Below are 55,432 nucleotides of genomic sequence, written 5' to 3' on the forward strand. Positions count from 1 at the left end.
TCTGGCGCAGCGTCAGCATGATAGGATTTCCTGATCGAAAATAACATTTAATAAGATTGGAAATTATCGAAAGTCAATGGGACAACGGGCGACCGAACCTGCAGGAGGGTTCGAAACGCATCTGAGCCAGGAGGATAATCATGGTCGATCGCCCAATTCTAACAACAACGGCTGGCGCGCCGGTTCCCAACAACCAGAACACGCTAACCGCCGGGCCTCGCGGTGGTGTGATGCTGCAGGACTACCAGCTGCTCGAAAAGCTCGCCCACCAGAACCGTGAACGCATCCCGGAACGCGCCGTGCATGCCAAGGGCTGGGGCGCGCATGGCACCCTGAAAATCACTGGCGACATTTCCAAGTACACCAGGGCCGCAGCACTGCAGCCGGGCACCGAAACGCCGATGCTGGCACGCTTCTCGACCGTTGCCGGCGAGCAAGGTGCTGCCGATGCCGAGCGCGACGTGCGCGGTTTTGCGCTGAAGTTCTACACATCCGAGGGCAACTGGGACATGGTCGGCAACAACACGCCGGTGTTCTTCGTGCGCGATCCCTACAAGTTCCCTGACTTCATCCACACCCAGAAGCGCCACCCGAAGACGAACATGCGCTCAGCCACTGCCATGTGGGATTTCTGGTCGTTGTCGCCCGAAAGCCTGCACCAGGTGACGATCCTGATGTCGGACCGTGGCTGTCCTGTATCGCCGCTGCACATGAACGGCTACGGTTCGCACACCTATTCCTTCTGGAACGATGCCGGCGAACGCTACTGGGTGAAATTCCACTTCAAGACCCAGCACGGCCACAAGTTCTACACTAACGAGGAAGCCGAGCAGGTCATCGGCAAGACGCGCGAAAGCTATCAGGAGGCACTTTACGGCTCCATCGAGGATGGCAATTACCCGCGCTGGACCGTCCAGGTGCAGATCATGCCGGAAATGGATGCTGAGAAGACGTCCTACAACCCGTTCGACCTGACGAAAGTCTGGCCGCACTCGGAATATCCGCCGATCGAAATCGGCGTGATCGAACTGAACCGCAATCCGGAAAACTACTTCGCCGAGATCGAGAACGCCGCGTTCTCGCCGTCGAACATCGTGCCCGGTATCGGCTTCTCGCCGGACAAGATGCTGCAGGCCCGTGTTTTTGCTTATGCCGATGCCCACCGCCATCGTCTCGGCACGCACTACGAGCATATCCCCGTCAACCAGCCCAAGGCGCCGGTTCATCACTATCACCGCGATGGCCAGATGAACACATTCGGTGGCATCCGGACCGGTCATCCGGACGCCTACTACGAGCCGAACTCGTTCAATGGTCCGGTCGAGCTGCCGTCCGCCCAGGAGCCGCCTTTGCGGATCGATGGCGAAATGGCACGCTTCAACCACCGCGAGGGCAACGACGACTATGGCCAGGTCCGCGACCTGTTCAACCTTTTCGACACGGCGCAGAAGGGCCGGCTGTTCTCGAACATTGCCGCAGCCATGGGCGGTGTCCCCGGCGAGATCGTCGAGCGTCAGCTGGCCCATTTCAAGCTAGTGCATCCGGAATACGAAGCCGGTGTCCGTATCGCCCTGAAGAACGCGCACGGCTACGAAGCCGATACGATCAGCGCTGCCGCAGAGTAAAATTTTTCGTTGCGAGAACAGATATTGGAAATCGGGGCTTCGGCCCCGATTTCTGTTTCAGGCAGACCCTGCCTGATGGGCGATTACCAGCTCGGAAGCACCAGGGCGGCCTTGGAGCGCGGCAGGTAGCGGTTGAGGCCCTTGCTGTCGGCTTCGCTCTCTTCGCCGGTTGCTGCCGGCGTGATGTTGTCCAGGCAGGCCGAGATATGGGCTGTGATGGCATTCATCAGCGATGCGGAGACGCCAGGCCGCTTCATGATACCGATCTGCACCGGCGGCAGGGCTGGAAAGCCATCCGCGTGGCTGAGAACCTTCATGCCGTTGCGCAGTGCCGATTCCGGCATCACCGAGACCGCAAGGCCCGCCAGCACTGCAGACGCGATGACGGTGCACGACCAGCTGGTGAACAGCACCTGATATTCGCGGCCGACAGCATCGAGCGACGAACAGCTGACCTGCCGCCACGGGCAATCCCGCCTGCCCAGCGCCAGCGGCACCGGTGCATCGTCGCGCAGCGGATGGTTGGCTGAACTCACCCAGCAGAGCGGCTCGGTCCTGACGACGTCGGACACGCGTTCGCGCGGATTGTGGGTGACGAGCGCGATGTCGAGTTCGCCACGCGCCATCTTCTCGGCAAGGTCGACCGACGGTTCGCAGACGATGTAAAGCTCGACATTCGGATGGGTCTTGGCAAAGCGGCCGATGATCTCCGGCATATAGCGATCGGCGTAATCGTCGGGCGTGCCGATGCGCAGCGTGCCTTCCAGCCTGTTGTCGTCGAAAGCCGCAATTGCCTCGTTGTTGAGGCGGATGATGCGCCGGGCGTAGTCGAGCAGCTTTTCGCCCTCGGCCGTCAGCCGGTTGCCGCGACCGTCCTTTATGAACAGTTGCTTGCCGACCCGCTCCTCGAGCCGGCGCATCTGCATGGAGACTGCAGACTGGGTCTTGAAGATGCGATCGGCCGCCTTGGTGAAACTGCCGGTGTCGACGATGGCGATAAAGGTCTGCAACTGGTCGATATCGAGCGGCGCTGCCATCGTCTCACCTATGAAAAGAGTTGATGACAAGCATTAGAAACATTCGTTGGACTGATCAATAGCCATTTGGCATCTTCCAACTGCAAATTGCATCGCAATCGAACGGCAGCGTCGTCGTTCGCGCCCGATCAACACCACCTGATCTCCCGGATCCCCCCATGAGGAAGGTGGTTTTTGCGTGCCTTGGGAAGGATAGTTAAATGAGCACGACGGAACTGAGATTGCCAATGAAGACCGCCACACGCACCATGCCGCTTGCAGCCCGCGTGACCTCTGTCTTTGCCATGCTGATCTCTGCAGGCCGCGTGTTCCGCCATCGCACGGAAATCAATCGCCTGCATGAGCTCGACGACAACCAGCTGCGCGACATCGGCTTGACCAGGGGCGAGCTGAACAGGGCCCTTTTGGGTTCCTCGTTCTTCGAAGACCCGTCGTCGCACCTGACGCACTCAGCCCGTCGCCGTGCGCGCAGTTTCGGTAGCCATGACTTTCGCGGCTGAGAATTCAAGTTTCCCCGCAGGGCGATAGCCAATTGCCCTGCCTCTTGCCCGGTGTCCGGCCTAGCCGACACCGGGTTTTTTTGTGCCGGCCCCGCGCGTGCCGAACACTCTAATACTGGTATTCGTCGAACACCGGCTCGACGGACTGGTTCCAACGACCGTTGTAGCGCGTCAGCATGTCGTCGGAGAGGGTTGCCTTATTGGCCAGCACTTCTTCTAGAGGCGCGAGGAACAGGCTTTCGTCCTGGCCTTCGCTGTTGAGCCGGGCACGGGACTTCAGGCCTGCGCGCGAGATCGAAACCACGTCATGGGCGATGTCGAGCAGCGAGCGACCGCCGAAGCTTGCAGTCAGGCCCTGCACAGGCACCGCGTTGCGCAGCGTCTCGACCTCGTCGAAGCCCCAGCCCTTGGTCAGTTCGTCAGCCGCCGACAGGGCAGCATCGTCATAGAGCAACCCGACCCAGAAGGCCGGCAGGGCACAGATCCGGCGCCAGGGGCCACCATCCGCACCGCGCATTTCCAGGAAGCGCTTCAGCCGCACATCGGGAAACAGGGTAGACAGGTGATTGGTCCAGTCGCCCATGGTCGGCTCCCACGATGCAATCTCGCCCTTCAGCGCACCGTTCATGAACTGGCGGAACGTCACGTGGGTACAGTCGTGGTAGCTGCCGTCGCGAACGATGAAATACATCGGCACGTCGAGCGCCCATTCTACATAGTGCTCGAAGCGGAAATCGTCGCCGAAGGTGAACGGCAGCAAGCCCGAACGGTTGTTGTCCGTATCGCGCCAGATATCGCCGCGCCAGGAAGACAGGCCGTTCGGCTTGCCTTCGGTAAACGGCGAGGCGGCAAACAGCGCTGTCGCCAGCGACTGCAGCTTCATAGATACGCGCATCTTCTGGCGCATGTCGGCTTCGGAGGAAAAGTCGAGGTTCACCTGGATGGTACAGGTGCGGTACATCATGTCGAGACCCTTGCTGCCAACCTTCGGCATGTAGCGGGTCATGATGTCGTAACGTGATTTCGGCATGCGCGGCGTTTCGGCCAGCGTCCATTTCGGGCTGCCACCGACGCCGAGAAAGCGGATACCCATCGGCTCGGCAACTTCACGCACGGTTGCGAGGTGCTGGTTCGATTCCTTGCAGGTCTGGTGAATAGTCTCGACCGGCGCCCCGGACAGCTCAAACTGGCCGCCGGGTTCGATCGATATGGCACCCATGCCCGATGGTTCGGCCAGCCCGATGACATGGCCGGCATCGATGATCTCGTCCCAGCCGAGCTTTTCGCGCATGCCTTTCAGCAGGGCCGAGATGCTGGCATCGCCGAAATAGGGAACCGGGCTATTGTCGGCGCGGAAAAAGGCGAACTTCTCGTGCTCGGTGCCGATGCGAAAGCTGTCCTTCGGCTTGCTGCCGGCGTCGAGATATTCGGTCAGTTCCGACACCGATGCGATCGGGGTCTGGTCGGTCGTGTCGCGGGCCATGAAGCTACCTTGATCTCGGAACGGTGCCTGTGCGGAAGACAGACTTAAAGAATGGCTGATAGGGCTGGACTCAGTTACGGTGCAAGTGAATTTGTTTCAAGGCTTGTTCAAAAAAATACGATCTCGCCCAAATTTGTACGGTGCCTTGAGTATTTATTGCCAATCGCCGATCGCCGCCTGTATCACCGCCATCGCAGCGACCGCTGCCGTGTCTGCTCTGAGGATACGGGGCCCGAGCGGAATGGCTGTCACGAAATCCAGGGATCGCAACCGGGCGCGCTCCTCCTCCGAAAACCCGCCCTCCGGCCCGACAAGAAGTGCCAGCTGCGTCTCCTGTATGGACCGCAGCAGCGGCAGCGGGTTCTGCCCTGCATCGCCCTCGTCACAATAGATGATCCGGCGCTCGCCAGGCCAGCGATCGAGCAGGTCGTTGAGCTTCACGGGCTCCGCAACGTCGGGGATCGCCAGGATGCCGCATTGCTCGGCTGCCTCGACGGCGTTGGCGCGTAGCCGGTCGATGCTGCCGATCTTGCCCTGCACATGCTGTGTCATCACCGGCTGCAGAATGCCTGCGCCCATCTCCACGGCCTTCTGGACCAGGTAGTCGAGACGGCCGACTTTCAGCGGCGCGAAGAGATAGTGCAGATCCGAAGGTGCCGGCTGCGGGCGTGTCTGCAAATGCGGGATCAGCAGCAGGCGCTTGCGGGTGGGAAAGTCAAGCTTGGTCTGCCATTCCCCGTCGCGGCCGTTGAAGATCAAAATTTCCGCATCTGCTTCGAGCCGCAGCACATTGGCCAGATAGTTAAATTGTTCTGCGCCGACCTCGACGGGTTGGCCCTCTGAGATATCGGCGGCGACGAACAATCGCTGCATACGAAAATTGGCGCGCATGGAAACCCTGGCTGTTAGACGAAGAGCGCGAACATAACCGAATAAACCCCGGCCGCAAGCAGGGCCGCCGCAGGCACCGTCACGATCCAGGCGCCGATGATCGTCAGGAAATGCGACCGGCGTACAAGCCGGCGGCGGCTGATCTCGTCCGGATTGAAGACCTCCTGCTCTTCGATATCCCAATGCTCGGCCTTCATCCGCATATAGGCCATCCGCCGTTTCGAGTTGCGGGTGTACCATTCACGGAAGAATCCGACCCCGAAGACCGCGCCGATTGCGACATGGGTCGAGCTGACCGGCATTCCGAACCAGGACGTGACGATAACGGTCAGCGCCGCCGAAAGCGCGACGCAATAGCCGCGCATCGGGTTGAGCTTGGTGATCTGCTCGCCGACAAGTCGGATCAGCCGTGGCCCGAACAGCAGGATGCCGACGGCAATGCCGCAGCCGCCGATCAGGACGACCCAGAACGGCGCTGGACCGGCAGGCAAGGTCCCCGCAGAGCGCACGATCGCGCTCAGTGGACCGACGGTGTTGGCGATATCGTTGGCGCCATGGGCAAAGGACAGCAGCGCCGCCGAGCAGATCAACGGCAGGCGAAAGAGACCGCGCAACGAGCTGTTCTTGTTCTCGAGGCCGACCGACTGGCGCGCTACCAGCGGCCGCGCCATCAGCCATACCAGCAGGCCGACGGTGATGCCGATCGTCAGAACCGTTGCCGGGGAATAGGGCGCGGCGCGCGCAAGCACCATGACGAGGTAAGAGGCAAAAGTGCCCGCCATCGTCCCTGTCAGGATCGGGATCCAGTAGCGGGCAGCACGGATCTTGTCGTCGCGGTAGATGATGAAGGTCTTGATCAGATACAGGAAGCCTGCGGCAATCGCCCCGGCGATCATTGGCGTCAGCATCCAGGTGGCCGAGATCGCGATGACCGTGCGCCAGTGGATGGTATCCACACCGACGCCGGCAATCCCCGCGCCGATGACCGCCCCGACGATGGCATGCGTGGTGGAGACAGGCGCCTTCAGCCACGTCGCCAGATTGATCCAGACGGCGGCGGCAGTGAGCGCCGAGATCATCACCCAGGCCAGCAGGCCGCTCTGGGCAATCAGCGACGTGTCGATGATCTGCGAGGAGATGGTCCGCACCACGGGTCCGCCGGCGATGGTGGCGCCCAGCACCTCGACCACAGCTGCCATCACCAGCGCCTGGCGCATGCCGATAGCGCGCGCACCGACGGCAGCGCCCACGGTATTCGCCACGTCTTTGGCGCCGATGTTGAGCGCCATGTAGCCAGCCAGCGCCACGCCAGCAATGACCAGCGTCGCGCCGGGTCGGTCGAACACGTAAATGCCGGCAAACAGCATCGCAACGCCGAGAAATATCAGCGCATAGCCGGGCGCGATCAGCGGCTTGACCACGTGCTCTGCGGCGTCCTCGACATAGGTGAGCTTGTCGAGGTCCTTGTCGAGAGTTGGCTTTATCAATCCGGCTGGCCGCTCAGACATGCTTTCTCCTCGACGTCGAGGCGCAATGCTGTGGGATCACGGCGTAGAACTGCGGTCGGTGTCTTCGGCTTGGTCGGTGTGTCCCATCCGTTGCTGAAAGCGCAGGATGAGATCGCGCAGTTCCGGTTCACGGACGCGCCTGACGGCTTCGTTACAGGAAACCCATTCGAGCGTGCGCTCGCCCTTTTCCTTGAAGTTCTTGGCCAGTTCAGTGACTGCGAGGGCATAGACCTGCACCTTGCACGGCACGGTCATGCCGTCCTTCATAACCTTCGGATAGGTGAAAACGCCGAGAGATGTCGCATCCACTTTTCCGCGAACGCCGGCCTCTTCGTAAGCCTCGCGTGCGGCCACTTCATGCGACAGCTTGCCGGACATCGGCCAGCCCTTGGGAATAACCCAGCGGCCGGTATCACGGCTGGTCATCAGCAACATTTCCAACTCGCCTGTCTTCTTTTTAAAGCGATAGCACAGGGCTGCGTACTGCTGCCGCGGCGGGCGGCGCAACATCAGATGCATATCGGTGGCAAGTCGGGCTAGGAGTGTCAACGGGCGGGTCACCTTTGTAATTTTCGCGAGGAATCATTAGACAAGTATATTCTACATCAACCTGGACTAGAACCTATGAAAAAGCGGTTTCAGTCCGGCCTCTAAGGTGAATTATCAGCAAATCCGCGTCTCCATCGTCAGAATGCGCCGCCGTCCGTCCCTGTGACGACGAGACGCAAGATAGCCGATGGAGGAGGGTCGGTGACACCAGACGTAGGACGGACTCGGTAGCTTTCAATCGTCCGACGGCCTCTATAGCTTCACTTTTACGATATTGCAAAAATTAAAGACTTTCCCTTAGTGTCTGGATGTCTCTGCTCCGGAGTTGGCATGCGGAGCGTATTCAGTGAAAAGGGATTGCCGACATGTGGCGTCGACTACTGCTTTCCATCGGCATCTGCGCAGTTGCGGTGCCTTCTCTGGCCGCTGACCGTTTCTACTGTGCAGCCGACGACGCCTCCATCAAGTTCAGCATAGATAGCGGTTTTTCGGATGGTCCGGGCCACAAGCTCAATCATTTCCGCGGTCTCATGGTCGGCAAGTCCGCCCTCATTCCAGAAGACTTCCGCAAGCTGCCGCTCGAATCAAGCCAGTTGACGCAGTATTGGGCCTATGCCGGCGAAGTGCGGCTTGCCGTCGCAGCCTTTAACGGCAATGGCGACAACGCTGCCAGTGCCGAGCTTGTCATTGTCGCATCCGGCAAGGAAGATGGAACCCCGATGCCGGGCAGCTATGTCCTGACAATCTCGACGCCGGATGGTACCAAGCCGGTCAAGTTGACCGGCCGGCTAACGTGCAACGCCAAGTGACAGGCTGCCAGACCCGCCGATCTAGAACTTGAACGAAACGCCGAAGTTGATGGCATTGGTGAAGACACGCGTCTTCAAGGTATCGCCACTGTCGATGGAAACGTTGTCGACAAAGGAGTAATTGCCTTTGTATTCGACGAAGGTCGCCCAGTGCTTGCTGATATCGTAGCTCACGCCTGCTTGTGCCTGTAGCGCAAGCCCGCCGAACTGATAGTCGAAGGTACGACCGGACGAACGCGTGACCTCGACATGTGGCACGTTGATGCCCGCGCCGGCACCCACATAGGGCGTCCATTTGCGGGAAGGGTCCTGAAAACGATAGAGCGCGTTGGCCGTCAGCAGATTGAGCCCGTCCGTGAACTCGAAGTGCGACCAGCCGGGTGTGTTGCCGAGGTCGCCATAGACCTTGGCGTGGGTGTAGTCCAGCGACACGCCCCAGTTCGGCTGGTTGAGCTCGTCCAGCCACCACGTTCCGCGAACGCCGTAGTAGGGCGGGTTGCTGAAGGATTTGCCGGACCAGTTCGGATCGAAATCGGCACCGTCCGACGTCGTGACATTGCTCCCGGTCGCTCCCTGCACCCCGCCATACGCCGAAAACATCATGTCGGCAAAAGCGTGGTCGGCAACGGTAAGAACCGTGAAAAACGCCGCGACGGCAAAGGCCGACTGGCGAAGTCGATTGGCTAGGCGCATGAAGAACCCCCGGATGATTCAGTCACCCATAGATGTCGGGATTTCATGACATGGCTATTACAACAGGCGGTAGAGTCCAGGGTTAGGCATCAGGTTGCCATCAAAAACAGAAAGTGCGGCACGAATGCCCAGCCCCTAACTGAAATGTGGAACACTTCGCGCAACTCCGAGTTTTGCGGCAGCAGTTCCCTTGAAACTCGGCATCAATATCTACTTGTGTTCCACAATTCAGCGAGAGGGCCGGACGCGCATGCCCGGCTCTCTCGAATCCGTCCGACAATCAGCCGCCGAAGCCGCCGAAGAGGGTGCGGAGCACGTCCATGCCGTGGTCCTTGTAGCTGACTTCGCCCTGCTTGTTGCCGGGGCCGACGACGATGACCTTGGTGCCGACGGGCACGTGGTCGTAGAGATCGGCGACATCGGCATTCATCATGCGGATGCAGCCCGACGACAGGTTGAGGCCGATGGTCCAGGGCTGGTTGGTGCCGTGGATGCGGAAAATCGTGTCGTGGCCATTCTGGTAGAGATACATGGCGCGGGCGCCGAGCGGGTTGGCTTCTCCACCCGGCACGGAGGCCGGTAGCGGATGGCCTTCCCGGGCTTCGCGTACGCGCATCTCGGCCGGCGGGGTCCATACCGGCCATTCCGCCTTGCGGCCGACCGTAACGATCCCCGACCAGCCGAAGCCGTCACGACCGACGCCGATGCCATAGCGCGTGGCCCGGTTGTTGCCTTCGACGAGATAGAGGAACTTGTTGTTGGTATCGACAATGATCGTGCCGGGCGCCTCATCGGTGACGAGACGGACGAGACGCTTGTGGAATTCCGCAGGCACGGTCCGGTTCGGTTTGACGTTGCGAACCGCGTCGTTGGCCGTCGTCATCGGGGCGGGCGTCGTCACAGCGATCATGGACGTCAGCGCAATCGCTGTTGCGGCCATTAGCCGAATAACTTGCTTCATCCTGGAGTTCCTCTGGTGCAAAGATCGCGAGGCTAATCAAACCGATTAGAATTTCAAGATCTACAGCATCGGCAGAGGCATTTTTGGGTGGCGACGAGCCGTCATCTGATCAGCTCGTCGCCATCCATGGTAAAATTACATCACTATGACACGGGTGCCGACCTTCACCCGGTCGAAAAGATCGCTGACATCCTCGTTGCGCAGGCGGATACAGCCGGACGAAACGGCGCTGCCGATGGTCCAGGGCGCGTTCGTGCCGTGGATGCGGTAAAGCGTCGATCCGAGATACATGGCGCGGGCGCCGAGCGGGTTGCCGGTGCCGCCTTCCATGTGGACTGGCAGGTAGTGACCCTTGGCAGCTTCGCGCGCAATCATTTCCGAAGGCGGTGTCCAGCCCGGCCACTGTTCCTTGCGGGTGATGGTATGGGCGCCGGCCCATTCGAAGCCGGGCTTGCCGACGCCGACGCCGTAGCGCCTGGCCTTGCCGCCGCCGGTCACCAGATAGAGGAAACGGTTGTCGGTATCGATGACGATGGTGCCCGGCCGTTCCTTGGTCTGGTAATCCACCATCTGCGGCAGATACTGCGGGTCGAGTGTCGAGCGGATGACAGGCATGCCGGGTCGCACGTTGGCAACCGTCTGTACCGGCCTGACGCCGAAAAGCGGACGCGAAGCCCGCTGCTGGAAAAGCCCGCGTGGCTGGACCGGAACCGGGCGCGGGTACACAACCGGCTGGACTGAGGCGCCGCCGAGCTGCGTCACCCACGGGGCCGTGAGGTCGGCGCTGACGATGACCGGCGGGCGTGTCTGGTAGCGGTCGGTGGCAAGGGCAGGGGCGGCAAAGGCGGCGACGAGGCCGGCCGCAAGCAAAATAGACTGTTTCATCATCGGACGGACTCTCTACAATGGACCGAAGATCGGGCGTTCTGGCGCTCGGTTCGGAAAACATCGTGACATTGCCCTGCCCATGAATGGTAAACGGCGGTTCATGAAAACGCCGGCAGACATGTAAACCTTTCGTCAGGGTTAACCATCGGTTTGGAAAGACGGTTTGCAAATGGTAAAGCACCGAACGAATTGGGAAGCCTGATGACTGCAACAGGATTGATCACCGGCGACGACGGCCGGGAGCGCTGTTTCTGGCACGCGAATTTGCCCGACTATCTGCGCTATCACGACGAGGAGTGGGGGCGTCCCGTCACCGACGATATCAGGCTGTTCGAGAAGATCTGCCTCGAGGGTTTTCAGTCCGGCCTGTCCTGGCTGACCATCCTGCGCAAGCGCGACAACTTCCGCCGCGCCTTTGCCGGGTTCGATTTTCATCAGGTTGCCCTGTTCGGCGAGGCCGACATCGAGCGCTGCGTCGCCGATGCAGGCATCATCCGCCATCGCGGCAAAATCGTCTCGACGATAAACAACGCTCGCCGTGCCATCGAGCTGAAGAAGGAGTTCGGCTCGCTCGCACGTTATTTCTGGAGCCACGAGCCGAAGCCCGACGAGCGACCCGCAGTTGTCGACCGCGCAACCCTTTCGGCCACTCCGACGACGCCCGCCTCCGTGCGTTTCTCCAAGGACCTGAAGAAACGTGGCTGGACTTTTGTCGGCCCAACGACAATCTATGCCTTCATGCAGGCCATGGGTCTGGTCAACGATCATCTCGAGGGCTGCTATTGCCGGGACAGTGTGGAAAAGATGCGCAACGACCTGGTGCGGCCGTGAGACGGCTCGGCCTGTCGCTCTGCCTGTGGCTCGCCATCATTGGTCTTGGCCCCGTGGCCCATGCGGAGGATGCCAGGGCGCCGCAATTGCAGATGCCGGAGTTGGATCGCGGCGAGGAGCTTGAAAAGCTCGGCTTTCCCGCCGTTACCGAAAAGCTCACCGGCTGGACGAAATTCGGCAAGGGCAAGGTCTACACCCTGCCGATCAAGGCCGGCCAGCACGTCAAGATCACCTTCGCATCGAAGAGCCAGTACGCCTTCATGGCCATATTCGACCTGACCTCGAGCGCCGACGAAGCCTTTTTCGGCACCGATGAGGACGGCATGACCGCCGATGTCACCGTCAGTGCCGATACGACCTGGTTCATCAAACCGTACTATTCCCGCGTCACCCGGCGGCGGGGCCTCGGCGCACCCTATTCGATCCTCATCGAGCCGCTGCCATCGGGCCTGCCGCAACAATCGGCTCCGGCTGGCGATGCGGACAAGGCGCCCTCCCTGTTTCCGCCAAAACCCGGCACGCCGGCGCCTGCCGCCAACAAACCGTCCCTGTTCCGGCCCTAGAGAATCCGGGCCTCAGGCGGCAGACAGCTTAGCGATCAACGCTCCGAGCTCGCCCAGATGCTCTATCTTGTGGAAGCGTGGTGCATCCTTCGGCTCATCGACATGTTCGTAGACCCAGGTCAGCGCGTGCGGCACGAAGACACCGTAGCTGCCGGCAGCGATGGCCGGCACGATATCGGATTTCAGTGAGTTGCCGACCATCATCGCCCGCTCCGGCCCATCGCCGACCTTCGCGAAGATTCGGCGATAGGTGGTCGCCGCCTTGTCCGAGACGATCTCGACGGCATCGAAGAAATCGCCGAGGCCTGATTGCGCCAGCTTGCGCTCCTGGTCGAACAGGTCACCCTTGGTGATCAGCACCAGCAGGTAATGTCCGGCCAGCGCCTCGAGGGTCTCGCGTGCATGCGGCAGCGTTTCCACCGGGTGCGACAGCAGGTCCCGACCGATGTCGAGGATTTCGGCGATGACCCTGGCCGGAGTAGTGCCCTCGGTGATCTCGATGGCCGTCTCGATCATCGACAGGGTGAAACCCTTGATGCCGAACCCGTAATGGGCAAGGTTGCGGCGCTCGGCGGCAAGCAACCGCTCCGACACCCTGTCTCCCTCGGCGTAGTCGGCGAGCAATTCGGTAAAATGCTTTTCGGTCAGCTGGTAGAAGTGTTCGTTCTGCCAGAGCGTATCGTCGGCATCGAAGCCGATGGTGGTCAGCGGACGCACGGTCATAGCCATCTTCCTCGTCGGTTCCTCGGGCAGACTTTATCCCTTCCGGCAAGCGAGACAAGCATCCTCGAATACATCACGGCTGCGTGAAACCGGTACATCAATGCGTTGAAGTCGGGGCTCCGCGCGTTATCTTCGCTCAGCGGCAAGGGCCTGCAGGCGATCCGCTTGCGAGCGCACAGAAGCGTTGATACGCCTGCGGACAAACCAATTGCGGCCGCACGAAAGGAATTTCCAATGCGCTACAATCAACTTGGCAACACCGGCATGTTCGTCTCCGAACTCTGCCTTGGGACGATGACGTTCGGCGAGGCTGGCGGCGGCACCTGGGGTGCGATTGCCGACGTTGACCAGGATGCAGCCGACAAGATCGTCGAAAAGTCGCTCGCGGCCGGCGTCAACTTCATCGATACTGCGGACGTCTATTCCTTCGGCGTTTCAGAGACGATCCTCGGCCAGGCGCTGCAAAATTTGGAAGTGCCGCGCAAGGACGTGGTTATCGCCACCAAGGTTTTCGGCCCCATGGGCGAAAAGCCCAACGACCGCGGCGCCTCGCGCGGCCACATCATGGATTCCGTCGAGGCCAGCCTCGAACGGCTGCAGGTCGATCATATCGATCTCTACCAGATCCACGCGACCGACTCCGTGACCCCGATCGACGAGACGCTGCGTGCCTTCGATGATCTCGTATCCGGCGGTCTGGTGCGCTACATCGGCGTATCGAACTGGCAGGCCTGGCGCATCGAAAAGGCGCTTGGCATCTCCGAGCGAAAGGGCTTTGCCCGTTTCGAGACCGTGCAGGCCTATTATTCGATCGCCGGCCGCGACATCGAACGCGAGATCGTCCCGATGATGGCTGAAGAGAAGATGGGCCTGATGGTCTGGTCACCGCTCGCCGGCGGGCTGCTCTCGGGCAAGTACGGCCCGGGTGCACCCGGCAACGGCGAAGGTCGCCGCGCCGGCTTCGATTTCCCGCCTGTCGATAAGGACCGCGCCTGGGCCTGCGTCGCTGCCATGCGCGATGTGGCTGCCAAGCACGACGCGAGCGTTGCCGAAGTCGCGCTCGCCTGGATCCTCGCCAAACCCTTCGTCACCAGCGTCATCATCGGTGCCAAGCGTGTCGAGCAGCTCGACCAGAACCTCAACGCGGTTTCCCTGCGGCTGGATGCGGAAGACATGGGTATGCTCGACGAGATCAGCGCACTCGATGCCGAATATCCGGGCTGGATGATGCCGCGCCAGAATGCCGCCCGCCGTCCCCAGCCTTTCGATCCGAAGGCCTGATCGCGCAGATTGCGAGCCGTCCCGCTCTGTCGGGGCGGCTCTTCTGCTAAAGGAATATTTCCGCAATCGGCTCCCAGCCATTCGGACCCGGACGAAACTGCGGAATATGCGCGAGGCTGTGAACCAGGGCGCTGTCGGCGCCGAGCGTATCCTGCCAGTCGCGTGCCTCGGTCAGGATCACGCCAACACCGACGACCTCGCCGCCAGCCTTGCGCACCAGTTCCATCGAGCCCTTCAGGCTGGAGCCGGATGCGACGACATCGTCCACTACCACGACACGCTTGCCGGCCAGCAACGGAACCGCCTGCCGGTCGAGTAGCAGGCGCTGCTCGCCCTTGGAGGTGATCGATGTGATCGTCTGCATGAGCGCATCGCCAAGATGGATTTTCGGCGACTTCTGCAGGATGACGTAGCGATCGAGTCCCAGCGCCCGGCTGACCTCGATTGCGACCGGAATGCCGAGCGTGGCTGCCCCTACGATGACATCCGGCTTCAGCGGCGCCACTTTGGCGGCCAGTTTTTCCCCGACATGCGCGCCGAACCTGACGCCGAGATCGATCACCATCATCAGCGAAATGGCAAAATCCGGTTTGATCGGCACGATTGGCAGATCGAGTGGATAGCCGGCGACATCGACTTTCCAGTGCTGGGTTTCGATGGCGGCGGGATCTCTCATGGCGTCAACCTCGGGATGGGATGAAAGCTTGATTGCGCTGATGCCGGTCTTACTTGCCGTGCGCCTTCAGCCACGCTTCCATCTCCTTGATCTCCTTCTGCTGGGCCTCAATGACGCCTTTCGCCAGTTTGCGAAGTTCCGGATCTTTGCCGTATTGAAGTTCGATCTTCGCCATCTCTATCGCGCCCTGATGGTGGGCGATCATCCCGCGCACGAAATCGGCGTCGGCATTGCCGCTGTAGGTCAGGCCCATGTCCTTGTGCATTTGCGCGTTGGCCGCCGCAAAAGCCTGGCTCGACGGGCTCTGGTCACCCATCGGCTTGCTCATATCCATCTTTGACATGTCTTCGGCAAAGCCGCTGCTGGAGCCGAAGGCGAGGATGGAGGCCAGGAAGATGGTTTTCGTGAGCATGGAATTCCTCGTTCGGGATGGGTCGAAATTCGCTTGAAATCAGACTGTTCAGATTTTGGCCGCCTTGCGCAGCGCCTCGTTGATACGGCTCTGCCAGCCCTTGCCGGTGGCCTTGAAGGCATCGATGACATCGGGATCGAGCCGCAGCGAGATTTGCCGCTTGGGCGCCTCGACCGCCGGTCGCCCACGGGCACGGCGAATGCTTTCCGCCAGATCCGGAAAAACCTCGGCAAACGGCCGGGCGTTCTTGAAGTCTTCTTCGGTCCATTCGGGATTTTCTGGATCCTCGGCAATCCCCCTTTGTATGCGCCGCTCTTCTGCGTCAGTGAGGGTACGGCGTCCTTGATCGATATTGGTCATAAAGGCTCCTTTCCTTGCGACTGGCCGGCCTGAGCGAAATCAGCGATATTCCTTGGCGCCCCAGTCTCACGAATATGACGGCAACCATGTCGTTAGCCAAAAGGCCGATCGCTTTCAGTCGTCCATTTCTGGCATCGAGGATCATCGCCTCGGTGAAAAACTCTAAATCCAGGTCGCCGAAATCCAGATCGTGCTTTTCTATGTTTTTGTCGCGCTTGCGCTCGTCCCAAGTAATTTTCATCGCAAGAATACCCCCGAAGTGAATATTTGTCGATAATAAAAGTGCTACAATAAAACTTGCATCCTGCGCTATCCGCGCGAAAGGCGGGCGGCGATCACCTGATGGACGATCTGGTAGTCCCGGCTCTCTTCGCCGAGCGGCGCCACCGGCCATGTCCAGCGCTCGATAGCCTCGGGCGGCGCGATGCCGAGCAGCAGGTCTGCCTGCTCGTGGATCTTGCCTGTCCGGTCGATGACGGCATAGGCGATATCGGTGACAAGGCAGCTGCGGCAGGGCAGGGCGGCGAGGTCGGCAAGATGTGCGCCGATGAGGCGTGCTGCCGCATCCGCCGGCATGACTCCTTTGCGGGCGTCGGATAGTCGCCGCTGGACGCCGCGGCCGATCTGCGACAGGAGGTTGGCTGACACGACGAGGTCGAGGTAGGGAACCTGCCGCAAAAAGCCGAGCGGTTCGAGGGCTTTCCCGGCGGCGAGCTGGTCATAGCCCGAGAGGTCGCGCTCGATCAGGCGGACGTTGCCGAGGCGCCGGGCCTTCAACCAGAGCCTCACCGATGCCAGATGCACGAGGTCGACCAGCACGACCGTATCGAAAGCCCGGGCCAACTCGACGATTGGCACATCGCGCAGCAGTCCTGAACCGAGCACCACGGCGGTGCGCCGCTGGGTAAGATCGGCCATTGCATCGAGCATAGCCTTCTGGCTGCGCATCTCGTGCTCTGCCCAGGCCGCACGGCAGCGTCCGGCTCGCGACCAGAGGCTGACGGAAGAGCGGACGAACCGTCGAAACGGCTTGCCGGTGAGGGGCAGGGTGGCGATTTGCTGCAGCGTTTCGGCAATCATCGGCAGGCAGCGTCGGGCAAGGGTGCGGCCAAAACCAGGATGACGGGTTTTGCGGGTGGCGGCGTGGCGGTTTGCTGGAGCATCGATGTCGGCCTTCCCGGAAAGATATAGGCGAGGGTGGCATTTTTCCCCGGCAACCGCCAGCCGCCGAATTGCCGTTGCAACCCTTGCCGCAATCGGCCCGATCCGCTAGGAAACCGCCACTGTCACAGGACCGGAATGCAGCGCCATGAACGACAAGCCGAAGAAGCCCCAGAAGCTGAGAGCCCGCCTACCGCGCGGCTTTGGTGATCGCACTGCTGCCGATATCCACGCCACCAACGAGATGGTCGCAAAAATCCGCGAGGTCTATGAGCGCTACGGTTTCGATCCGATCGAGACGCCGCAGTTCGAGTATACGGATGCGCTCGGCAAGTTCTTGCCCGACAGCGACCGCCCGAACGAAGGCGTCTTCTCGTTGCAGGATGACGATGAGCAGTGGATGAGCCTGCGCTACGACCTGACCGCGCCGCTCGCCCGCCATGTCGCCGAAAATTTCAACGAGATCCAGCTGCCTTACCGCACCTACCGCCAGGGCTACGTTTTCCGCAACGAAAAGCCCGGCCCCGGCCGCTTCCGCCAGTTCATGCAATTCGACGCCGACAGCGTCGGCGCACCCGGCGTCCAGTCCGATGCCGAAATGTGCATGATGATGGCCGATACGCTGGAAGCGCTTGGCATCAAGCGCGGTGACTATGTGATCCGGGTGAACAATCGTAAGGTTCTGGATGGTCTCTTAGAGCATTTTGAAATCGTCGATGCTGAGCAAAAGTTATCGGTTCTCCGAGCTGTCGATAAGTTCGATAAGTTCGGCTGGAACGACGTATTATTATTGCTAACAATCGGGCGTTGGGATGGCGGGAAGGCAGACGTAGGTGACTTTGCGAAGGGGGCGGGCTTAACTGAGCATCAAGCAGAACGCATTCTCTCCAATCTCTTCGCTTCACCCAACCAAGATGTTGAAGACGGCAAGTTAGTGCCGAGTAACACGAGAGCACTGCAATATCTGGAAACAAATGCCAGAGGCGGGCATCCTATGTGGGTTCAAGGCTTTGAGGAATTGAGCCTGATGAATTCAATATTTGCGGCGTGCGGCTACAAAGCAGACCGGATCAAGATCGACACCTCCGTCGTCCGTGGCCTCGAATACTACACCGGCCCCGTCTATGAAGCCGAACTCACCTTCGACGTCACCAACGAAAAAGGCGAAAAAGTCGTCTTCGGCTCGGTTGGCGGCGGTGGGCGCTATGACGGGCTCGTGTCGCGTTTCATGGGCCAGCCTGTGCCGGCTACCGGCTTTTCCATCGGCGTTTCGCGCCTGATGACGGCGCTGAAGAACCTCGGCAAGCTCGGGCAGGACGAGGTGCTTGCGCCTGTCCTCGTCACCGTCATGGACAGTGATATCGAGTCTTTGGGAGGCTACCAGAAGCTGACGCAGGCGCTTCGCGGCGCCGGTATCCGTGCGGAGATGTACCAGGGCAGCGCCAAGAAGAAGATCGGCGACCAACTGAAATACGCGGACCGTCGCGGTTGCTCGATCGCCATCATCCAGGGCGGCAACGAGCGGGCAGAAGGCGTGGTGCAGATCAAGGACCTGATCGAGGGCAAGCGTCTTTCCGGCGAGATCGAGGACAATGCATCCTGGCGCGAGGCGCGGGTGGCGCAGGAGATCGTGCCGGAAGCCGAGATCGTCGCCAAGGTGCAAGCGATGCTGGCAGCGCAAGCCGAGGACCGCAAGCGGGCGATGCAGGGGCGGCAGGCATGACGCGGGCAAGCGTTCGAGAGGAGATCGCCTTATGCCGCTGATCGACCTCCCGACCTTTGCGCCCGAATTGCTGGCCGAATTCGCGGCCCGCCGCACCAGCCGCATCGATACCCCCGTCATCCAGCCGGCCGAGCCGTTCCTAGACATGGCCGGCGAGGATCTGCGCCGCCGGATCTTCATGACCGAGAGCGAAACGGGCGAAAGCCTTTGCCTGCGCCCGGAGTTCACCATTCCCGTCTGCCTGCGCCACATCGAAACGGCGACGGGCACGCCGAAGCGTTATTCCTATCTGGGCGAGGTCTTCCGCCAGCGCCGTGAGGGCAGCCACGAATTCTACCAGGCCGGCATCGAGGATCTCGGCGACATCAATATATCGAGCGCCGACGCGCGTGCCATCGGCGATGCCACCGGCATCCTCACCCGTCTGTTGCCCGGCCGCCGCCTGAAGGTGACGCTCGGCGATCAGGCTGTGTTCGAGGCCGTCGTGCAGGCGCTCGGCCTGCCGCTCGGCTGGCAAAAGCGGTTGATCCATGCCTTCGGCGATACCGCGCAGTTGCAGGCGCTGCTCGCCCGGCTGGTCAGCCCGCAATTCGTCACAGACCTCGATGACGACGTCGCCCGGCTGGTGGCAGAGGATGACGAGGCAGCCCTTGTTGCCCACATCGACGGTACCATGCAGAAGACCGGATACTCGACCAATGCCAGCCGCTCGCCGCAGGACATTGCCCGTCGGCTGAAGGAAAAGCTGCTGCTCTCGGAAACGAGGCTCGACGATGCCGCCTATGGCGTGCTCGAGGAGTTCCTGTCGCTGAACGTGCCGCTGTTCAATGCGTCTGCTGCACTTGCCGGCTTTGCCGATGCGGCAGGCCTGCGGCTCGGCAATGCGCTGTCGCGCTTCGACGGCCGGGTTGCGGCGCTCGCCAATGCCGGCGTCGATCTCACCACCATCGAATACCGCGCCGCATTCGGACGGCCGCTGGATTACTACACCGGTATGGTCTTCGAGGTCGCAGCCGAGGGATCGTCTGCGGTGCTCGCCGGCGGTGGCCGCTTCGACCGACTGATGGCGCTGCTCGGTGCCCAGAACCGCATTCCGGCTGTCGGCTTCGCGCTCTGGCTCGATCGCATCGAGAGTGAGAGGGCGCCGGCATGACCGTCACCATTGCCTTGCCCTCCAAGGGTCGCATGAAAGACGACGCATCCGACATTTTCGCGCGCGCCGGCATGCCCATCGTCGCCGTCGGCAACGACCGTTCCTATCGCGGCCGTGTCGAAGGTTGGGACGGCGTCGAGATCGCCTTTCTCTCGGCATCCGAAATCTCCCGCGAGATCGGCAACGGCAGCGTCGATTTCGGCGTCACCGGCGAGGATCTCATTCGCGAGGGTCTGGCGGAAGCCGACAAGCGCGTCGCGTTTTGCGCCCGTCTCGGCTTCGGGCGGGCCGATGTCGTGGTCGCCGTGCCGGAAATCTGGCTGGATGTCGATACCATGGCGGATCTCGGCGACGTCGCTGCCGATTTCCGTAGCCGCCGTGGCCGCCGCCTGACGATCGCCACCAAATATGCCCGGTTGACCCAGCAGTTCTTCTCCAGCCAGCACGGCATCCAGCTCTACCGCATCGTCGAGAGCCTCGGCGCCACAGAGGGCGCGCCGGCCTCGGGTTCGGCGGATATCATCGTCGACATCACGTCCACGGGCTCGACGCTGGTGGCAAACCACCTGAAGATCCTGTCTGACGGCATCATCCTGCGATCGCAGGCCTGCCTTGTCAGGGCCCGGAAGGATAGCCACGCCGATGACCCGCTGATCGGCCGGATCGTCGCCGCAGTCAAAACAGCACTGCCGGCATAGACAGCATCCCGACAACAAAAAGGCCCACCGTGCGGACACGGTGGGCCTTTTTGCATTGCGAGGATTTAGGGCTATCAGGCTGCGAGCGCGTAGGAGCCGCGGCGGGCGTCGAGCGAGTAGGCGCCCGGACCGACCGTGGCGAGGAAGATGTAGGCGCCGGCAAGCGTGAAGTTCTTCATGACCATGATCTGGTTGAGCGCGTTGATCCAGCCCAGTGCGGCGTCCGGGAAGCCTGGAACGTTGACTGTCGGCAGGTGGAAGACCACTGCGGTGAAGATGCAGAATGCAGCGATTGCCCAACCGACGATGCGCACTTGGAAGCCGACGAGAACGCAGAGGCCGGTGACGAGTTCGAACAGGCCGGCAACGTAGGTCAGCAGCGTAGCGCCCGGCATGCCGGCGCCGGCGATCATGCCGGCAGTTCCGGCCGGGTCTGTCAGCTTGCCGAAGCCGGCGAAGATGAACATGAATGCCAGCAGGACGCGGGCAACGAGAATGATGATGTTGTTAGTATTGGACATCGGACCCTCCGGATGTGCATTGCCGATCGCGGCAATCTCTGGAGTTCTTATTCGCTATTTTACGCCCGTTGAAAAGATGAACGATCAAAGACGCTTCGTTCGCAATTAGTGAACGCGATGAGTGCGTGTTGACTTTGCAAACCGCGCCGGCAGGTTATGATATCGTTTCCCGTCAGACATATCCAAAAAGGTAATTTCCATGGCAGATCTGTCCTCCTTCCCGATCACCCGCCGCTGGCCGGCGAACAATCCCGATATCATCCAGCTCTACTCCCTGCCGACGCCGAATGGCGTGAAGATCTCCATCGCGCTGGAGGAATTGGAACTGCCTTACGAGGCGCATCTTGTCTCATTCGGGACCAACGACCAGAAGACGCCTGAATTCCTGTCGCTCAACCCGAACGGCCGCATTCCGGCGATGATCGATCCAGATGGACCCGACGGCAAGCCGATCGGCCTGTTCGAGTCTGGTGCGATGCTGGTTTACCTCGCCGAAAAGACCGGCAAGCTCCTGCCGACAGATGCTGCGGGCCGCTACGATGTTCTGCAGTGGGTGTTTTTCCAGATGGGCGGCATCGGCCCGATGTTCGGGCAGTTCGGCCACTTCTTCAAATATGCCGCCGACAAGGTCGCCAACAACAGTTACCCGGTCGAGCGTTACCGCGACGAGACGAAGCGCTTGCTGGGGGTTCTGGAAGAACGCCTGAAGGGTCGGCAGTGGCTGATGGGCGATCTCTATACCATCGCCGATATCGCCTGTTTCCCATGGGTGCGCGGCGTCGACGTGTTCTACGGCGGCAAGGATGTGTTGGGCCTTGCCGACTTCCCGCTGGTCATGGATTGGGTAGCGCGTGCCACGGCACGTCCGGCCAGCCAGAAGGGCCTCGAAATTCCGAAGCGTGACTGATCCGGCTATTGGCGGCATTCGCGGAACTGGCACCGTTGCGCTGGTTCCGCAGCGTTTACTGGCGGCTCCCCGTGCTTTCGGATGCGCCGATCTTGAATCGCGGGAACAGGAAGACGCCGACCATGCTGCCGGAGTAGCGCTCCTCGGTGCCGATCGACTCGCCGATACAGAAAACCGGCTGCCGCTGTCCACCTTCGGCAAGCACGGTTGTGGAGAAACAGAACGAGGAAGACGAGGTCGCGGCCTGTTCGAAAAGTTCGAGAATCCGGGAATGGTCGCGGCTGTCGTAGCAGCGCATGAGGTTCAGCAGGCCGCACTCCGTCATGTGTAGGCCGTGTAGTATCGTGCTGAGGCTGCCGAGCTTTATCACGCCACTTGCGAGATCGCCGATCCAGCGCTCGGACACGCAAAATTGGCTCATTAGATCATGGTCTTCCTCGATACCACGGGATCCCTCGATGAAAGGCGCCGCAAGATTGGCTTTGGCAATCTTAAACAAAACGTTTCCCACTCCCGTACAGCCACTCCCTGGCCAAGTACACTATCAGATTGTATATTTTCCGTCTCGCCTTAGATAGAAAAGCGGATGATTTTTAGTTGATGCAGCGCCTTACTACTGTAATCTCAGGCATTGCGGACAGGACAAGTCAATTGAAAATCGTAAAGCTCAAGAAGCGGCTGCTGCACTGCGAGAGCCGCGAAGCATCTTTAGACTGCAAATAGGTCAGATCGAAGGTCATTTGCGGATAACCTGCCGTTATCACGTCCTAGTTCATCAGGGTCCGTTTTATAGAAGAAATATTGAAAACAGCAATGGGCCAAACAACGAAAAACGTCGTATGTGCGTGTTAAAGCATATACTTAATGATCGCTCCCTGTTCAGCATAAAGCGGCTTCGATCTGGTCGTGTGCAACTGCAGGAAGTCAGACGGCACTGCCAATGAAGCAGGTACCCTGCACGAGACATGGCCCTGCCGCTATGAATGCCCGCCATCGGCAGGGTTTGTCGTTATGAACGGCGGTTGGTTCGCGGGGCATCTTCAATCCACCGAAAACCCCGGACAGCCTGCTGACCGCATGCCCTGACAGTGAGGGGACGCGTGTGAACGCAATCTAAGGCTGAACCTTGGAACCTGGTCCTCCAGCCCTTTGTAGGCGGCGGACAACAAAAAAGGGCGACCCGAAGGCCGCCCTCTCGATAGTGCGGTGATCCGAAGGATCACATCATGTCCATGCCGCCCATGCCGCCCATGCCGCCGCCCATTCCGCCGCCCATGCCGCCAGCCGAGTCCTTCTTAGGAGCTTCGGCGATCATGGCTTCGGTGGTGATCAGCAGCGAGGCAACCGAGGCTGCGTTCTGCAGAGCCGTACGGACAACCTTGACCGGGTCGACGATACCCATGGCGATCATGTCGCCATATTCGCCGGTCTGGGCATTGTAGCCGTAGTTGTCGGTGTTGCTTTCGAGGATCTTGCCGACGATGATCGAGCCTTCGTCACCGGCATTTTCTGCGATCTGGCGAACCAGCGACTGCAGAGCCTTGCGGATGATGTTGATGCCGGCCGTCTGGTCGTCGTTGGCGCCCTTGATGTTGAGGACGACAGAGGCGCGCAGAAGTGCGGTACCGCCGCCTGGGACGATGCCTTCCTGTACGGCAGCGCGCGTTGCGTTCAGCGCGTCGTCGATACGGTCCTTCTTTTCCTTGACTTCAACTTCGGTCGCACCGCCAACGCGGATGACGGCAACGCCGCCAGCGAGCTTGGCAAGACGTTCCTGCAGCTTTTCGCGGTCGTAGTCAGAGGTGGTTTCTTCGATCTGTGCCTTGATCTGCGCGACGCGGCCTTCGATGTCGGACTTCTGGCCCGAACCGTCGACGATCGTCGTGTTTTCCTTGGTGATCGAGATCTTCTTGGCGCGGCCGAGCATTTCGAGCGTAACCGACTCGAGCTTGATGCCGATGTCTTCGGAGATCACAGTGCCGCCCGTCAGGATGGCGATGTCTTCGAGCATTGCCTTGCGGCGGTCGCCGAAGCCAGGAGCCTTGACAGCAGCAATCTTCAGGCCGCCGCGCAGCTTGTTGACGACGAGCGTTGCAAGAGCTTCGCCTTCGACGTCTTCGGAGATGATGAGGAGCGGCTTGCCGGTCTGAACGACAGCTTCGAGAACCGGAAGCATTGCCTGCAGGTTGGAGAGCTTCTTCTCGTGAAGGAGAATGTAAGCGTCTTCCAGTTCGGCAACCATCTTTTCAGGATTGGTCACGAAGTAAGGCGAGAGATAGCCGCGGTCGAACTGCATGCCTTCGACGACTTCGAGTTCGGTTTCGGCGGTCTTGGCTTCTTCAACCGTGATGACGCCTTCATTGCCGACCTTCTGCATCGCTTCAGCGATGTACTGGCCGATTTCCTTTTCGCCATTGGCAGAGATCGTGCCGACCTGGGCTACTTCATCCGAAGTGCTGATCTTCTTTGCCTTGGAGACGATGTCCTTGACGACTTCGGCAACAGCAAGATCGATGCCGCGCTTCAGGTCCATCGGGTTCATGCCGGCAGCCACAGCCTTGCCGCCTTCGCGGACGATGGCCTGGGCCAGAACGGTTGCAGTCGTGGTGCCGTCACCGGCGATGTCGTTGGTCTTCGAAGCAACTTCGCGGACCATCTGGGCGCCCATGTTTTCGAACTTGTCTTCGAGTTCGATTTCCTTGGCGACAGAAACGCCGTCCTTGGTGATGCGCGGTGCGCCGAAGGACTTGTCGATGATGACGTTGCGGCCCTTTGGACCGAGCGTGACCTTCACTGCGTCAGCGAGGATGTCGACGCCGCGCAGCATCTTTTCGCGCGCAATGCGGCCGAACTTAATTTCTTTAGCTGCCATGTTAAAAACTCCCGGGCTGATGCCCAATTGGTTTTATGGAATTGTTGATGAAGAAAACCGGCTGGATCAGCCGATGATCCCCATGATGTCGGCTTCCTTCATGATGAGAAGGTCTTCGCCGTCGAGCTTGACTTCAGTGCCCGACCACTTGCCGAACAGGATGCGGTCGCCAGCCTTGACGTCCAAAGGGATAACCTTGCCGGATTCGTCACGAACGCCGGTGCCGACAGCGACGATTTCGCCTTCCTGCGGCTTTTCCTTGGCGGTGTCAGGAATGATGATGCCGCCCTTTGTCTTGGCTTCAGATTCGACGCGGCGAACGACGACGCGGTCGTGCAGCGGACGGAAATTGGTGGTTGCCATTGTCTAATCCCTCGATCGAATGACATTCACGGACCACGGGGGATCCGTATGGGTAGTGTTGGCACTCAGCCTCAGCGAGTGCTAACGACCTGCATTTAGGGACGGCTGTCGCGGGAGTCAAGAACAGCGATAGTGAATTTTTGTACCGGAATTGTGACCCGCGGGAAGAATTCCCCGAACCAGTTGCGGCTGCGCAAGCGCGTCCGGCTGCGGCAATTCGGCGTTCATGACGAGCGGTGCTTTTTCAGACTTGTAATCTTGAAGCTGGTTTGCGATGTCAGCCGCAACGTCTTTTACCGGAAGAACAACGGCATGGCCAAGCGTATCGATAGCCTCCGCGATCTCACCAGCGCCTACGACGTCGTCCTGTGCGACGTCTGGGGCGTACTTCACAACGGCGTCGTGGCCAATGCCGATGCCTCTGCAGCGCTGGAGGCCGCCCGCGGGCGAGGCCAGACCGTGGTGCTGATCACCAATTCGCCGCGCATCTCGCCGCAGGTCGTCGAGCAGTTGCGGACCATCGGCGTTTCGGACGGTGCCTATGACCGTATCGTCACATCGGGCGATGTCACGCGCACGCTGATCGCCGAGGGTCCGAAGTCGGTGTTTCTGCTTGGCCCGGACCGCGATGTCGCCCTGATCGAGGGCCTCGGCGTCGAGCGGGTTTCCGCCGACGAAGCGCAGTCGGTGGTCTGCACCGGCTTCTTCGACGACGAGACCGAGACCCCGGAAGACTATACCGACATGCTGAAGGCCTTTGCGGCACGCAATGTGCCGATGATCTGCGCCAATCCGGATCTGATCGTCGAGCGCGGTCACAGGATGATCCCGTGCGCCGGCGCCATGGCTGCCTATTACAACCAGATGGGCGGCGAGACCCGCGTCGCCGGCAAGCCGCACCGGCCGATCTATGAGGCGAGCCTTGCGGCCGCCCGCGAGGTGCGCGGCGATTTCGATCTGTCGCGTGTCGTGGCCATCGGCGATGGCATGCCGACGGACGTGCGGGGCGCACTCGGCTACGGTCTGGACTTGCTCTATATCAGCCAGGGGATCCACGCCGGCGAATACACCATTGACGGCAAGGCGGATGAAGCGATCCTGCATGCCTTCCTGGACAGGGAGCAGGCGTCACCGACATGGTGGATGCCGACGCTCGCCTGAAACAGTCTGGATATTGACGCTATGACCGTTTTTCATCGAAACGAGACCCGTGAACAACTGCCGGCGCACCTGCGCGGCGGCGTGATCGCCATCGGCAATTTCGACGGCGTACACCGTGGCCACCGGTCGGTGCTGGATCGGGCGCTGGAGATTGCCAAGGCACGCGGCGTTCCGGCACTGGTGCTGACGTTCGAGCCGCATCCCCGCTCGGTGTTCCGCCCCGACGAGCCTGTCTTCCGCCTCACGCCTGCGCCGCTGAAGGCGCGCATTCTCGAGGCGCTCGGCTTTGACGCCGTCATCGAATATCCGTTCGATCGCGAATTTTCGCAACGCTCGGCAGACGAGTTCGTCAGCACGATCCTGATCGACTGGCTCGGCGCCTCCGAAGTCGTCACCGGCTTCGATTTCCATTTCGGCCACGGGCGCGAAGGCGGTCCGGCCTTCCTGATGAATGCCGGCAGTCGCCATGGTTTCGGCGTGACGCTGATCGATGCCTTTCGCGACGAGAATGCCGAGGTGGTGTCCTCGAGCCGTATCCGCGCATTGCTGGTGGACGGTGAAATGTCCGAGGCCGCCGGTCTGCTCGGCTACCGCTACCTCGTGGAAGCGGACGTCATCGGTGGCGAAAAACTCGGGCGTACGCTCGGCTATCCCACTGCCAACATGCGGTTGCCACCGGAAACTGAATTGCGCAACGGCATCTATGCCGTGCGCTTCCGCACTGCCGACCGTGTCATCCACGATGGTGTTGCCAGCTACGGACGCCGCCCGACCGTGACCGAGAATGGCGCGCCTCTGCTCGAAACCTTTCTGTTCGATTTCAGCGGCGATCTCTACGGGCAGCACTGCTCGGTGTCGTTTTTTGGCTATCTGCGGCCCGAGCTGAAGTTCGACGGACTGGAGCCGCTGATCGCCCAGATGCGCAACGACGAGGCCGAGGCGCGGGCGCTGCTGTCAGGCGTCGCACCGCTCGGGGAACTCGACCATATCCTCAATTCCTGATGCTGCGCCGCGCCATCGAATTGTGGGGTTTGTAAGGCAAAATTGCTTGCGCAGCCAAGCTTAGCGTTTATGTCTTGAGCATTCTAGAAGCGGAATCGCCGCGCTAAAATGTCCGAAAGGCACTGCTCATCATGGACAAACGTTCCGGAAAGGCAGCCCTCTGGCTGCTCGTCATTCCCTACATCGGGCTCCTCTGGGTGCCGTTCTACAATTTTCGCGATCCGGTGCTCTTCGGGTTTCCGTTCTTCTACTGGTACCAGCTGCTCTGGGTGCCGCTCACGGCCCTGCTGACATACATCGCCTACCGGAGCACGCGCCATGACGACTGAGATCAATCCAACGGCGCTCGCCGTCTTCCTGTTCTTCTTCGCACTGGTCACCGTCATGGGCTTTGTCGCCGCCCGCTGGCGCAAGCCGGAGACACTGGCCCATATCGACGAATGGGGCCTCGGCGGCCGTAATTTCGGCACCTGGATCACCTGGTTTCTCGTCGGCGGCGATTTCTATACCGCCTACACGATTATTGCCGTTCCGGCGCTCGTCTATGCCGTCGGCGCCTATGGCTTCTTTGCGCTGCCCTATACGATCGTCGTCTATCCCTTCGTCTTCATGGTCATGCCGGTGCTCTGGAAGCGCGCCAAGGACCATGGCTATGTCACGGCCGGCGACATCGTCCACGGCCAGTACGGCTCGCGAGCCCTGGAGCTGGCGGTGGCTATCACCGGCGTCATCGCCACCATGCCCTATATCGCATTGCAGCTGGTCGGCATGACCGTCGTGCTCAAGGCCCTCGGCCTGCACGGCGAACTGCCGCTCGCCATCGCCTTCATCATCCTTGCGGTCTACACCTACTCGTCCGGCCTTCGTGCGCCGGCGCTGATCGCCTTCGTCAAGGACATCATGATCTATATCGTGGTGATCGTCGCGGTCGCCGCCATTCCGATGAAGCTCGGCGGTTACGCCAGCGTCTTTGCCGCAGCCGACGCCGATTTCCAGGCGAAGGGCTCCGGCGGCCTGTTGCTTGGCAGCAACCAGTATGTCGCCTATGCTAGCCTCGCGCTCGGCTCGGCACTTGCCGCCTTCATGTATCCGCACACGCTGACCGGCATCTTCGCTTCCAACAGCGGCAACACCATCCGCAAGAACGCCGTGCTTTTGCCGGCCTATACGCTGCTGCTCGGCTTGCTGGCGCTGCTTGGCTACATGGCCCACGCCGCCCATCTCACCGTTTCCAGCCCGAACGAAGTCGTGCCGGCGCTGTTCCAGTCGTTGTTCCCGAGCTGGTTCACCGGCTTTGCCTTCGCCGCCATCGCCATCGGTGCGCTGGTGCCTGCGGCCGTCATGAGCATCGGCGCCGCCAACCTCTTCACCCGCAATTTCTGGAAGGCCTACGTCAATCCAGATGTCAGCCATGCGGGCGAGGCGCAGGTCGCCAAGATCGCCTCGCTGGTGGTCAAGGTCGGCGCGCTGCTGGTCATCCTGTTCCTGCCGACGCAGTTCGCCCTCGACCTGCAGCTGCTCGGTGGCATCTGGATCCTGCAGACCCTGCCGGCCCTGGTGTTCGGCCTCTACACCAACTGGTTCCGGGCGCAGGGCCTGCTCGCCGGCTGGTTTGTCGGCTTCTTCGGCGGCACCTACCTGGTGTGGATCAACGGCTGGAAGCCGATGCAAGCCATCGGCCTCGGCGGGGCGCCCGTCACGATCTACATCGGCCTGCTGGCGCTAGCCGCCAACATCGTCGTCGCTTCGGCGGTGAACGCTGTCACCAGGGGCAGGGCCACCGCACAAGCTTGACGGAAAGAGCCTGAGCCGTGGGCGGCGACGCCCGCGGCCATTCAGCGGCGGAAGCGGTGATCGAGCGGATAGCTCATGACAGCCTCTATTTGTATCTGGCCGGCTGCTTGGTGTTGCGGGTTTATCAGGATGTTGTTTGCCTCTGGCATGACAATGCTCGGCACGGACATCAGGCAGACATTGCCTTCCTTCAGCAGACTGTCGCCAAGGATTTGAGTGCTCTGCAAATCGTCGAGGTCTAGGTCGGTGTCACCACGCCCAATCGTGTGAACAGGTATTTCGTCTGGGCAGGCGATTTTCAACAGCGTGTAGCTGGCTGGAAACTCTTCGAAATCCACGTGAACCAGCACCTCGAGCAACGCAGTCGAAGGATGATCGGAGGCGTAGACGACTAGCGTGCCGCGCTTATGCCAGCGGCCTGATCTCAACGCGCCGCCCTTGCCTGACAGATCTGCGAACTTGGATATCCGCCAAAGATACATCGTCAGCTGTAAATCCCGTACTCGATCCTGATAAGCTCGTCTTCGACGAGCCGCGCGCCAGTTTCAGAGATCAGCAAGTCGAGCGGCACGATGCCGTTCAAGGCGCGACTGGGCTTTCGCAGCCAACTCTGCGCTTTTTTGCGGTCTTCGAATACGCGATCGGCAAGTTCGCCTATTCTCAGTATCCGCTGTGCAGCATCTGTCTCGGCAAGGGTCAGGCGCTCATTGTTTTCAAGCCGTCGGGCAAGTGTCCGGCGCGGCGCCACGAACCGATAAATCTCGTCCATGGAAAACCCATAGCCTTTCAACTGCTCGACGGACCGAGCGTCAAAACGCGCGAGTGCGGTGCCGGCCGCAGTCGTTAGTATTTCTTCCTCGAAAGAGGCTTTGCGCTGACTGGAAAGGTTCGCCATAATTTCCTCCGTGCCATTTGCCAGTCATCATACGCGCAAATGGCCAAATCTTCAATCGTCGCTTTCGCCGCTGCCAACCTCTTCCTTTTCCCCCGAAAACCGCCTATGAACCGGCGGTAATGACCCAATTTTGGCTGGCAGTAGCGATACGAATTATAGGCCCGGCTTTCCGCGCGCATTAGCTGCCGGAAGGTCCGGGTTTTTGGCGCTTTCCCCAAGCGCTCCTCCGCCACCGAAAATTTCCCGATTGGATGCGCCCGCTTGGGGCTGCAAGAGACGATTGTCAGCACAATGACCGATACGCCCGAAAAGATCGACTATTCGAAGACCCTTTACCTCCCCGAAACCGAGTTCCCGATGCGCGCAGGCCTGCCGCAGAAGGAGCCGGAAATGGCGGCGAAATGGAAGCAGATGGGGCTCTACAAGAAGCTCCGCGCTTCTGCCGCCGGCCGCGAAAAGTTCGTCCTGCACGATGGCCCTCCCTATGCCAACGGCAACATCCATATCGGCCATGCGCTGAACAAGGTGCTTAAGGACGTTATCACCCGCTCATTCCAGATGCGCGGCTTCGATGCGAACTACGTGCCCGGCTGGGATTGCCACGGCCTGCCGATCGAATGGAAGATCGAGGAAAAATACCGCGAGAAGGGCAAGGACAAGAACGAGGTCCCGGTCAACGAATTCCGCCAGGAATGCCGCGACTTTGCGCAAGGTTGGATCGACATCCAGTCGGAAGAATTCCGCCGTCTCGGCATCGAGGGCGATTTCGACAATCCCTACACGACGATGGCCTTCCACTCGGAAGCCCGCATCGCCGGCGAACTGTTGAAGATCGCCAAGTCCGGCCAGCTCTACCGCGGCTCCAAGCCGATCATGTGGTCAGTGGTCGAGCGCACCGCGCTGGCCGAGGCCGAGGTCGAATACCACGAGGTCGAGAGCGACACGATCTGGGTGAAGTTTCCGGTTGACTCAGTGGAAGGTGCCGCCAAGGCTGAGTGGCTCTCCGCAGCAAATGCAAACCTACCGATCGTGAATGAGCGCAATCTCCTAGAAGATGCCTCTGTCGTCATCTGGACAACCACGCCGTGGACCATCCCGGGCAACCGCGCGATCTCCTATTCGTCCAAGATCGGATACGGCCTTTACGAGGTCACCGCCGCCGCCAATGATTTTGGCCCACGGCCTGGTGAAAAGCTGATCTTTGCCGACAAGCTGGCTGAGGATGCATTTGCCAAGGCAAAGCTGGAATTCAAGCGCCTGCGCGGTGTGTCAAGCGAAGACCTAGGCGCCATCACCTGCGCCCATCCTTTGGCTGACATGGGCTACACCTTCGCCGTCCCCCTTCTCGACGGCGACCACGTTACCGACGATGCCGGTACCGGCTTCGTGCACACAGCCCCGTCCCACGGCCGCGAAGACTTCGAGGCTTGGATGGCGAATGCGCGCCAGCTGGAAGCACGTGGTATCTCGTCGAAGATTCCGTTCCCCGTCGATGACGCTGGCTTCTACACCGAGGATGCGTTCGGTTTCGGCCCCTCTGCCGAAGGCGGTGCTGCTCGCGTGCTCGACGACAACGGCAAGAAGGGTGATGCCAACAAGCGCGTCATCGAGGCGTTGATCGCTGCCGGTAATCTCTTTGCCCGGGGCCGCATCAAGCACGATTACCCGCATTCCTGGCGTTCCAAGAAGCCGGTCATCTTCCGCAATACGCCGCAGTGGTTCGTCTACATGGACAAGGAGCTGGACGACGGCAGAACGCTGCGCATCCGCGCGCTGGAGGCCATCGACCAGACCCGCTTCGTGCCGGCAGGCGGCCAGAACCGTCTGCGCGCCATGATCGAGCAACGTCCGGACTGGGTGCTGTCGCGCCAGCGCGCCTGGGGCGTGCCGATCTGCGTCTTTGCCGATGAAGAAGGCAACGTGCTGCTGGACGATGCAGTCAACGAGCGCATCCTTGCGGCCTTCGAGAAGGAAGGCGCCGACGCGTGGTTTGCCGAAGGTGCCAAGGATCGCTTCCTCGGCAACGAGCATGATGGCGACCGCTGGCAGATGGTCACCGATATCCTCGACGTCTGGTTCGACAGTGGCTGCACCCACACGTTCACGCTGGAAGACCGCCCGGACCTGAAATGGCCGGCCGACGTCTATCTCGAAGGCTCCGACCAGCATCGCGGCTGGTTCCATTCGTCGCTGCTGGAAAGCTGCGCAACGCGTGGCCGCGCGCCCTACAACGCCGTCGTCACCCATGGCTTCACCATGGCCGAGGACGGTCGCAAGATGTCGAAGTCGCTCGGCAACACCGTCACCCCGCAGGAAGTCATGGGCCAGTCCGGTGCCGATATCCTGCGTCTCTGGGTCATGAACACCGATTATTGGGAGGATCAGCGTCTCGGCAAGACGATCATCCAGACCAACATCGACAGCTACCGCAAGATCCGCAACACGCTCCGCTGGATGCTGGGAACGCTGGCCCACGATCACGGCGACGACATCGCCTATGCGGACCTGCCGGAACTCGAGCAACTGATGCTCAACCGCCTGTCCGAACTGGATAAGGTGGTGCGAGGAGGCTACGACGAATTCGACTTCAAGCGCATCGTGCGCTCGCTGTCCGATTTCGCCAATGTCGAACTGTCGGCCTTCTATTTCGACATCCGCAAGGACGCGCTCTATTGCGACGCGCCGTCGAGCTCGAAACGCCGTGCGGCCCTCTATGTCATCCGCAAGCTGTTCGATTGCCTCGTCCTGTGGTTCGCGCCGATGATGCCGTTCACCACCGAGGAGGCATGGCTGTCGCGCGATCCCAATGCTGTCTCCGTGCATCTCGAGCAGTTTCCGGCGATTCCCGGCGAATGGTCGAACGAGCCAGTTGCGGAAAAGTGGAAGAAGGTCCGCACCGTTCGTCGCGCCGTCACCGGCGCGCTGGAGATCGAGCGCAAGGACAAGCGCATCGGCTCCTCGCTGGAAGCTGCGCCCGTCGTCCACGTCGGCGATCCCGAGCTTCTGGCCGCGCTGGAAGGTCTCGACTTTGCCGAGATCTGCATCACCTCGGATATTTCCGTCGTGGCAGGCGAGGGATCGGCAGAAGCCTTCCGGCTTGAGGACGGAACCAAGGTCGCCGTCGAGCAGAAGCTTGCCGAAGGCGTCAAATGCGCCCGCTCGTGGAAAATCACCAAAGACGTCGGATCGGACCCGGCCTATCCCGATATTTCCGCCCGAGACGCCGCCGCAATGCGCGAATTGGCGGCTTTGGCCTGAAGAAAATTACCGGATGAATTGCGTTAACGGCGTTCATCCGGTAAAAGCTGCCTGAAATTGGCCGAAGTTTTGCGCGAAGGGGCGTAGAACCGTGGTGGGCAATGAGTGCGCCGGCACGGCTGGGAAGGGTTTTCATGAAAGCGTTGCATAGGGTTCGTGTTGGCGTCTGCTTGGCTGCTTTGTTGGCAGGCTGCGGCGCGATGTCCGGCTGCATGAGCAGCCCGACCTACGGCACCGACAAGACATCGGGCGAACAGCTGTTCGACGACATCGCCGATATCGGCTCGATCTCTGCCGCGACGCCCAAGGAAAACGCCGTCAAGTATCCGCCGCGTCCAGGTCTGGTGGTGCCGCCGGCCGATGGCAGGTCGACCCTGACGCAGCCGCAACAGTCGCTGGCTTCCTCTGACAATCCGAACTGGGTCGAATCGCCTGAAGACGCCCGCAAGCGTCTCGTTGCCGATGCAGACGCCAACAAGAATTCTGCCACCTACCGCTCGCCGTTGGTCTATTCCGATAGCCACGCCAACCAGATGACGCAGGCGCAGCAGACCGCCGCCTACCGCGAGGCCCGCAAGCAGCAGGACGGCACCTACATCGACCAGCGCCGTTACCTCATCGACCCTCCGGCGCAGTATCGCCAGGTTGCCGACCCAGCCGCCCTCAACGATCTCGGCACGCCGGAATCGAAGAAGGAAAAGAAGCGGCTGAAGGATGCCGAGGCGGCCCAGCAGTCGAGCAGCTGGTGGAAGCCATTCCAGTAATCGAAGCCTGAAAGCGCTATTCGCCGCGCCGGGCTTGAAAAAAAGCCTTGAGGATATCGCTGGCATCGCTTTCGGCGAGGCCTGAATAGACCTCCGGGCTGTGATGGCATGTCGCCTGCGCAAAGAAGCGCACGCCGTTGTCGATGCCGCCGCCTTTCGGATCCTCCGCGCCATAGTAGAGCCGGCGGATGCGGGCGAACGAAATGGCCGCCGCACACATCGTGCAGGGCTCCAGCGTCACGTAGAGATCGGCATCGACCAGCCGCTCCTGGCCTAGCGTTGCGCTGGCAAGCCGGATCGCCACGATTTCGGCATGGGCGGTGACATCGTTCAATTCCCGGGTCCGGTTGCCCGCCCTGGCGATGACGGTGTTGTCGAAAACCACCACGGCGCCGATCGGCACTTCGCCACGCTGTCCGGCGGCGCGGGCTTCATCCAGCGCCAGCGCCATGAAATGATTTGTCCTCGCCATCAAGATTTTCCACTTAACCGAAGCGGCGTGACCTGATAGGACACGCCAAAGACCAATTTGGTCTAAAAACTCAGGCAAACATCAAATGACATTCAATGACAAGCCCAAGCGGCCTGGGTCCAAGCCCTTTCTTCGCGATAAGCCGATGCCGAAGCGCGAAGACACCAATGCTGCAAAACCTGCGCCGTCGAAGCTCACCAAGGCGAATATCCCGGATGACGCCGAACGTATCTCCAAGGTAATGGCACGCGTCGGCGTCGCCTCCCGCCGCGATATCGAGCGGATGATCATGGAAGGCCGCGTCAAGCTGAACGGCGTGCAGCTCGACAGCCCGGTCATCAACGTCACCCTGACGGACAAGATCGAAGTCGATGGCGTGCCGATCCGTGGTATCGAGCGCACCCGTCTGTGGCTCTACCACAAGCCTGCCGGCCTGGTGACCACCAATGCCGATCCGGAAGGCCGCGATACCGTATTCGACAACCTGCCGGACGACCTGCCGCGCGTCATGTCCATCGGCCGCCTCGACATCAACACCGAAGGCTTGTTGCTGCTGACCAATGACGGCGGCCTTGCTCGCGTGCTGGAATTGCCGACCACCGGCTGGCTGCGTCGCTACCGCGTCCGCGCCCATGGCGAGATCGACCAGGACGCGCTCGACAAGCTGAAAGAAGGCATCGCCGTCGATGGCGTGCTCTATGGCTCTATCGAGGCAACGCTCGACAAGGTGCAGGGCTCCAACGTCTGGATCACCATGGGTCTTCGCGAAGGCAAGAACCGCGAAATCAAGAACGTCCTCGGCGTGCTCGGCCTCGAGGTCAATCGCCTGATCCGCATTTCCTACGGCCCGTTCCAGCTCGGCGACCTGCCGGAAGGCCAGGCCGTCGAAGTCCGTGGTCGAACGCTCCGCGACCAGCTCGGTCCACGCCTCGTCGAAGACGCCAAGGCAAATTTCGATGCGCCGATCTACAATGTCACCGGTGGCGACGCCGCTGACGACGACGAAGCGCCCGCTGCCCGTCCGCAGCAGCGCGATGACTGGGTCAAGCGCGAAAAGTCGAGCGACAAGCGCGCTCCCGCCCGTGGCCATCTCGATACGAAGCGCGAAGACAGCAAGGGCGGTGCCCGTGGCAAGGACGACGACCGTCCGAAGCGCGCACCGATGACGACGCCGCGCCGCAGCGCCAATGTCTGGATGGCGCCCGGCGCCCGTCCTCTTGGCGAGAAGGCAGCCGAAAAGGTTGCCAAGAATCTTGAAAGATATGGCCCTTCGACCCGTGGCCCGCGCGTGCGCCCCGGCTCCGAGCGCCCGGATGAAGGTCCGCGCGTCCGTGTCAGTCGCGTCAGCGACAGCGAAGGTGAGTGGATCCGCGCCACTGACGATACTGACGATGCCAAGGGCAAAGGCGGCGGTTTCGGCCGCAAGAGCGCCGGCAGCGACCGTCCGCCACGCGGCGACAAGCCGTTTGGCGACCGTGCCCCGCGCGGCGACCGCCCCCAGGGCGCAAAGTCCTTCGGTGATCGTCCGGCCCGCAGCGACAAGCCATTTGGCGATCGTGCTCCGCGTGCCGATAAGCCGTTTGGCGACCGCCCGCGTGGCCCGAGCCGCCCGCGTACCGAGGGCGAGGATCGCCCACGGACCAACTCTTTCCGCAGCGACAGCCGTTCGGATGCACCTCGTGGCGATCGTCCCTCCGGCGACCGGCCACCGCGCGGTGATCGTCCACAAAGCGATCGTCCTCGTGGCGAGCGGCCCGAGCGCGCCCGTCCGCAAGGCGACCGCCCCTATACCGGCAGGCCGCGCACGGAAGGCGAGGATCGTCCCCGTGCAAAGCCGTTCCGCTCCGACGCTCCGCGTGGCGATCGTCCTGTCCGCAGCGAACGTCCCCAGGGCGAACGTTCCTTTGGTGACAAGCCGAGAAGCGACAGGCCGACACGGTCCTTCGATGGCGACCAGCGGTCCGAACGTCCGGCAAGGACTGAACGTCCCTCCGGTGAGCGCTCGTATGGCGAAAAGCCGGCCGGTGCAAAGCCCGCAGGCCGTCCTTATACAGGCAAGCCAGCCGGTAAATCCTTCGGCGGCAAGCCAGCGGGCAAGCCGGGTGCAAAGAGCTTTTCCGGCAAGCCACGCGACGGCGCCGGCAGCGGTCGTCCGGCAGGGGGTGCTCCAAGAGGCGGCCCGAAGGGCAAGAGGGGCTAACGGACGGTGAGGATTGTCGGCGGAGAGTTTCGCGGTCGGTCTCTAGCCGTGCCCAAGTCCAACGCGATCCGGCCAACGGCTGACCGGACGCGCGAAAGCCTGTTCAATATCCTGAGCCACGCCTATCCCGAGGCGATCGACGCGACGCGCATGATGGACCTCTTTGCCGGTACCGGCGCGGTCGGCCTCGAAGGTGCCTCGCGCGGTTGCCGTCACGTGCTGTTTGTCGAAAGCAGTGTCGAGGGGCGTGGACTCCTCTGGGAAAACATCGATGCGCTCGGCCTGCACGGCCGGACGCGCATGCTGCGTCGCGACGCCACCGATCTCGGCAGCGTCGGCAATCTCGAGCCGTTCGACTTCCTGTTCGCCGATCCGCCCTATGGCCATGGCCTCGGCGAAAAGGCCTTCGCAGCGGCGGCAGATGGCGGCTGGCTGGTGTCGGGCGCCCTTGCGATCCTCGAAGAGCGTGCCGATATCGTCGTCAACGCTCCCGCAGAGTATGTGTTGCTGGAGGTCAGAACGTTTGGCGACAGCAAGATGCACTTTTTCCGCTACCAGCCGGCTTGAGTTATGAACACGATGACCAGACTGGGTGACGAGATCACCGACACCATGGACGCCTACAGCTCGTCGCAGCCCTCTCTGGCCGTTTCCTTCGGCGGCGGCGGTGCACGTGGGCTTGCCCATATCCACATCATCGAGGCGCTGGACGAACTCGGCATCCGGCCGGTCGCCATTTCCGGTTCGTCGATCGGCGCAATCATGGGCGCGGGCATGGCGTCTGGCATGAGCGGCATCGAAATCCGCGACTACGCTCTCTCCAGCATCGGCAACAAGAAGGCAGTCGCCAACCGCATATGGGGTCTGAGGCCAAAGTCTGTGCGCGGGTTGAAGATCGGCCAGTTCGATCTCGAGCGCGTGCTACGTGCCTTCCTGCCGCATCAGGTGCCGGATAATTTTGCCGACCTGCGCATCCCGATGAAGGTGATCGCCACCGATTACTACGGGCAGTCCGAGGTGGTCATCGAAGAGGGCGACCTCATCCAGGCACTGGCTGCTTCTGCGGCTATTCCGGCAGTCTTCATGCCGGTGCGGCGCAACGACCGCGTCATGATCGACGGCGGCATCATCAATCCGGTGCCTTACGAACATCTGATGGATCTTGCCGATATCGTCATCGGCGTCGATGTCGTCGGCGCGCCGGATGGTGACGGTACCCATGTGCCGAACCGCATGGAAAGCCTGTTCGGCAGCGGCCAGTTGATGATGCAGACGGCGATTGCCCTGAAGCTCCGCCTGCGTCCGCCGCAGATCTTCCTCTGCCCCGCAGTCGGGCGCATCGGCGTCATGGATTTCCTCAAGGCTCGCGAAATCCTCGCCATGTCCGTCGGCATCAAGGACGAGCTGAAATATGCGCTCGACGAAATCCTGACGGCTCGCCGGGTCTAGATACTCGCCGGCTCCGAGAGATCGTCGCTGGCATCGATGACTTCGACCGACCGCTTCGGTTTGATCAACGGTTCCGGCTTGACCGGCTTCGAAAACAGCATGTCGGCCCCGGCCTGCGGACCTTCCGTCGTCTGCAGCACCAACCGCTGCTCATCGCGCTTGCGGATATCTTCCTGGATCGCCATCGCCTCAGCTTCACCGACGCCGAGTTCCTCGAGCGTGCGTCGGCCGAACACCAAGCCAGATTCCAGCGTTTCGCGCAGTTCGTAGTCGACGCCCACTTTTCGCAGCGCAATGGAGTGGATACGGTCGTAGCTGCGGACGAAAATTCGCGCATGCGAATATTCGGCCTGCACCAGTTCGACGATCTTGTCGGTGATTTCCCGCGTGTGAGTGCAGATGACCACGATCTTAGCGCGATCTATGCCAGCGGAGCGCAGCACGTCCTTGCGGGTTCCATCGCCGAAATAGATGCGAAAACCGAAGGACGACGCTTGCCGGATGCGGTCGGCGGAAAAGTCGATCACCGTTACCTCGCGGCCTCCGGCGAGCAGGATCTGCGCGGCGATCTGGCCGAAGCGCGAAAAGCCGATCATCAGCACATCGGCGCCGGCGCCCTCGAAATTCTCGTCGATCTCTTCATGCGCATCGGCCGTCATCAGCCGCTTCGACAGCGCCACGGCAAGCGGCGTCAGCGCCATCGACAGCGTGACGATGGCGATCAGCAGCGAGGCGGTGCTGTCCGAAAGCAGTCCCCCCGTGGACGCCGCGGTGCTGAACAGCACGAAGCCGAATTCGCCGCCCTGCGGCAGCAGCAACGCGATGCGGATAGCATCGTTATGCGACGAGCCCGATATGCGGCAGAGGCCGTAGATGACCAGCGCCTTGACCGCCAGCAATACCGGCACGGCCATGAGGATGAAAAATGCGTGATCGTAGATCACCTGAAGCTGCAGCGACAGGCCGACGGCAATGAAGAAAATCGCCAGCAGCACGCCGCGAAACGGTTCGATATCGGCCTCCAGTTCGTGCCTGTAGGAGGACTCGGCCAGCATCACACCCGAGAGAAAAGCGCCCATCGCCATTGAAAGACCAGCCATTTGCATCAATGTGGCCGAGCCAAGCACGACGAACAGCGCCGCCGCGATCATCGCCTCCCGGGCGCCGGTCCGGCCGATCACCTGGAACAGCGGCGTCAGCAAATAGCGGCCGACCACGATCATGCCGGCAACCGCGGCGACAGCGATGGCAAGGTCGGTCAGGGGATGGGCTTCCTGCTTCGGCCCGTCGAGCACGGTGATCAGTGCGAGAAGCGGCACGATGGCGAGATCCTGGAACAGCAGCATCGAGAAGGATCGCTGGCCGTAACGGGTGTTGATATCGCTCTGGTCGTCTAGGATCTGCATCGCGAAGGCGGTGGACGACAGCGCCAGGCCAAAGCCGGCAATGATACTGCCGCGCCAGTCGACCATGCCTGTCAGCCATGCCGCGAACGTCAATGCGATTCCGGTGAAAATGACCTGCGCGCTTCCGAGACCGAAGATGTCCCGGCGCATCTGCCAGAGCCGGGTCGGCTTCAGTTCGAGGCCAATGATGAACAGCAGGAACACGACGCCAAGCTCGGCCACGCCGAGCACGGCTTCACCGTCGCTGATGCCGTGCAGCACGGGACCGATGACGACGCCGGCCGCGAGGTAGCCGAGCACCGTGCCCAGACCGAGCTTTTTGAAGATCGGTGCCGTAACGACGGTGCCGCCGAGCAGCAACAGCGTTTCGGTGAAGAAGGCGTTAGGGGCTGACATGGTCTGTATCTTTCCGTGGGTAGGCAGTGCATATGCTGTCGAGCCCCAAGAATCGACACGCTCGGCCTTGATGCTTTCGGTACTGCACAATAAATGGAAGACGAAGGAAAGGCCAACTCATGTCCTCTGAAATCGATTCCGCAACACTACTTTCCCGCGCCAGCCAGCTGATAGATCTCGCCCGCAAGGCCGGTGCCGATGCCGCCGATGCGGTCGTCGTGCGTTCCCGCTCGCAATCGGTGAGTGTGCGGCTTGGCAAGGTCGAGGGCACGGAGTCCTCTGAAAGCGATGACTTTTCGCTGCGTGTCTTCGTCGGCAACCGGGTCGCGAATGTATCAGCCAACCCGGGTTTCGATCTCCAGGTCCTGGCCGAACGCGCCGTTGCCATGGCGAAGGTGTCTCCGGAAGATCCGTTTGCGTGTCTCGCGGACGACGACAAGCTGGCCCGCAACTACCCAGATCTCGATCTCTACGACCCGACTGAGGTCTCCACCGATCAGCTGCGCGAAGCCGCGCTGGCGATGGAGGAGGCCGGTCTGGCCGTCAAGGGCGTCAGCAAGTCCTCCGGCTCCGGCGCCTCGGCCGGGATGGGCGGCATGGTGCTGGTGACCTCGCGCGGCTTCGAAGGTGCCTACAAGGGCTCGCGGTTCGGCCGGTCCGTCAGCGTCATCGCCGGCGAAGGCACAGGCATGGAGCGCGACTACGATTTCGACAGCCGTCTCTACTTTGCCGATCTGGATTCTGCCGAGGACATCGGCCGCCGCGCCGGAGAGCGGGTGGTCAAACGGATCAATCCGCGCCAGGTGCCGACCGGCAAGAATGTCACCGTGGTCTTCGACCCCCGCGTCGCCCGCAGCTTCGTCGGCCACATCGGCGGCGCCATCAACGGCTCCTCGGTCGCCCGCAAGTCGAGCTTCCTCCGCGACAAGATGGGCCAGCAGGTGCTGAAATCCGGAATGTCCATCACCGACGATCCACTCATCGTCCGCGGCTCCGCCTCCCGTCCTTTCGATGGCGAAGGCGTCAGCGGCCAGCGTCTGGTGATGATCGAGGATGGCGTGCTCAAGCACTGGTTCCTGTCAACCTCGACTGGCCGGGAAATCGGCATGCCGACGAACGGCCGTGGCGTTCGCGGCGGCACAACGGTTACGCCATCGTCCACCAATCTTGCGCTAGAGCCCGGCGAGATGCCGCCGGAAGAGCTGATCAAGAGCGTCAAGGACGGGTTCTACGTCACCGAACTGATCGGCCAGGGCGTCAACATGATCACCGGCGAATACAGCCGTGGCGCAACAGGTTTCTGGATCGAGAACGGCGAACTGACATTTGCAGTGTCGGAGGTGACCATTGCCTCCAATCTCAAGGACATGTTCATGCGCTTCACGCCGGCCAACGATATCGACCGGAGCTTCAGCACGGCAGCGCCGACCATAGCCATCGAAGGCATGACGCTGGCCGGCCTCTAGAGTGCTTGTGTTTGGAAGTGCATAAAAACAGAGAGATAGAGTATTTTTGCGTTTCCGTGAAACGCTGAGATGCCCTAGGGCCTTACGGGAACGAAAGCATGGGCGAGAGCGAAACGTTCAGCTGGGAAAGCGACCTGGACCTGATTGTCCAGGCGGCCCAGGAAGCCGGCGAAGTGGCCCTCGGCTTCTTCCGGCAGTCTCCGGAAGTCTGGTGGAAAAATGGTGGGCAATCGCCCGTCAGCGCTGCAGACTATGCCGCCAACGATGTGCTCTCGAGAGTACTGCAGGCGGCCCGGCCGGATTACGGTTGGCTGTCCGAAGAGACCGACGACGCATCCGATCGCCTCCAGCGCAGCACGTTGTTCGTCGTCGATCCGATCGACGGCACGCGCGGGTTTCTGGCCGGCTCGGAGATCTGGTGCATCAGCGTCGCCGTGGTCACCGACGGGCGCCCTGTTGCCGGCGTGCTGTTTGCCCCGGCGCTCCGCGAACTCTATGTCGCCGGGCTCGACGGACCTGCGCTCAAGAACGGCAATATACTCAAGGTGTCCGAGCCAAGAGCCGGCGATGTCCATCGGCTGGCAACTGCTGAAGACATGATTGCCGGCTTTGGCGTGGCGTTCCGCAGCACCGTCCAGCGCGTCAAGCACATCCCGTCGCTCGCCTACCGCCTCGCCATGGTGGCCGACGGAAGGCTGGAAGGTACGTTGGTCAAGCGCGATTCCCACGACTGGGATCTGGCCGCAGCCGACCTGATCCTGCAGCGTGCCGGCGGGCAGCTTGTCGACCTTGCCGGCGACCTGCTTGTCTACAACAAGGCCGTGGTCAAGCACGCCGAACTTTGTGGTGCCGGAGAGGCCCTGATGCCGGAATTCCTGCATCAGCTTGCCTCCCGACGAGACGGTTGACCTTTCACCCAAAATCGCTCAGATGAGCGTTGGGGGAGCGATAGGAAAGAAAGACAGATATGACTGACTCCAGCGCTAAAAAGCAGCTTCTGCATCTCGTTTTCGGCGGCGAGCTCGAAAATCTCAACGACGTGAACTTCCGTGATCTGAGCGGCCTCGACATCGTTGGCATTTTCCCCGATTATGCCAGTGCGCACATGGCCTGGAAGGCCAAGGCACAGCAGACTGTCGATAACGCTCATATGCGCTATTTCATCGTTCACATGCATCGCCTGCTCGATCCGCAGGATTCAGCCTCTCCCAAAGGCTGATTGCGGAAACCATTGATACAGCCGTGATTGCCGCGGGTCAGTCATAAATTTGCCAAGCATCTGGTTTTACTGCTCTTTTTGAGCTGAAACTTTATTTAGTCCAGTCGCAACAGTTTGGGTTTTGGCATTGATGACGATCACCACGGATCGGAGGCTTCTGCGATGAGCAGCTTTAGGGCGCGTATGGCGCTGAAAGCCTATCGTCTCGGTGGCGTCGCGATCTCGCCACTGATGACGCCCTACCTTGCGCTGCGTGCGACCAACGGCAAGGAAGACAAGGCAAGGCGTGGCGAGCGCTTCGGCTATGCCAGCGCCAACCGCCCGCAGGGTCCTCTGATCTGGTTTCATGCCGCAAGCGTCGGCGAGACCTCGGCTGTCGTGCCGCTGATCCGCGAAATCCGCCAGCGAAACATTCACGTGCTGTTGACGACAGGCACAATGACGTCGGCGCAGGTGACCCGCGAGCGTCTCGGCGATGACGTCATCCACCAGTATGTCCCGCTCGACCTCAAGCCTGCCGTTGCCCGCTTTCTCGACTACTGGCAGCCGGATTGCAGCATCATCGCCGAATCCGAGATCTGGCCGACGACGATCGGCGAACTCGTGGCCCGGCGTATCCCGCAGATCCTCGTGAATGCCCGCATGTCCGACAGGTCCTTCAGCCGCTGGCAGCGCCATCCGTCGCTGGCTGCAGCACTGCTGGAAAATATGGCGCTGGTTCTGGCGCAATCGGATGTCGATGCGGAGCGTTTTCGCGACCTTGGTGCGCTGCAGGTGAGCACCTCCGGCAACCTCAAGGTGGATACCGACGCGCCGCCCTATGATGCGGCGGTGCTGGCCGATTACATGCGGCAACTCGGCACCCGCAAGACCTGGGCCGCCGTTTCGACCTTTGAGGGCGAGGAGAATGCGGCAGCTGTCGTCCACCGCACCCTCAAGGCGCGCGACGATCTGGTGACGATCCTCGTCCCCCGTCATCCCGAACGCTGCGACGATATCGAGAAGATGCTGCTGGCACAGGGGCTGAAGGTAGCCCGCCGGACCCGCAACGATCCGCTGACCGCCGATGTCGACGTGTTCCTCGGCGACACCATTGGCGAAATGGGCCTTTATCTCCGCATGACCGAGGTGGCATTCGTCGGCCGCTCGTTGTTCGAGAACAAGGGTGGCCAGAACCCGATCGAACCGGCAATGATGGGCTGTGCGATCCTGACGGGCGGCCACGTGCAGAATTTTCGCGAGTCCTACCAGAGGCTTGCGCGCAGCGGCAGCGCCCGCATGGTCCGCGACACAGAAATGCTGGCCAAGGGCGTCCATTACCTTTTGACCAACGACACTGCCCGCGCCACCATGATCGAGGCCGGATTTACGGCGGTGCACGAGATGCGCGGCGCCCTGACGGCGACGATCAAGGGGCTGGAACCCTACATCAATCCACTGACGCTGAAAGCCCGGCTGTTGCCGAAGGCCGCGCAGGCTTGAGGACTTCTTGGTGACTGACGAACGACTGGCCGCCATCCGGGGCATCCTTTTCGACAAGGACGGCACGCTGCTCGATTACAACAAGAGCTGGCTGCCGGTGAACCGGCAACTGGCACAGATCGCCGCCGGAGGCGAGGCGGCGCTGGCGGACCGGTTGCTGCTTGCCTGCGGCATGGACCCGGTGTCCGGCCACGTCGTTCCGGACAGCCTGCTCGCAGCCGGCAACACCCGCCAGATTGCCGAAGGACTGGTCGCTGCGGGCTCGACCCTCGACATCGATGATCTCACGCTCCAACTGGACGACCTGTTTTCAGGCGCCGCGCAGTTTGCCGTTCCGGTCACGGATCTCGGAGCCTTTTTCGGCCGCCTGAAGGCAAGGGGATACCGTCTTGGCGTCGCCTCCAGCGACAACCAGACTTCCATCCGCGAAACTGCCCGGCATTTCGGGTTTCTCGACTGCCTTGATTTCATTGCCGGCTATGACAGCGGGTTCGGCGTCAAGCCCGAGCCCGGCATGGTGCTTGGCTTCTGCGAGGCCACAGGCCTGTCTCCGGGCGAGGTGGCCATGGTTGGCGACAACAACCACGATCTCCACATGGGGCGTAACGCCAGCGTCGGGCTCACCATCGGCGTCCTGACCGGCACCGGTTCGCCGGAAAGCCTTGCCGCCGCCGCAGACTATTGCCTCGATGACATCACCGGGCTTGAGCCACTTCTGCCCGACGTCCTGATCTCGCGGTAACCGCTTGCATTCCAGGGCAAACTGCCGTCTCTTTGCCGATAATCGAACAGGGGATCACATGGTATCGGAAGCACCGCCATTCTGGTGGACGAAGCCCGATTGGCGCGCGCGCCTGCTCTGGCCCGTGTCCTACCTGTATGGCCGCATCGCCTGCAAGCGCATGGCCAATGGCCGACGAGCTTCCGTTCCTGTTCCAGTCATCTGCGTCGGCAATTTCACGGTCGGGGGCGCCGGCAAGACGCCGACTGCGCTCAGTCTGGCACGTCAGGCAAAGGAAAAGGGGCTGAAACCCGGTTTTCTCAGCCGTGGCTATGGCGGCTCGGCGCGCGGCATCACCGTCGTCGAACCGGATAAGCATACCGCGGCCGTAGTCGGCGATGAGCCGCTGCTCCTTGCGCGCGAAGCCCTGACGGTGATTTCACGGCGACGCATCGAAGGGGCCCGTCGCCTGGTCGAAGAGGGCGCCGATCTCATCATCATGGATGACGGTTTCCAGAGTGCCCAACTCGCCATCGACTATGCGCTGCTGGTGATCGACGCCAACAGCGGCATCGGCAATGGACATATCGTACCCGGAGGACCGTTGCGCGCGCCCCTTGGCGAACAGCTCCGGCACACGTCCGGACTGCTCAAGGTTGGCAGCGGCAAGGCCGCCGATGCGGTGGTGCGGATGGCAGCCCGCGCCGGCAAGCCGTTTTTCACCGCTGTCCTGAAGGTGCGCGGACGGGAGGGTCTGGCCGGCCAGAGCGTACTGGCCTTCGCCGGTATCGCCGACCCACAGAAATTCTTCCGCACCGTCGAATCCACCGGTGCAACAATCGTCGTGCATCGGCCCTTCGGCGACCACCAGCACCTCAGCGATGCGGCAATTGCCGATCTTCTCGACACGGCAAGACGCCACGACCTAAAGATCGTCACGACATCGAAGGATTATGTGCGTTTGCTTGGCAGATCCGGCGCTGCGGAAAAACTGATTGCCGAGAGCCTTGTCATCGAGGTCGAGATGACCTTTTCGGACCACCGCGCTGCCAATCTCATCATCGACAACGCCTTCGCAGCCTGCCGTAGCCGGAGGCTCGCGGAAGGCACGCCGGGACCTAAGGGCTAGCGACGCTGGTTAGGCAGGACACCGGCGCGCTTGTCGGCTTCAAACGAGGAGACGGCGTCGGCATAGGGTTCCTGGCGCGCGACGCTCCAGTAGCGGAGCTCGTCGAGCGGAATGCGCTGGCCGGTCATGGCGCAGATCACATGGGAGCCGGGCGCCAGCAGCTGGAAGTCGCCGTCGAGATAGCGCACCTTCGCTTCGCGGTTTCCGCTTCCCTCTAAAAGGTTCATTTCCGTCATTCTCCTGCCATCGCCTGCCTTAGCGCGGCGGCGGGCATATTTCCAGCTTTTTCAGCTGCGGCCGAACAGCCGCTCGATATCGCTGAGCTTGAGCTCGATATAGGTCGGTCGCCCGTGGTTGCATTGGCCGGATCCAGGCGTTGCTTCCATCTGCCGCAACAGCGCGTTCATCTCCTCCGGGCGCAGTTGCCGTCCGGAACGCACCGAGCCATGACAGGCCATGGTGGCGGCGACATATTCCAGCTTTGCGCCCAGCAGCGACGACGTATCCCATTCGGCAATCTCGTCGGCGAGCTGGCGGATCATTCCCTGCGCATCGACCTCGCCGAGCATCGCCGGCGTTTCGCGCACTGCGATTGCTCCCGGTCCGAAGCGTTCGATGGCAAGTCCCAGATTGCCGAGGCTTTCGGCGTGCACCATCAGCCGGTCGCAATCCTCTTCCGGCAGGTCGATGATTTCGGGGATCAGCAGGACTTGAGACGGCATCCGCCTGGAATGCAGCGCCTTGCGCATTTCCTCGAATACCAGCCGTTCATGGGCCGCGTGCTGGTCGACGATGACCAGCCCATCTTCCGTCTGGGCGACGATGTAGTTCGCATGGATCTGCGCCCGCGCCGCGCCGAGGCGGTGCTGTGGCTGCGGTGTATCCGGCTGGACGTCGGCATGGCCTCTGTCCACCCGCGCCGCCGGGACCGATAGATCCTCGAATGTTGCCTGCGCCGGTTCGCCAAAGCCGCTCACCACGGACGTTGCATCGTATGGGCGCGATGGCGAAGTCTGTGGTGACCACGGTGCCGCAGGCGGGGATGGCCGCCATGCCGCCTGGGCACCGCCCCGGAAAGAGCGCAACATGCCGTCGGCGCCGGTGGTTGCCGCCCGGTCGCCATCGCGCGACAACGCCTCGCGGATGGCCCCGACGATCAGTCCGCGCACGAGGCCGGGATCGCGGAACCGCACGTCGGACTTCGCAGGGTGGACATTGACGTCGACCAGCGCCGGATCGATGCTGATCGACAGCACCGCGACCGGGTAGCGCCCGGACGGTATTGTCTCGGCATAGGCGCCCCGGATCGCCGAGAGGATTTGCTTGTCCTGCACCGGCCGGCCGTTGACGAAGGCGTATTGATGCGCCGCGTTGCCGCGATTGAAGGTCGGCACACCCGCATAGCCCTTCAGCCCGACATCCTCGCGCTCGGCATCCAGCGCAATGGCATTGTGCTTGAAGTCCTCGCCCAGCACCTGCGCCATGCGCGCCAGCCTGTCGTCGCCGGTTGCGGCAAACTCCAGCGTCGAGCGGTCGGAGCCCGAGAGCACGAAGCGCACATGCGGAAAAGCGATGGCCATCCGCTTCACGACTTCGGTGATGGCCGCTGCCTCGGCACGTTCCGTCTTCAGGAATTTCAGCCGCGCCGGCGTTGCGAAGAAGAGGTCGCGGACCTCGACAATGGTACCGGGATTGGCGGCTGCCGGCCGCAGGTGCAGCAGCCTGCCGCCGGCGACGGCGATTTCCGCGCCGTCCGCGCCATCCGCCCTGCGGCTCGAAATCGACAAGCGCGCCACCGAGCCGATCGAGGGCAATGCCTCGCCGCGAAAGCCGAGGGTGCGGATGTTGTCGAGCGTATCCGATATCTTCGAGGTGCAGTGTCGGCGCACGGCAAGTTCGAGATCGTCGCGATCCATGCCGCTGCCGTTGTCGCTGACCCGCAGCAGTGCCTTGCCGCCACCGGCAGTGGCGATCTCGATACGTGTTGCGCCTGCATCCAGTGCGTTTTCGATGAGTTCCTTGACCGCACTCGACGGCCGCTCGATGACTTCGCCGGCGGCGATCTGGTTGACCAGGGTTTCGGAAAGCTGCTTGATGTTCATAGCGGCATTTTCCCGGATTCGTATCCCCGTGGAAAGGACAAACTGTCCGCTCAGGGCGCCGTCCACCTTATTCCGCGACGCAACATGTTCGCTGCGCCATTAATCGGACCTTAATACTAAAAAGGCAGATTTCCGCTATTGTTTGAAATGATTGCAGGCGGTGCATCGCACCTGATCGCGGCACGTGATGGCCAGCTGGAAACCGTCACATATACTGGCCGGCATTCGTCTGTTTCAAACAGCTTGCCAGCATGCTTACCGCAATTCGGTGCCGGCCAGACCGTGCCCGCCTGAGGGCCTCTCAGTGATCGATGCCATAGGGGAATCGGACGAATGACTGCCGAGTTTGAGAAGGCAGTGCTCTCCGTCAGTGACGATGCGCCTGCCGATGGCACGCTGCAGACGGCGCTTTTCGATGCGATTTGCGAGGGGCTGCAGTCCGCATTCTTCGTCTACGATAAAAACGATACGCTGCTCTTTGCCAGCCGTCAGGTCCTGAATTTCTATCCGATTTCCGAGCACCTGTTGCGGCCGCAGACCCGCCTGCGCGATTTCCTCGGTGCCGTCTTCGACACCGGTATCCGCCAGCGCGACGTTGCCGGCAAGCGACCCGTTCCGAGCAGCCGCGAGGACTGGCTGTCGCAGACGATCGCTACCCACTGGCGCGAACGGTACGAATTCACTGAGCGCCATGGCGCCGACCGCTGGGTGCGCTTCACCAAGCGCCGGCTCTCCAGCGGTTACGGTGTCTGCATCATCACCGATATTTCCGAGGCCCGCAAACGCGAGGAGCAATGGCGGGCGGATCTCGAGCGCGTTCAACTCACGGAGGATATCCTCGACAACCTGCCCTTTCCGCTGTTCGTCAAGGACAGGGACCTGACCTACGTCGCCGTCAACAAGGCGCTCTGCGACAAATACCAGAGGTCGGCAGATGAAATACTGGGTCGCAAGAGCAGCGATCTATTCTCCACCGACGTAGCCGCGCGTTTTGGTGAAAGCGACCGGCACGTGATCGATAGTGGCGACCTTTCGATTTCCCGCCAGCGGCAGATCGATCGTAGTGGCATGGAGCGCGACATCGTCACGCGCAAGCTCCGGATCGGCAAGCCCGGCCGCTATTTTCTCGTCGCAACGATGCAGGACCTGCCGACCGACGGCGCCGATTTCGATGAGTTCGGCCTTGCGTCCGCCATTACCGAATCCGGCGACCGCAGCTATCGGCGGGCCTATGTCCCGGTCGAGACCCTGCAGGCAGCCCTGCACAGACTGCCCGCCATGGAAACGTTCACCCCTGAAACGTTCAACGGCCAGAAGATACTCCTCGTGACGAACGATATCGCGGCTGAATCGACAGCCCTCAAGATGCTTGCCAAATACGGGTTCGAGGCTTGCGTGGTGCGCAGCGAAGGTGAAGAAGCGGCGTTTCTCGATTTTGCAAGCTCGCTCGGTGTTCGCATCGATCTGGTCGTCATCGACAACCAGATCGGCGTGCGCGGCATGGAGCTGGCCGAACGCCAGAATATCCCGGCCCTCTGCCTCGACGGCGCGCAACTCGCCAACGAATTGACCTTCCGGATTGCCCGGTATTTCAACCGCAACATGCGCGGCAAGAGGCTCGCGCCGAAACATCCCGATGAAAAGATCTGGCCGATCTCGATCAGCACGGAAGACAACAGCTGCGAGATCCTGGTCGCTGAAGACAATGCCATCAACAAGATCGTCTTTTCGCAGATCCTCGAAGGCCTCGGCTATAGCTACAAGATCGCTTCCACCGGCGATGAGGCGGTGAGGATGTGGACCGAATACCGTCCCCAGCTGATGCTCATGGACATCACGCTGCCCGGCCTCAATGGGTTCGAGGCAACCAGGCTGATCCGGCAGGTCGAAGCAGGTTCGGCCAGTCGAACGCCGATCGTCGGCGTCCTGACCCAGGCGCTCGACCAGGATCGCGATGCGTGCTTTGCATCCGGCATGGACGACGTCATCCTGAAACCCGTGAGCCCCGACATGCTGCAACTGGTGTTCCTCAAGCATCTCGGCAACGCACAGGCCCGCGAAACGGCCTAGCGACAAGCGCGCGCAGCCTCTCCCGCCCGGTCTCGCCAGGGCGGCGCTATCCATTTTTTAAGACTTAGCCGGCATTCTGCCTCATGGGTGGGAGACGTGTCGGAATTGCAGATGAAATCACCGGATTTGCCGCCCTTGCCCGTTAGCCAGACTGAGCTGCAGGCCATGGCATATACCGATCCGTTGACCGGGTTGGGCAATCGGTATCGCATGCGCGACCGCGTACGGCTGCTCGCGGAAGAGCGTGCCAGCGATCCCGCGCCCTTTACCATCGCCATAGCCAACCTTGATGCCTTCAAGCCCATAAATGACCTGTTCGGTGCGGAGGCCGGCGACGAAATCCTTTGCCAGGTCGCCCACCGTCTCAAGGCATGCATTCCTGATGGCGCAACCGTGACCCGTCACGATGGCGACGAATTTGCCTTCGTCCTGCCGCTCGTGTTCGAGAGGGTCGGCGGCGAGAAATTCGGCCAGATGATCCGAGAGGTGCTTTCGGCGCCCTACGACCTCGGCGACCGCAACGTTCGGCTCTCGGCGTCCTTCGGTCTTGCCATACACCCCTTTGCCGGCGACAACTTCGACGCCCTGCTGAAAAGCGCAGAGACCGCCCTTTACCGGTCGAAGCGTCGGGGTCGCGGCCAGATCACGGTCTATTCCAATGAAATCGCTGAAGAGATGAAGCGGGCGACGCAGCTGGAGCAGGCCCTGCGAAACGCCATCATCTCCGACGCCATCGATGTTCACTTCCAGCCGATCGTTTCGCTCGCCAACGACACCGTGGTCGGCTTCGAAGCGCTCGCCCGCTGGAGCGATCCAGATCTCGGCTTCGTTTCTCCGGCCGTCTTTGTGCCGCTGGCCGAGGAGCGCGGCTTTATCGATGCTCTCTCCGAGACCTTGCTGCGCAAGGCTGCGGAGGCAGCACTCGCCTGGCCGCGCGAATTGTTCCTATCGTTCAACCTGTCGTCCGCGCAGCTGATGGATCCGGGAACCTCCAGCAGCGTGTTGGCAATTCTTGCGCGCGTCGGCTTCGACCCACGCCGGCTCGAGCTGGAAATCACCGAGACCGCAGTCATGACATCGGCCGAGACCGCCCACCAGATCATCACCGACCTGCGCGCCGCCGGCGTCCGCATCTCGCTCGACGATTTCGGCACGGGCCAATCGAGCCTCGGCCGGTTGCGCGAGTTCATTTTCGACAAGGTCAAGATCGATCGCGCCTTCGTCTCGCGCATCAACAGCGACCGAGCCTCCGAACATATCATCAAGGCCATTCTCGCTATGTGCGAAGGGCTGGACCTCGAGGTGGTGGCCGAAGGCATCGAGGACAGCGATGAAGCTGAAAAGCTGCGATCGCTCGGATGCGGAATGGGGCAAGGCTATTTCTACGGCAGGCCTGTCGATGGCGCCTCTACGCTGCGTTATCTGCACGAACGCTATTACGCCCTGAGCGATCATACCAATGCCTGACACTCCAGGGTGTCTGTTTCGATCGCGCCGCTGCGCGACCACCGCGCGCCGCCGATAGGCCTCGCATTCTGCATCCAGCTCGGCAATGATGTCTGTCATGACGAACCCTTGGCATGCAGAGAACACATATCATGGCCGAACCGACTGACCCCCTGCTGCAACGCTATCAGCTGAAGCATCTGACGCTCAAAAACCGCATCATGTCGACCGCCCATGAGCCGGCCTATTCCGAAGGTGGAATGCCCACCGATCGCTATCGCCTGTACCACCGCGAAAAAGCCAAGGGCGGCATCGCGCTGACGATGACCGCGGGCTCTGCCGTGGTATCGCCCGACTCGCCGCCGGCATTCGGCAACCTGCACGCCTACAAGGACGAAATCGTTCCGTGGCTGAAGGCGCTCACCGACGACTGTCATGAGTTCGGGGCGGCTGTCATGATCCAGCTGACCCATCTCGGCCGGCGTACCGGCTGGAACAAGGGCGCCTGGCTGCCGGTGCTGGCGCCGTCGGCGATCCGCGAGCCCGCCCATCGCGCCTTCCCGAAGGAAGCCGAAATCTGGGATATCGAGCGCATCGTCGCCGACTATGCGGCTGCGGCGGTGCGGATGCAGGCCTCCGGTCTCGATGGTATCGAGCTCGAGGCCTATGGTCATCTCATGGACGGCTTCTGGTCACCGGCCACCAACCATCGCGATGATGCGTTCGGCGGATCGCTTGAAAACCGCATGCGTTTTTCCAGCATGGTCACGGAAGCGGTTCGAAAGGCCGTCGGGCCTGACTTCATCGTCGGCATCCGGCTGGTGGCCGACGAAGACTGGGAGAAGGGATTGTCCCGAGAGGAGGGCGTGGCCATCGCCAAGACGCTTGCCGCCTCAGGGCAGATCGATTTCCTGAATATCATCCGGGGCCATATCGACAGCGATGCTGCCCTGAACGAAGTTATCCCGATCCAGGGCATGCGCGCTTCGCCGCACCTCGATTTCGCCGGCGATATCCGGTCGGCTACCAAGTTTCCGGTTTTCCACGCTGCCCGCATCGCCGATGTCGCCACGGCCCGCTATGCGATCGCCGAGGGCAAGCTCGATATGGTCGGAATGACGCGGGCCCACATAGCCGATCCGCATATCGTCAACAGGATCATGGCAGGCGAGGAGGCCCGCATCCGGCCCTGCGTCGGCGCCACCTACTGTCTCGACCGCATCTACGAAGGCGGCGAGGCGCTGTGCATCCATAACGCCGCCACCAGCCGCGAGGCGGAGATCGGCCACGACATCCTGAAAGCCGAAATTGCCCGCAAGGCCATCGTCATCGGCGCCGGACCGGCCGGCCTCGAGGCGGCGCGCGTTCTTGCCGAACGCGGGCATCATGTCGACCTCCTCGAGGCGAGCGGGCAGGCGGGTGGGCAGATCAATCTCCTTGTCCGCAATTCCAGACGCAAGGAAATGATCGGCATCGTCGACTGGAGGCTGCAGGAGCTGGAGCGTCTCGGCGTCATGATCCACTACGACACCTATGCCTCGGCAGAAGAGGTGCTCCCGTTCGCTCCGGACCTCGTCGTGGTCGCGACCGGTGGCATCGCCCAGTCGCCGGAGCTCGAAGCGGGTGATGAACTGGTAACCTCGAGCTGGGATATTCTCGCTGGTGCTGTCAAGCCTGAGGGGAGCGTGCTGTTGTTCGACGACAATGGCGGCCATCCCGGCATGTCGGCTGCAGAAGTTATCGCCATCGCCGGCGCAGACCTGGAGCTGGTCTCGCCGGAGCGGTTCTTTGCGCCGGAGATGGGCGGCATGAACCACGTTCCCTACGCCAGGATATTCGCGGAGAAGAACGTCCGGGTAACGATCAACACACGCCTCAAATCGGTAAGGCGCGAGGGCAATGGGCTGGTGGCCGTGCTGGGGTCGGATTACTCGGAGAAGACCAGGATGGAGCGCCGCGTGTCGCAGGTGGTGGTCGAACACGGAACCATGGCCAATGCCGAGCTTTACGAAGAACTCAAGCCCCTGTCGCGAAACCTCGGAGCCGTGGATTATGGTTCGCTGGTCGCACGCTTGCAGCCCTTGCGGACGAGCAATCCCGAGGGCAGCTTCGATCTGATCCGCATCGGCGACGCTGTCTCCAGCCGCAACGTCCACGCCGCAATCTACGACGCTCTACGATATTGTTCGCTGCTCTGATCTCGCACAGCAAAACGGCGGCGTTTTCACGCCGCCGTCGAAAATTTGTGTCAATCATACCGCTGTCGAGTTACTTGGTGGTCGTGGAGCCGTCAGCCGGAGCAGTCGTACCGCCGGCCGGAGCCGTGGTTGCAGGCGTCGAAGACGACGATTCAGAGGACTGCATCGCCAGTGTCTTGAATTCCGGAGCTGACTTCAGTGTGTCGGCCGACTCGGATGTCGTCAGCTTGACGGTGCCGTCGGTGTTCTGTGCGATCGAAATGTTGCTGATCGGAACCGCAACGTTCTTGGCGCCGATACCCAGGAACCCGCCGACGCCGACCACGGCCGCAACGATGCCGCCATTCTTCTGCATGATGAGGTCGCTCACCTTGCCGATGCTTTCATTGCCGCCATTGTAGACGGACTGGCCGATATAGGTATTGGCACTGACCTGATCGGGCGACTGCTGCGTGATGTAAGAACCCGTTGTGGTTGCGGCCGGCGCGTCTGTCGAAGGTGCCGTTGCCATCGGTGTCGTAGTTGTCGAGGGCGTCGTTGCAGTCTGCGCGAAGGCGACTGGAGCAAAGACGGAGGCAGCTGCAAAGATAGCGCCGGTAGCGACAGTAGTCATAAACTTGGTGTTCATCGTCAATCTTCCTTTCGAGTGGATCGGTTGACCCCCGACATGGGCGGCGCCTGTCTCAGGCTCACCATCATCATGCCGGTTCGTATAGGAAATGGACGAATCTATGCTTTGTTCCTCGAAAAAACGGATGAAATTGGTCTTTTGGGGTGATCTGCAAGAAAGGCCGGAGTGGCGCTAGCTGACGCAAAACGTATGGCTGCAGGGCTTTCTCACCGCGTGCAAAGGGCGCCGGAGAGTCGCCGGCGCCTTTCAAATTCCCGCAAATTAATCGCGATATATTAGAGAATGTAAGCCGGGTCGAACACGCCCTTGACCGTGATCCCAAGCTCCATGAGGGCACCAGCCTGCGGTTGTGTCGCCCGAGCCTCGTCATCGAGCCCTTCCCAGGCGGTCGTCACCACGAGGCGGTCCGCGTTGGAGCCAACGAAGGCCGGGCAGGAGGGCTGCATGGCAGGCACGCGATGGCGCTCGATGCGCAGGCCATCCGGGCTGTAGCGATCGACAAAGCCCGATCCCCAACGAGAGTTCCAGATGTAGCCGTCGGCATCGCAGACCGAACCGTCGATTCCGCCGATATCCTCTGAGCTATCGACCAGCACCGTCGGCTCGCCGATGGGCAGGCCGGTCGCGGGGTCGACGAGGACACGCATCAGCCGGCTGATCCTCGTGTCGGTATAATAGCCGAACGATCCGTCCGGTGAAAAACAGATGGAATTCGGGATGCTGATGCCATCGAAGATCTTCGTTACCTTGCCTGCAGCAACGTGATAGATGGCGCCTGCCTGCATTTCCGCCCGCTTGCCCATGGTGCCGATCCAAAGCGCTCCCGAGATATGCGTCCGGCCGTCGTTGGAGCGGTTTTCCGGCTTGTCCGCTTCGAGCGGCAGGTAGAATGTGAGGGCGCCGGTGGCGATGTCGCGGATGAACAGACCCTGCTCCGTTGCCAGCAATTGCCTGTCAGCGTCGATACGCGCCAGCACGCTTGC

General features: G+C 61.4%; 55 protein-coding genes (2 of these 55 running past the window's edge). 28 read left to right on the top strand and 27 right to left on the bottom strand.

Going from position 1 to position 55,432, the window contains the following annotated elements:
• Window positions 1-19, bottom strand: the start of a protein-coding gene (locus tag PR017_RS01675; RefSeq protein ID WP_111217519.1) for a hydrogen peroxide-inducible genes activator. Its footprint begins 881 nt before the window's first position; the window shows 19 of its 900 coding nt (coding positions 1-19); it begins with the start codon at window positions 17-19; its stop codon lies off the left edge, out of view.
• A gap of 121 nt (window positions 20-140) precedes the next feature.
• On the opposite strand from PR017_RS01675, the gene katA reads away from it, so the two are divergent.
• Window positions 141-1,625, top strand: coding sequence for a catalase KatA (gene katA / locus PR017_RS01680; protein WP_111217521.1), 1,485 nt, complete (start codon window positions 141-143; stop codon window positions 1,623-1,625).
• 83 nt (window positions 1,626-1,708) lie between these two features.
• On the opposite strand, the gene PR017_RS01685 is transcribed toward katA, so the two are convergent.
• Window positions 1,709-2,662: a LysR substrate-binding domain-containing protein gene (locus tag PR017_RS01685; protein ID WP_111217523.1), complete on the bottom strand. Its 954-nt coding sequence runs from the start codon at window positions 2,660-2,662 to the stop codon at window positions 1,709-1,711.
• Between the two features lie 200 nt (window positions 2,663-2,862).
• Between PR017_RS01685 and PR017_RS01690 the strand changes: the two genes are divergently transcribed.
• Window positions 2,863-3,162, top strand: a complete 300-nt coding sequence (locus PR017_RS01690) for a YjiS-like domain-containing protein (RefSeq protein WP_111217525.1) — start codon at window positions 2,863-2,865, stop codon at window positions 3,160-3,162.
• Window positions 3,163-3,271: 109 nt separating this feature from the next.
• Here the strand turns inward: PR017_RS01690 and PR017_RS01695 are convergent, their stop codons facing one another.
• The 4 genes from PR017_RS01695 to PR017_RS01710 form a co-directional block, all read right to left on the bottom strand.
• Window positions 3,272-4,645 carry a glutamate--cysteine ligase gene (locus PR017_RS01695; protein ID WP_111217527.1) on the bottom strand — a complete coding sequence of 458 codons (1,374 nt, stop codon included), beginning with the start codon at window positions 4,643-4,645 and terminating at the stop codon, window positions 3,272-3,274.
• Between the two features lie 153 nt (window positions 4,646-4,798).
• Entirely contained in the window at window positions 4,799-5,536 is a 738-nt protein-coding gene (locus PR017_RS01700) for a 16S rRNA (uracil(1498)-N(3))-methyltransferase (protein WP_111217529.1), read from the bottom strand.
• 14 nt (window positions 5,537-5,550) lie between these two features.
• Window positions 5,551-7,044 carry an inorganic phosphate transporter gene (locus PR017_RS01705; RefSeq protein ID WP_111217532.1) on the bottom strand — a complete coding sequence of 498 codons (1,494 nt, stop codon included), beginning with the start codon at window positions 7,042-7,044 and terminating at the stop codon, window positions 5,551-5,553.
• 36 nt (window positions 7,045-7,080) lie between these two features.
• Window positions 7,081-7,593 carry an NUDIX hydrolase gene (locus PR017_RS01710; RefSeq protein WP_206423124.1) on the bottom strand — a complete coding sequence of 171 codons (513 nt, stop codon included), beginning with the start codon at window positions 7,591-7,593 and terminating at the stop codon, window positions 7,081-7,083.
• A 365-nt stretch (window positions 7,594-7,958) separates the two neighbouring features.
• On the opposite strand from PR017_RS01710, the gene PR017_RS01715 reads away from it, so the two are divergent.
• Window positions 7,959-8,402 carry a hypothetical protein gene (locus PR017_RS01715; protein WP_111217534.1) on the top strand — a complete coding sequence of 148 codons (444 nt, stop codon included), beginning with the start codon at window positions 7,959-7,961 and terminating at the stop codon, window positions 8,400-8,402.
• A 21-nt stretch (window positions 8,403-8,423) separates the two neighbouring features.
• On the opposite strand, the gene PR017_RS01720 is transcribed toward PR017_RS01715, so the two are convergent.
• The 3 genes from PR017_RS01720 to PR017_RS01730 form a co-directional block, all read right to left on the bottom strand.
• Window positions 8,424-9,095 carry an outer membrane protein gene (locus tag PR017_RS01720; protein WP_111217536.1) on the bottom strand — a complete coding sequence of 224 codons (672 nt, stop codon included), beginning with the start codon at window positions 9,093-9,095 and terminating at the stop codon, window positions 8,424-8,426.
• Between the two features lie 280 nt (window positions 9,096-9,375).
• Window positions 9,376-10,056: a L,D-transpeptidase gene (locus tag PR017_RS01725; protein ID WP_111217538.1), complete on the bottom strand. Its 681-nt coding sequence runs from the start codon at window positions 10,054-10,056 to the stop codon at window positions 9,376-9,378.
• Window positions 10,057-10,191: 135 nt separating this feature from the next.
• Window positions 10,192-10,944, bottom strand: a complete 753-nt coding sequence (locus PR017_RS01730) for a L,D-transpeptidase (RefSeq protein ID WP_111217541.1) — start codon at window positions 10,942-10,944, stop codon at window positions 10,192-10,194.
• Between the two features lie 201 nt (window positions 10,945-11,145).
• Here PR017_RS01730 and PR017_RS01735 point away from each other — a divergent pair, with 201 nt between their 5' ends.
• Window positions 11,146-11,775 carry a DNA-3-methyladenine glycosylase I gene (locus PR017_RS01735; RefSeq protein ID WP_111217894.1) on the top strand — a complete coding sequence of 210 codons (630 nt, stop codon included), beginning with the start codon at window positions 11,146-11,148 and terminating at the stop codon, window positions 11,773-11,775.
• 92 nt (window positions 11,776-11,867) lie between these two features.
• The gene (locus tag PR017_RS01740; protein WP_142824459.1) at window positions 11,868-12,338 is read left to right on the top strand and encodes a hypothetical protein; all 471 of its coding nucleotides are present in this window, start codon (window positions 11,868-11,870) and stop codon (window positions 12,336-12,338) included.
• 12 nt (window positions 12,339-12,350) lie between these two features.
• Here PR017_RS01740 and PR017_RS01745 read toward each other — a convergent pair whose 3' ends face one another.
• Complete coding sequence (locus PR017_RS01745) at window positions 12,351-13,061, bottom strand: HAD family hydrolase (RefSeq protein ID WP_111217545.1); 711 nt, start codon at window positions 13,059-13,061, stop codon at window positions 12,351-12,353.
• Between the two features lie 234 nt (window positions 13,062-13,295).
• Between PR017_RS01745 and PR017_RS01750 the strand changes: the two genes are divergently transcribed.
• Window positions 13,296-14,342, top strand: a complete 1,047-nt coding sequence (locus PR017_RS01750; protein ID WP_111217547.1) for an aldo/keto reductase — start codon at window positions 13,296-13,298, stop codon at window positions 14,340-14,342.
• Window positions 14,343-14,388: 46 nt separating this feature from the next.
• Here the strand turns inward: PR017_RS01750 and PR017_RS01755 are convergent, their stop codons facing one another.
• The 5 genes from PR017_RS01755 to PR017_RS01775 form a co-directional block, all read right to left on the bottom strand.
• Complete coding sequence (locus tag PR017_RS01755; protein WP_111217550.1) at window positions 14,389-15,018, bottom strand: phosphoribosyltransferase family protein; 630 nt, start codon at window positions 15,016-15,018, stop codon at window positions 14,389-14,391.
• Between the two features lie 49 nt (window positions 15,019-15,067).
• Window positions 15,068-15,430, bottom strand: coding sequence for a CopM family metallochaperone (copM, locus tag PR017_RS01760; RefSeq protein WP_111217552.1), 363 nt, complete (start codon window positions 15,428-15,430; stop codon window positions 15,068-15,070).
• A 48-nt stretch (window positions 15,431-15,478) separates the two neighbouring features.
• Complete coding sequence (locus PR017_RS01765; RefSeq protein WP_111217554.1) at window positions 15,479-15,790, bottom strand: BrnA antitoxin family protein; 312 nt, start codon at window positions 15,788-15,790, stop codon at window positions 15,479-15,481.
• Window positions 15,753-16,031 (bottom strand): BrnT family toxin, encoded by a 279-nt coding sequence (locus PR017_RS01770; RefSeq protein WP_111217556.1) that lies wholly within the window; start codon window positions 16,029-16,031, stop codon window positions 15,753-15,755. The genes PR017_RS01765 and PR017_RS01770 overlap by 38 nt, the downstream gene beginning before the upstream one ends.
• A 68-nt stretch (window positions 16,032-16,099) precedes the next feature.
• Entirely contained in the window at window positions 16,100-16,870 is a 771-nt protein-coding gene (locus PR017_RS01775; RefSeq protein WP_111217558.1) for a hypothetical protein, read from the bottom strand.
• A gap of 229 nt (window positions 16,871-17,099) precedes the next feature.
• On the opposite strand from PR017_RS01775, the gene hisS reads away from it, so the two are divergent.
• From hisS to hisG, 3 genes are read left to right on the top strand one after another with little or no spacing between them, the layout of a single operon-like run.
• Entirely contained in the window at window positions 17,100-18,674 is a 1,575-nt protein-coding gene (gene hisS, locus PR017_RS01780) for a histidine--tRNA ligase (RefSeq protein ID WP_111217560.1), read from the top strand.
• Between the two features lie 31 nt (window positions 18,675-18,705).
• Window positions 18,706-19,827 carry an ATP phosphoribosyltransferase regulatory subunit gene (locus PR017_RS01785; protein WP_111217562.1) on the top strand — a complete coding sequence of 374 codons (1,122 nt, stop codon included), beginning with the start codon at window positions 18,706-18,708 and terminating at the stop codon, window positions 19,825-19,827.
• Window positions 19,824-20,525, top strand: coding sequence for an ATP phosphoribosyltransferase (gene hisG, locus PR017_RS01790; protein ID WP_111217564.1), 702 nt, complete (start codon window positions 19,824-19,826; stop codon window positions 20,523-20,525). Before PR017_RS01785 ends, hisG begins: the two co-directional genes overlap by 4 nt.
• 74 nt (window positions 20,526-20,599) lie before the next feature.
• Here hisG and PR017_RS01795 read toward each other — a convergent pair whose 3' ends face one another.
• Entirely contained in the window at window positions 20,600-21,046 is a 447-nt protein-coding gene (locus PR017_RS01795) for a DoxX family protein (RefSeq protein WP_111217566.1), read from the bottom strand.
• 199 nt (window positions 21,047-21,245) lie between these two features.
• Here PR017_RS01795 and PR017_RS01800 point away from each other — a divergent pair, with 199 nt between their 5' ends.
• Complete coding sequence (locus tag PR017_RS01800) at window positions 21,246-21,953, top strand: glutathione binding-like protein (RefSeq protein ID WP_111217568.1); 708 nt, start codon at window positions 21,246-21,248, stop codon at window positions 21,951-21,953.
• A gap of 55 nt (window positions 21,954-22,008) precedes the next feature.
• Here the strand turns inward: PR017_RS01800 and PR017_RS01805 are convergent, their stop codons facing one another.
• The 3 genes from PR017_RS01805 to groES all read right to left on the bottom strand — a co-directional run bounded on the left by PR017_RS01805 (window position 22,009) and on the right by groES (window position 25,188).
• Window positions 22,009-22,452, bottom strand: coding sequence for a hypothetical protein (locus tag PR017_RS01805; RefSeq protein ID WP_206423125.1), 444 nt, complete (start codon window positions 22,450-22,452; stop codon window positions 22,009-22,011).
• 720 nt (window positions 22,453-23,172) lie between these two features.
• Window positions 23,173-24,825 carry a chaperonin GroEL gene (gene groL / locus PR017_RS01810; RefSeq protein WP_111217572.1) on the bottom strand — a complete coding sequence of 551 codons (1,653 nt, stop codon included), beginning with the start codon at window positions 24,823-24,825 and terminating at the stop codon, window positions 23,173-23,175.
• 66 nt (window positions 24,826-24,891) lie between these two features.
• Entirely contained in the window at window positions 24,892-25,188 is a 297-nt protein-coding gene (gene groES, locus PR017_RS01815; protein WP_111217574.1) for a co-chaperone GroES, read from the bottom strand.
• A gap of 312 nt (window positions 25,189-25,500) precedes the next feature.
• Between groES and PR017_RS01820 the strand changes: the two genes are divergently transcribed.
• From PR017_RS01820 to mctP, 4 genes are all read left to right on the top strand, one after another.
• The gene (locus PR017_RS01820) at window positions 25,501-26,349 is read left to right on the top strand and encodes a TIGR01459 family HAD-type hydrolase (RefSeq protein ID WP_111217896.1); all 849 of its coding nucleotides are present in this window, start codon (window positions 25,501-25,503) and stop codon (window positions 26,347-26,349) included.
• A 21-nt stretch (window positions 26,350-26,370) separates the two neighbouring features.
• Window positions 26,371-27,351: a bifunctional riboflavin kinase/FAD synthetase gene (locus PR017_RS01825; protein WP_111217576.1), complete on the top strand. Its 981-nt coding sequence runs from the start codon at window positions 26,371-26,373 to the stop codon at window positions 27,349-27,351.
• 131 nt (window positions 27,352-27,482) lie between these two features.
• Window positions 27,483-27,680 (top strand): DUF3311 domain-containing protein, encoded by a 198-nt coding sequence (locus PR017_RS01830; protein WP_111217578.1) that lies wholly within the window; start codon window positions 27,483-27,485, stop codon window positions 27,678-27,680.
• Window positions 27,670-29,145 (top strand): monocarboxylate uptake permease MctP, encoded by a 1,476-nt coding sequence (mctP, locus tag PR017_RS01835; RefSeq protein WP_111217580.1) that lies wholly within the window; start codon window positions 27,670-27,672, stop codon window positions 29,143-29,145. Before PR017_RS01830 ends, mctP begins: the two co-directional genes overlap by 11 nt.
• A 41-nt stretch (window positions 29,146-29,186) precedes the next feature.
• Here mctP and PR017_RS01840 read toward each other — a convergent pair whose 3' ends face one another.
• Both PR017_RS01840 and parS read right to left on the bottom strand, forming a co-directional pair.
• A complete protein-coding gene (locus tag PR017_RS01840) occupies window positions 29,187-29,627 on the bottom strand; it encodes an RES family NAD+ phosphorylase (protein ID WP_111217582.1) in 441 nt (146 codons plus the stop codon).
• 2 nt (window positions 29,628-29,629) lie between these two features.
• Window positions 29,630-30,040: a type II RES/Xre toxin-antitoxin system antitoxin gene (gene parS / locus PR017_RS01845; RefSeq protein ID WP_111217584.1), complete on the bottom strand. Its 411-nt coding sequence runs from the start codon at window positions 30,038-30,040 to the stop codon at window positions 29,630-29,632.
• A 291-nt stretch (window positions 30,041-30,331) separates the two neighbouring features.
• On the opposite strand from parS, the gene ileS reads away from it, so the two are divergent.
• Both ileS and PR017_RS01855 read left to right on the top strand, forming a co-directional pair.
• A complete protein-coding gene (gene ileS, locus PR017_RS01850; RefSeq protein WP_111217898.1) occupies window positions 30,332-33,298 on the top strand; it encodes an isoleucine--tRNA ligase in 2,967 nt (988 codons plus the stop codon).
• A 134-nt stretch (window positions 33,299-33,432) separates the two neighbouring features.
• Entirely contained in the window at window positions 33,433-34,062 is a 630-nt protein-coding gene (locus PR017_RS01855) for a hypothetical protein (RefSeq protein ID WP_111217586.1), read from the top strand.
• 16 nt (window positions 34,063-34,078) lie between these two features.
• On the opposite strand, the gene PR017_RS01860 is transcribed toward PR017_RS01855, so the two are convergent.
• Window positions 34,079-34,534 (bottom strand): nucleoside deaminase, encoded by a 456-nt coding sequence (locus PR017_RS01860; protein ID WP_111217588.1) that lies wholly within the window; start codon window positions 34,532-34,534, stop codon window positions 34,079-34,081.
• An 85-nt stretch (window positions 34,535-34,619) separates the two neighbouring features.
• Here PR017_RS01860 and PR017_RS01865 point away from each other — a divergent pair, with 85 nt between their 5' ends.
• The 3 genes from PR017_RS01865 to PR017_RS01875 are packed head-to-tail and all read left to right on the top strand — an operon-like array spanning window position 34,620 to window position 38,183.
• Window positions 34,620-36,734, top strand: a complete 2,115-nt coding sequence (locus tag PR017_RS01865) for a pseudouridine synthase (protein ID WP_164498231.1) — start codon at window positions 34,620-34,622, stop codon at window positions 36,732-36,734.
• Window positions 36,735-36,740: 6 nt separating this feature from the next.
• Entirely contained in the window at window positions 36,741-37,301 is a 561-nt protein-coding gene (rsmD, locus tag PR017_RS01870; protein ID WP_111217590.1) for a 16S rRNA (guanine(966)-N(2))-methyltransferase RsmD, read from the top strand.
• 12 nt (window positions 37,302-37,313) lie between these two features.
• Window positions 37,314-38,183 carry a patatin-like phospholipase family protein gene (locus PR017_RS01875; RefSeq protein WP_164498233.1) on the top strand — a complete coding sequence of 290 codons (870 nt, stop codon included), beginning with the start codon at window positions 37,314-37,316 and terminating at the stop codon, window positions 38,181-38,183.
• On the opposite strand, the gene PR017_RS01880 is transcribed toward PR017_RS01875, so the two are convergent.
• On the bottom strand, window positions 38,180-39,985 hold the full coding sequence (locus tag PR017_RS01880) for a monovalent cation:proton antiporter-2 (CPA2) family protein (protein WP_111217592.1): 1,806 nt from the start codon (window positions 39,983-39,985) through the stop codon (window positions 38,180-38,182). The two genes, PR017_RS01875 and PR017_RS01880, sit on opposite strands and share 4 nt — an antisense overlap.
• Window positions 39,986-40,104: 119 nt before the next feature.
• On the opposite strand from PR017_RS01880, the gene PR017_RS01885 reads away from it, so the two are divergent.
• The 6 genes from PR017_RS01885 to lpxK all read left to right on the top strand — a co-directional run bounded on the left by PR017_RS01885 (window position 40,105) and on the right by lpxK (window position 46,002).
• Window positions 40,105-41,451, top strand: coding sequence for a TldD/PmbA family protein (locus tag PR017_RS01885; RefSeq protein ID WP_111217594.1), 1,347 nt, complete (start codon window positions 40,105-40,107; stop codon window positions 41,449-41,451).
• A 98-nt stretch (window positions 41,452-41,549) separates the two neighbouring features.
• Complete coding sequence (locus tag PR017_RS01890) at window positions 41,550-42,359, top strand: 3'(2'),5'-bisphosphate nucleotidase CysQ (RefSeq protein WP_111217597.1); 810 nt, start codon at window positions 41,550-41,552, stop codon at window positions 42,357-42,359.
• Window positions 42,360-42,418: 59 nt separating this feature from the next.
• The gene (locus tag PR017_RS01895; protein ID WP_111217599.1) at window positions 42,419-42,670 is read left to right on the top strand and encodes a DUF4170 domain-containing protein; all 252 of its coding nucleotides are present in this window, start codon (window positions 42,419-42,421) and stop codon (window positions 42,668-42,670) included.
• Window positions 42,671-42,832: 162 nt separating this feature from the next.
• Complete coding sequence (gene waaA, locus PR017_RS01900) at window positions 42,833-44,152, top strand: lipid IV(A) 3-deoxy-D-manno-octulosonic acid transferase (RefSeq protein WP_111217601.1); 1,320 nt, start codon at window positions 42,833-42,835, stop codon at window positions 44,150-44,152.
• Window positions 44,153-44,177: 25 nt separating this feature from the next.
• The gene (locus PR017_RS01905; RefSeq protein WP_111217902.1) at window positions 44,178-44,894 is read left to right on the top strand and encodes an HAD family hydrolase; all 717 of its coding nucleotides are present in this window, start codon (window positions 44,178-44,180) and stop codon (window positions 44,892-44,894) included.
• A 58-nt stretch (window positions 44,895-44,952) separates the two neighbouring features.
• Window positions 44,953-46,002 (top strand): tetraacyldisaccharide 4'-kinase, encoded by a 1,050-nt coding sequence (gene lpxK, locus PR017_RS01910; protein WP_111217603.1) that lies wholly within the window; start codon window positions 44,953-44,955, stop codon window positions 46,000-46,002.
• Here lpxK and PR017_RS01915 read toward each other — a convergent pair.
• Both PR017_RS01915 and mutL read right to left on the bottom strand, forming a co-directional pair.
• Window positions 45,999-46,229, bottom strand: coding sequence for a DUF2093 domain-containing protein (locus PR017_RS01915; protein WP_111217605.1), 231 nt, complete (start codon window positions 46,227-46,229; stop codon window positions 45,999-46,001). The genes lpxK and PR017_RS01915 overlap by 4 nt on opposite strands.
• 60 nt (window positions 46,230-46,289) lie before the next feature.
• Window positions 46,290-48,104 carry a DNA mismatch repair endonuclease MutL gene (gene mutL / locus PR017_RS01920; protein WP_111217607.1) on the bottom strand — a complete coding sequence of 605 codons (1,815 nt, stop codon included), beginning with the start codon at window positions 48,102-48,104 and terminating at the stop codon, window positions 46,290-46,292.
• Between the two features lie 333 nt (window positions 48,105-48,437).
• On the opposite strand from mutL, the gene PR017_RS01925 reads away from it, so the two are divergent.
• From PR017_RS01925 to PR017_RS01935, 3 genes are all read left to right on the top strand, one after another.
• Window positions 48,438-50,174: a response regulator gene (locus PR017_RS01925; RefSeq protein ID WP_111217609.1), complete on the top strand. Its 1,737-nt coding sequence runs from the start codon at window positions 48,438-48,440 to the stop codon at window positions 50,172-50,174.
• A gap of 111 nt (window positions 50,175-50,285) precedes the next feature.
• Window positions 50,286-51,641 (top strand): putative bifunctional diguanylate cyclase/phosphodiesterase, encoded by a 1,356-nt coding sequence (locus PR017_RS01930; RefSeq protein WP_111217611.1) that lies wholly within the window; start codon window positions 50,286-50,288, stop codon window positions 51,639-51,641.
• A 131-nt stretch (window positions 51,642-51,772) separates the two neighbouring features.
• Window positions 51,773-53,818, top strand: coding sequence for an NADH:flavin oxidoreductase (locus PR017_RS01935; RefSeq protein ID WP_111217905.1), 2,046 nt, complete (start codon window positions 51,773-51,775; stop codon window positions 53,816-53,818).
• Window positions 53,819-53,888: 70 nt separating this feature from the next.
• Here the strand turns inward: PR017_RS01935 and PR017_RS01940 are convergent, their stop codons facing one another.
• Window positions 53,889-54,446 (bottom strand): PRC-barrel domain-containing protein, encoded by a 558-nt coding sequence (locus PR017_RS01940; protein ID WP_111217613.1) that lies wholly within the window; start codon window positions 54,444-54,446, stop codon window positions 53,889-53,891.
• Window positions 54,447-54,724: 278 nt separating this feature from the next.
• A protein-coding gene (locus PR017_RS01945; protein ID WP_111217615.1) for an SMP-30/gluconolactonase/LRE family protein crosses the window boundary here: on the bottom strand, window positions 54,725-55,432 show its 3' portion. It continues 180 nt past the right edge of the window; the window shows 708 of its 888 coding nt (coding positions 181-888); the start codon falls outside the window, past its right edge; the stop codon is at window positions 54,725-54,727.

Origin of the sequence: Rhizobium tumorigenes (assembly GCF_003240565.2) — a bacterium.
In the GTDB taxonomy this organism is placed as follows: Bacteria; Pseudomonadota; Alphaproteobacteria; order Rhizobiales; family Rhizobiaceae; genus Rhizobium; species Rhizobium tumorigenes.

Bases quoted from the DNA above. Each gene is read 5' to 3' on its own strand.
- katA (WP_111217521.1), top strand. From the start codon at position 141: ATGGTCGATCGCCCAATTCTAACAACAACGGCTGGCGCGCCGGTTCCC.
- PR017_RS01685 (WP_111217523.1), bottom strand. From the start codon at position 2,662: ATGGCAGCGCCGCTCGATATCGACCAGTTGCAGACCTTTATCGCCATC.
- PR017_RS01690 (WP_111217525.1), top strand. From the start codon at position 2,863: ATGAGCACGACGGAACTGAGATTGCCAATGAAGACCGCCACACGCACC.
- PR017_RS01695 (WP_111217527.1), bottom strand. From the start codon at position 4,645: ATGGCCCGCGACACGACCGACCAGACCCCGATCGCATCGGTGTCGGAA.
- PR017_RS01700 (WP_111217529.1), bottom strand. From the start codon at position 5,536: ATGCGCGCCAATTTTCGTATGCAGCGATTGTTCGTCGCCGCCGATATC.
- PR017_RS01705 (WP_111217532.1), bottom strand. From the start codon at position 7,044: ATGTCTGAGCGGCCAGCCGGATTGATAAAGCCAACTCTCGACAAGGAC.
- PR017_RS01715 (WP_111217534.1), top strand. From the start codon at position 7,959: ATGTGGCGTCGACTACTGCTTTCCATCGGCATCTGCGCAGTTGCGGTG.
- PR017_RS01720 (WP_111217536.1), bottom strand. From the start codon at position 9,095: ATGCGCCTAGCCAATCGACTTCGCCAGTCGGCCTTTGCCGTCGCGGCG.
- PR017_RS01725 (WP_111217538.1), bottom strand. From the start codon at position 10,056: ATGAAGCAAGTTATTCGGCTAATGGCCGCAACAGCGATTGCGCTGACG.
- PR017_RS01730 (WP_111217541.1), bottom strand. From the start codon at position 10,944: ATGATGAAACAGTCTATTTTGCTTGCGGCCGGCCTCGTCGCCGCCTTT.
- PR017_RS01735 (WP_111217894.1), top strand. From the start codon at position 11,146: ATGACTGCAACAGGATTGATCACCGGCGACGACGGCCGGGAGCGCTGT.
- PR017_RS01740 (WP_142824459.1), top strand. From the start codon at position 11,868: ATGCCGGAGTTGGATCGCGGCGAGGAGCTTGAAAAGCTCGGCTTTCCC.
- PR017_RS01745 (WP_111217545.1), bottom strand. From the start codon at position 13,061: ATGACCGTGCGTCCGCTGACCACCATCGGCTTCGATGCCGACGATACG.
- PR017_RS01750 (WP_111217547.1), top strand. From the start codon at position 13,296: ATGCGCTACAATCAACTTGGCAACACCGGCATGTTCGTCTCCGAACTC.
- PR017_RS01755 (WP_111217550.1), bottom strand. From the start codon at position 15,018: ATGAGAGATCCCGCCGCCATCGAAACCCAGCACTGGAAAGTCGATGTC.
- copM (WP_111217552.1), bottom strand. From the start codon at position 15,430: ATGCTCACGAAAACCATCTTCCTGGCCTCCATCCTCGCCTTCGGCTCC.
- PR017_RS01765 (WP_111217554.1), bottom strand. From the start codon at position 15,790: ATGACCAATATCGATCAAGGACGCCGTACCCTCACTGACGCAGAAGAG.
- PR017_RS01770 (WP_111217556.1), bottom strand. From the start codon at position 16,031: ATGAAAATTACTTGGGACGAGCGCAAGCGCGACAAAAACATAGAAAAG.
- PR017_RS01775 (WP_111217558.1), bottom strand. From the start codon at position 16,870: ATGATTGCCGAAACGCTGCAGCAAATCGCCACCCTGCCCCTCACCGGC.
- hisS (WP_111217560.1), top strand. From the start codon at position 17,100: ATGAACGACAAGCCGAAGAAGCCCCAGAAGCTGAGAGCCCGCCTACCG.
- PR017_RS01785 (WP_111217562.1), top strand. From the start codon at position 18,706: ATGCCGCTGATCGACCTCCCGACCTTTGCGCCCGAATTGCTGGCCGAA.
- hisG (WP_111217564.1), top strand. From the start codon at position 19,824: ATGACCGTCACCATTGCCTTGCCCTCCAAGGGTCGCATGAAAGACGAC.
- PR017_RS01795 (WP_111217566.1), bottom strand. From the start codon at position 21,046: ATGTCCAATACTAACAACATCATCATTCTCGTTGCCCGCGTCCTGCTG.
- PR017_RS01800 (WP_111217568.1), top strand. From the start codon at position 21,246: ATGGCAGATCTGTCCTCCTTCCCGATCACCCGCCGCTGGCCGGCGAAC.
- groL (WP_111217572.1), bottom strand. From the start codon at position 24,825: ATGGCAGCTAAAGAAATTAAGTTCGGCCGCATTGCGCGCGAAAAGATG.
- groES (WP_111217574.1), bottom strand. From the start codon at position 25,188: ATGGCAACCACCAATTTCCGTCCGCTGCACGACCGCGTCGTCGTTCGC.
- PR017_RS01820 (WP_111217896.1), top strand. From the start codon at position 25,501: ATGGCCAAGCGTATCGATAGCCTCCGCGATCTCACCAGCGCCTACGAC.
- PR017_RS01825 (WP_111217576.1), top strand. From the start codon at position 26,371: ATGACCGTTTTTCATCGAAACGAGACCCGTGAACAACTGCCGGCGCAC.
- PR017_RS01830 (WP_111217578.1), top strand. From the start codon at position 27,483: ATGGACAAACGTTCCGGAAAGGCAGCCCTCTGGCTGCTCGTCATTCCC.
- mctP (WP_111217580.1), top strand. From the start codon at position 27,670: ATGACGACTGAGATCAATCCAACGGCGCTCGCCGTCTTCCTGTTCTTC.
- PR017_RS01840 (WP_111217582.1), bottom strand. From the start codon at position 29,627: ATGTATCTTTGGCGGATATCCAAGTTCGCAGATCTGTCAGGCAAGGGC.
- parS (WP_111217584.1), bottom strand. From the start codon at position 30,040: ATGGCGAACCTTTCCAGTCAGCGCAAAGCCTCTTTCGAGGAAGAAATA.
- ileS (WP_111217898.1), top strand. From the start codon at position 30,332: ATGACCGATACGCCCGAAAAGATCGACTATTCGAAGACCCTTTACCTC.
- PR017_RS01855 (WP_111217586.1), top strand. From the start codon at position 33,433: ATGAAAGCGTTGCATAGGGTTCGTGTTGGCGTCTGCTTGGCTGCTTTG.
- PR017_RS01860 (WP_111217588.1), bottom strand. From the start codon at position 34,534: ATGGCGAGGACAAATCATTTCATGGCGCTGGCGCTGGATGAAGCCCGC.
- PR017_RS01865 (WP_164498231.1), top strand. From the start codon at position 34,620: ATGACATTCAATGACAAGCCCAAGCGGCCTGGGTCCAAGCCCTTTCTT.
- PR017_RS01875 (WP_164498233.1), top strand. From the start codon at position 37,314: ATGACCAGACTGGGTGACGAGATCACCGACACCATGGACGCCTACAGC.
- PR017_RS01880 (WP_111217592.1), bottom strand. From the start codon at position 39,985: ATGTCAGCCCCTAACGCCTTCTTCACCGAAACGCTGTTGCTGCTCGGC.
- PR017_RS01885 (WP_111217594.1), top strand. From the start codon at position 40,105: ATGTCCTCTGAAATCGATTCCGCAACACTACTTTCCCGCGCCAGCCAG.
- PR017_RS01890 (WP_111217597.1), top strand. From the start codon at position 41,550: ATGGGCGAGAGCGAAACGTTCAGCTGGGAAAGCGACCTGGACCTGATT.
- PR017_RS01895 (WP_111217599.1), top strand. From the start codon at position 42,419: ATGACTGACTCCAGCGCTAAAAAGCAGCTTCTGCATCTCGTTTTCGGC.
- waaA (WP_111217601.1), top strand. From the start codon at position 42,833: ATGAGCAGCTTTAGGGCGCGTATGGCGCTGAAAGCCTATCGTCTCGGT.
- lpxK (WP_111217603.1), top strand. From the start codon at position 44,953: ATGGTATCGGAAGCACCGCCATTCTGGTGGACGAAGCCCGATTGGCGC.
- PR017_RS01915 (WP_111217605.1), bottom strand. From the start codon at position 46,229: ATGAACCTTTTAGAGGGAAGCGGAAACCGCGAAGCGAAGGTGCGCTAT.
- mutL (WP_111217607.1), bottom strand. From the start codon at position 48,104: ATGAACATCAAGCAGCTTTCCGAAACCCTGGTCAACCAGATCGCCGCC.
- PR017_RS01925 (WP_111217609.1), top strand. From the start codon at position 48,438: ATGACTGCCGAGTTTGAGAAGGCAGTGCTCTCCGTCAGTGACGATGCG.
- PR017_RS01930 (WP_111217611.1), top strand. From the start codon at position 50,286: ATGAAATCACCGGATTTGCCGCCCTTGCCCGTTAGCCAGACTGAGCTG.
- PR017_RS01935 (WP_111217905.1), top strand. From the start codon at position 51,773: ATGGCCGAACCGACTGACCCCCTGCTGCAACGCTATCAGCTGAAGCAT.
- PR017_RS01940 (WP_111217613.1), bottom strand. From the start codon at position 54,446: ATGAACACCAAGTTTATGACTACTGTCGCTACCGGCGCTATCTTTGCA.